The sequence below is a fragment of the Labrenzia sp. PO1 genome, assembly GCF_012273635.1.
GTDB classification, from domain to species: domain Bacteria; phylum Pseudomonadota; class Alphaproteobacteria; order Rhizobiales; family Stappiaceae; genus Roseibium; species Roseibium algicola.
Window position 1 is genome coordinate 1036467 of the sequence record NZ_JAAXCR010000003.1, and the last position, 56510, is coordinate 1092976.

The 56510-nt window shown below is 57.5% G+C and carries 56 protein-coding genes and 1 tRNA gene (1 of these 57 only partly in view); 24 read left to right on the forward strand and 33 right to left on the reverse strand.

Annotated features, from left to right (window positions below; all coding sequences use genetic code 11):
* On the forward strand, positions 1–276 hold the final stretch of the coding sequence (locus tag HCG46_RS19620; protein WP_168687136.1) for an ASKHA domain-containing protein. 1761 nt of this gene lie to the left of the window's left edge; the window shows 276 of its 2037 coding nt (coding positions 1762–2037); the start codon falls outside the window, past its left edge; the stop codon is at positions 274–276.
* Positions 277–330: 54 nt separating this feature from the next.
* On the opposite strand, the gene HCG46_RS19625 is transcribed toward HCG46_RS19620, so the two are convergent.
* The gene (locus tag HCG46_RS19625; protein ID WP_035907982.1) at positions 331–1155 is read right to left on the reverse strand and encodes a DUF1194 domain-containing protein; all 825 of its coding nucleotides are present in this window, start codon (positions 1153–1155) and stop codon (positions 331–333) included.
* A 159-nt stretch (positions 1156–1314) separates the two neighbouring features.
* Between HCG46_RS19625 and HCG46_RS19630 the strand changes: the two genes are divergently transcribed.
* Positions 1315–2136 (forward strand): enoyl-CoA hydratase, encoded by an 822-nt coding sequence (locus HCG46_RS19630; RefSeq protein WP_023003857.1) that lies wholly within the window; start codon positions 1315–1317, stop codon positions 2134–2136.
* A gap of 35 nt (positions 2137–2171) precedes the next feature.
* Entirely contained in the window at positions 2172–2606 is a 435-nt protein-coding gene (locus HCG46_RS19635) for a DUF3052 family protein (protein ID WP_168687138.1), read from the forward strand.
* A gap of 42 nt (positions 2607–2648) precedes the next feature.
* Here HCG46_RS19635 and HCG46_RS19640 read toward each other — a convergent pair whose 3' ends face one another.
* A complete protein-coding gene (locus HCG46_RS19640) occupies positions 2649–3521 on the reverse strand; it encodes an AraC family transcriptional regulator (protein WP_168687139.1) in 873 nt (290 codons plus the stop codon).
* A gap of 183 nt (positions 3522–3704) precedes the next feature.
* Between HCG46_RS19640 and HCG46_RS19645 the strand changes: the two genes are divergently transcribed.
* The 4 genes from HCG46_RS19645 to HCG46_RS19655 all read left to right on the forward strand — a co-directional run bounded on the left by HCG46_RS19645 (position 3705) and on the right by HCG46_RS19655 (position 6489).
* Positions 3705–4235 (forward strand): CoA-binding protein, encoded by a 531-nt coding sequence (locus tag HCG46_RS19645; protein ID WP_055653510.1) that lies wholly within the window; start codon positions 3705–3707, stop codon positions 4233–4235.
* Between the two features lie 104 nt (positions 4236–4339).
* Complete coding sequence (locus HCG46_RS19650) at positions 4340–4525, forward strand: hypothetical protein (RefSeq protein ID WP_023003853.1); 186 nt, start codon at positions 4340–4342, stop codon at positions 4523–4525.
* Between the two features lie 398 nt (positions 4526–4923).
* Positions 4924–5049, forward strand: coding sequence for a hypothetical protein (locus tag HCG46_RS28630; protein ID WP_023003851.1), 126 nt, complete (start codon positions 4924–4926; stop codon positions 5047–5049).
* Between the two features lie 159 nt (positions 5050–5208).
* Positions 5209–6489, forward strand: a complete 1281-nt coding sequence (locus tag HCG46_RS19655; RefSeq protein WP_023003850.1) for an O-acetylhomoserine aminocarboxypropyltransferase — start codon at positions 5209–5211, stop codon at positions 6487–6489.
* 177 nt (positions 6490–6666) lie between these two features.
* Here the strand turns inward: HCG46_RS19655 and HCG46_RS19660 are convergent, their stop codons facing one another.
* On the reverse strand, positions 6667–7761 hold the full coding sequence (locus HCG46_RS19660) for a COX15/CtaA family protein (RefSeq protein WP_168687140.1): 1095 nt from the start codon (positions 7759–7761) through the stop codon (positions 6667–6669).
* Positions 7762–7911: 150 nt separating this feature from the next.
* On the opposite strand from HCG46_RS19660, the gene HCG46_RS19665 reads away from it, so the two are divergent.
* The gene (locus HCG46_RS19665) at positions 7912–8127 is read left to right on the forward strand and encodes a DUF2842 domain-containing protein (protein ID WP_023003848.1); all 216 of its coding nucleotides are present in this window, start codon (positions 7912–7914) and stop codon (positions 8125–8127) included.
* Here HCG46_RS19665 and HCG46_RS19670 read toward each other — a convergent pair.
* Positions 8087–9181, reverse strand: coding sequence for a polysaccharide deacetylase family protein (locus tag HCG46_RS19670; RefSeq protein WP_209009533.1), 1095 nt, complete (start codon positions 9179–9181; stop codon positions 8087–8089). The genes HCG46_RS19665 and HCG46_RS19670 overlap by 41 nt on opposite strands.
* 205 nt (positions 9182–9386) lie before the next feature.
* Here HCG46_RS19670 and HCG46_RS19675 point away from each other — a divergent pair, with 205 nt between their 5' ends.
* Complete coding sequence (locus HCG46_RS19675; protein WP_168687142.1) at positions 9387–10556, forward strand: GNAT family N-acetyltransferase; 1170 nt, start codon at positions 9387–9389, stop codon at positions 10554–10556.
* Between the two features lie 33 nt (positions 10557–10589).
* Here the strand turns inward: HCG46_RS19675 and HCG46_RS19680 are convergent, their stop codons facing one another.
* Positions 10590–13070, reverse strand: coding sequence for an exopolysaccharide transport family protein (locus HCG46_RS19680; RefSeq protein ID WP_168687143.1), 2481 nt, complete (start codon positions 13068–13070; stop codon positions 10590–10592).
* A 197-nt stretch (positions 13071–13267) separates the two neighbouring features.
* On the opposite strand from HCG46_RS19680, the gene HCG46_RS19685 reads away from it, so the two are divergent.
* The 6 genes from HCG46_RS19685 to HCG46_RS19710 all read left to right on the forward strand — a co-directional run bounded on the left by HCG46_RS19685 (position 13268) and on the right by HCG46_RS19710 (position 19569).
* A complete protein-coding gene (locus HCG46_RS19685) occupies positions 13268–13825 on the forward strand; it encodes a polysaccharide biosynthesis/export family protein (protein WP_023003844.1) in 558 nt (185 codons plus the stop codon).
* Between the two features lie 106 nt (positions 13826–13931).
* Positions 13932–15161, forward strand: coding sequence for a glycosyltransferase family 4 protein (locus HCG46_RS19690; protein ID WP_286185440.1), 1230 nt, complete (start codon positions 13932–13934; stop codon positions 15159–15161).
* Positions 15161–16768 (forward strand): undecaprenyl-phosphate glucose phosphotransferase, encoded by a 1608-nt coding sequence (locus tag HCG46_RS19695; RefSeq protein WP_168687144.1) that lies wholly within the window; start codon positions 15161–15163, stop codon positions 16766–16768. The genes HCG46_RS19690 and HCG46_RS19695 overlap by 1 nt, the downstream gene beginning before the upstream one ends.
* Complete coding sequence (locus tag HCG46_RS19700; RefSeq protein ID WP_168687145.1) at positions 16765–18033, forward strand: O-antigen ligase family protein; 1269 nt, start codon at positions 16765–16767, stop codon at positions 18031–18033. The genes HCG46_RS19695 and HCG46_RS19700 overlap by 4 nt, the downstream gene beginning before the upstream one ends.
* Before the next feature lie 79 nt (positions 18034–18112).
* Positions 18113–18189: transfer RNA gene (locus HCG46_RS19705), tRNA-Pro, on the forward strand.
* Positions 18190–18483: 294 nt separating this feature from the next.
* Positions 18484–19569 (forward strand): glycosyltransferase family 4 protein, encoded by a 1086-nt coding sequence (locus tag HCG46_RS19710; protein WP_168687146.1) that lies wholly within the window; start codon positions 18484–18486, stop codon positions 19567–19569.
* Between the two features lie 27 nt (positions 19570–19596).
* Here HCG46_RS19710 and HCG46_RS19715 read toward each other — a convergent pair whose 3' ends face one another.
* The 9 genes from HCG46_RS19715 to HCG46_RS19755 form a co-directional block, all read right to left on the reverse strand.
* Positions 19597–20484, reverse strand: coding sequence for a sulfotransferase domain-containing protein (locus tag HCG46_RS19715; protein WP_168687147.1), 888 nt, complete (start codon positions 20482–20484; stop codon positions 19597–19599).
* A 42-nt stretch (positions 20485–20526) separates the two neighbouring features.
* Positions 20527–22377 carry a glycosyltransferase gene (locus HCG46_RS19720; protein ID WP_168687148.1) on the reverse strand — a complete coding sequence of 617 codons (1851 nt, stop codon included), beginning with the start codon at positions 22375–22377 and terminating at the stop codon, positions 20527–20529.
* A gap of 80 nt (positions 22378–22457) precedes the next feature.
* A complete protein-coding gene (gene rfbA, locus HCG46_RS19725) occupies positions 22458–23327 on the reverse strand; it encodes a glucose-1-phosphate thymidylyltransferase RfbA (protein WP_168687149.1) in 870 nt (289 codons plus the stop codon).
* A gap of 37 nt (positions 23328–23364) precedes the next feature.
* On the reverse strand, positions 23365–24255 hold the full coding sequence (gene rfbD / locus HCG46_RS19730; protein WP_168687150.1) for a dTDP-4-dehydrorhamnose reductase: 891 nt from the start codon (positions 24253–24255) through the stop codon (positions 23365–23367).
* Positions 24252–25334 (reverse strand): dTDP-glucose 4,6-dehydratase, encoded by a 1083-nt coding sequence (gene rfbB / locus HCG46_RS19735; RefSeq protein WP_168687151.1) that lies wholly within the window; start codon positions 25332–25334, stop codon positions 24252–24254. The genes rfbD and rfbB overlap by 4 nt, the downstream gene beginning before the upstream one ends.
* On the reverse strand, positions 25331–25909 hold the full coding sequence (gene rfbC / locus HCG46_RS19740; protein ID WP_168687152.1) for a dTDP-4-dehydrorhamnose 3,5-epimerase: 579 nt from the start codon (positions 25907–25909) through the stop codon (positions 25331–25333). The genes rfbB and rfbC overlap by 4 nt, the downstream gene beginning before the upstream one ends.
* Before the next feature lie 162 nt (positions 25910–26071).
* Positions 26072–27166: a M24 family metallopeptidase gene (locus HCG46_RS19745; protein ID WP_168687153.1), complete on the reverse strand. Its 1095-nt coding sequence runs from the start codon at positions 27164–27166 to the stop codon at positions 26072–26074.
* A 92-nt stretch (positions 27167–27258) separates the two neighbouring features.
* On the reverse strand, positions 27259–28845 hold the full coding sequence (locus tag HCG46_RS19750) for an ABC transporter substrate-binding protein (RefSeq protein WP_077290250.1): 1587 nt from the start codon (positions 28843–28845) through the stop codon (positions 27259–27261).
* Positions 28846–28869: 24 nt separating this feature from the next.
* Positions 28870–29538 (reverse strand): cupin domain-containing protein, encoded by a 669-nt coding sequence (locus HCG46_RS19755; protein ID WP_168687154.1) that lies wholly within the window; start codon positions 29536–29538, stop codon positions 28870–28872.
* A gap of 223 nt (positions 29539–29761) precedes the next feature.
* On the opposite strand from HCG46_RS19755, the gene HCG46_RS19760 reads away from it, so the two are divergent.
* The 5 genes from HCG46_RS19760 to HCG46_RS19780 are packed head-to-tail and all read left to right on the forward strand — an operon-like array spanning position 29762 to position 33860.
* Positions 29762–30838: an ABC transporter permease gene (locus tag HCG46_RS19760; RefSeq protein WP_168687155.1), complete on the forward strand. Its 1077-nt coding sequence runs from the start codon at positions 29762–29764 to the stop codon at positions 30836–30838.
* The gene (locus HCG46_RS19765) at positions 30835–31731 is read left to right on the forward strand and encodes an ABC transporter permease (protein WP_023003829.1); all 897 of its coding nucleotides are present in this window, start codon (positions 30835–30837) and stop codon (positions 31729–31731) included. Before HCG46_RS19760 ends, HCG46_RS19765 begins: the two co-directional genes overlap by 4 nt.
* The gene (locus HCG46_RS19770) at positions 31728–32573 is read left to right on the forward strand and encodes an ABC transporter ATP-binding protein (protein ID WP_055653473.1); all 846 of its coding nucleotides are present in this window, start codon (positions 31728–31730) and stop codon (positions 32571–32573) included. The genes HCG46_RS19765 and HCG46_RS19770 overlap by 4 nt, the downstream gene beginning before the upstream one ends.
* A complete protein-coding gene (locus HCG46_RS19775; protein WP_023003827.1) occupies positions 32570–33322 on the forward strand; it encodes an ABC transporter ATP-binding protein in 753 nt (250 codons plus the stop codon). Before HCG46_RS19770 ends, HCG46_RS19775 begins: the two co-directional genes overlap by 4 nt.
* 31 nt (positions 33323–33353) lie before the next feature.
* Positions 33354–33860 carry a GAF domain-containing protein gene (locus HCG46_RS19780; RefSeq protein WP_023003826.1) on the forward strand — a complete coding sequence of 169 codons (507 nt, stop codon included), beginning with the start codon at positions 33354–33356 and terminating at the stop codon, positions 33858–33860.
* A gap of 67 nt (positions 33861–33927) precedes the next feature.
* On the opposite strand, the gene HCG46_RS19785 is transcribed toward HCG46_RS19780, so the two are convergent.
* Together HCG46_RS19785 and HCG46_RS19790 are read right to left on the reverse strand one after the other, a co-directional pair.
* Positions 33928–35001 (reverse strand): DUF389 domain-containing protein, encoded by a 1074-nt coding sequence (locus HCG46_RS19785; protein ID WP_168687156.1) that lies wholly within the window; start codon positions 34999–35001, stop codon positions 33928–33930.
* Between the two features lie 165 nt (positions 35002–35166).
* Positions 35167–35355, reverse strand: coding sequence for a hypothetical protein (locus HCG46_RS19790; protein WP_031270652.1), 189 nt, complete (start codon positions 35353–35355; stop codon positions 35167–35169).
* Positions 35356–35632: 277 nt separating this feature from the next.
* Here HCG46_RS19790 and HCG46_RS19795 point away from each other — a divergent pair, with 277 nt between their 5' ends.
* The 3 genes from HCG46_RS19795 (at position 35633) to HCG46_RS19805 (ending at position 39632) form a co-directional block, all read left to right on the forward strand.
* The gene (locus HCG46_RS19795; RefSeq protein ID WP_168687157.1) at positions 35633–36868 is read left to right on the forward strand and encodes a cytochrome P450; all 1236 of its coding nucleotides are present in this window, start codon (positions 35633–35635) and stop codon (positions 36866–36868) included.
* A gap of 78 nt (positions 36869–36946) precedes the next feature.
* Complete coding sequence (locus HCG46_RS19800) at positions 36947–38146, forward strand: glycerophosphodiester phosphodiesterase family protein (protein WP_168687158.1); 1200 nt, start codon at positions 36947–36949, stop codon at positions 38144–38146.
* Positions 38147–38252: 106 nt separating this feature from the next.
* Positions 38253–39632: a hypothetical protein gene (locus HCG46_RS19805; RefSeq protein ID WP_168687159.1), complete on the forward strand. Its 1380-nt coding sequence runs from the start codon at positions 38253–38255 to the stop codon at positions 39630–39632.
* 15 nt (positions 39633–39647) lie between these two features.
* Here the strand turns inward: HCG46_RS19805 and HCG46_RS19810 are convergent, their stop codons facing one another.
* The 6 genes from HCG46_RS19810 to HCG46_RS19835 all read right to left on the reverse strand — a co-directional run bounded on the left by HCG46_RS19810 (position 39648) and on the right by HCG46_RS19835 (position 44153).
* Positions 39648–40247 carry a MerR family transcriptional regulator gene (locus HCG46_RS19810; RefSeq protein ID WP_023003820.1) on the reverse strand — a complete coding sequence of 200 codons (600 nt, stop codon included), beginning with the start codon at positions 40245–40247 and terminating at the stop codon, positions 39648–39650.
* A 20-nt stretch (positions 40248–40267) separates the two neighbouring features.
* On the reverse strand, positions 40268–40582 hold the full coding sequence (locus HCG46_RS19815; protein WP_023003819.1) for an integration host factor subunit alpha: 315 nt from the start codon (positions 40580–40582) through the stop codon (positions 40268–40270).
* Between the two features lie 141 nt (positions 40583–40723).
* A complete protein-coding gene (locus tag HCG46_RS19820; RefSeq protein ID WP_023003818.1) occupies positions 40724–41701 on the reverse strand; it encodes a beta-ketoacyl-ACP synthase III in 978 nt (325 codons plus the stop codon).
* On the reverse strand, positions 41698–42762 hold the full coding sequence (gene plsX / locus HCG46_RS19825; RefSeq protein ID WP_023003817.1) for a phosphate acyltransferase PlsX: 1065 nt from the start codon (positions 42760–42762) through the stop codon (positions 41698–41700). The genes HCG46_RS19820 and plsX overlap by 4 nt, the downstream gene beginning before the upstream one ends.
* Positions 42763–42976: 214 nt before the next feature.
* Positions 42977–43549, reverse strand: a complete 573-nt coding sequence (locus HCG46_RS19830) for a DUF177 domain-containing protein (RefSeq protein WP_168687160.1) — start codon at positions 43547–43549, stop codon at positions 42977–42979.
* Between the two features lie 55 nt (positions 43550–43604).
* Positions 43605–44153, reverse strand: coding sequence for a ubiquinol-cytochrome C chaperone family protein (locus HCG46_RS19835; RefSeq protein ID WP_023003814.1), 549 nt, complete (start codon positions 44151–44153; stop codon positions 43605–43607).
* Between the two features lie 113 nt (positions 44154–44266).
* On the opposite strand from HCG46_RS19835, the gene bamE reads away from it, so the two are divergent.
* Positions 44267–44704, forward strand: a complete 438-nt coding sequence (bamE, locus tag HCG46_RS19840; RefSeq protein WP_006931570.1) for an outer membrane protein assembly factor BamE — start codon at positions 44267–44269, stop codon at positions 44702–44704.
* A gap of 65 nt (positions 44705–44769) precedes the next feature.
* On the opposite strand, the gene HCG46_RS19845 is transcribed toward bamE, so the two are convergent.
* The 11 genes from HCG46_RS19845 to HCG46_RS19895 all read right to left on the reverse strand — a co-directional run bounded on the left by HCG46_RS19845 (position 44770) and on the right by HCG46_RS19895 (position 56343).
* Positions 44770–46905 (reverse strand): sodium-translocating pyrophosphatase, encoded by a 2136-nt coding sequence (locus HCG46_RS19845; RefSeq protein ID WP_023003813.1) that lies wholly within the window; start codon positions 46903–46905, stop codon positions 44770–44772.
* Positions 46906–47124: 219 nt separating this feature from the next.
* A complete protein-coding gene (locus HCG46_RS19850) occupies positions 47125–48348 on the reverse strand; it encodes an MFS transporter (protein WP_168687161.1) in 1224 nt (407 codons plus the stop codon).
* A 218-nt stretch (positions 48349–48566) separates the two neighbouring features.
* Positions 48567–49565, reverse strand: a complete 999-nt coding sequence (gene thiL, locus HCG46_RS19855; RefSeq protein WP_168687162.1) for a thiamine-phosphate kinase — start codon at positions 49563–49565, stop codon at positions 48567–48569.
* A 2-nt stretch (positions 49566–49567) separates the two neighbouring features.
* Complete coding sequence (gene nusB / locus HCG46_RS19860) at positions 49568–50089, reverse strand: transcription antitermination factor NusB (protein WP_023003810.1); 522 nt, start codon at positions 50087–50089, stop codon at positions 49568–49570.
* 5 nt (positions 50090–50094) lie between these two features.
* Positions 50095–50544 carry a 6,7-dimethyl-8-ribityllumazine synthase gene (gene ribH, locus HCG46_RS19865; RefSeq protein WP_168687163.1) on the reverse strand — a complete coding sequence of 150 codons (450 nt, stop codon included), beginning with the start codon at positions 50542–50544 and terminating at the stop codon, positions 50095–50097.
* 157 nt (positions 50545–50701) lie between these two features.
* The gene (locus HCG46_RS19870) at positions 50702–51313 is read right to left on the reverse strand and encodes a riboflavin synthase (protein ID WP_168687164.1); all 612 of its coding nucleotides are present in this window, start codon (positions 51311–51313) and stop codon (positions 50702–50704) included.
* A gap of 1 nt (position 51314) precedes the next feature.
* Positions 51315–52439: a bifunctional diaminohydroxyphosphoribosylaminopyrimidine deaminase/5-amino-6-(5-phosphoribosylamino)uracil reductase RibD gene (gene ribD / locus HCG46_RS19875; RefSeq protein WP_168687165.1), complete on the reverse strand. Its 1125-nt coding sequence runs from the start codon at positions 52437–52439 to the stop codon at positions 51315–51317.
* 20 nt (positions 52440–52459) lie between these two features.
* Entirely contained in the window at positions 52460–52936 is a 477-nt protein-coding gene (nrdR, locus tag HCG46_RS19880; protein ID WP_023003806.1) for a transcriptional regulator NrdR, read from the reverse strand.
* 28 nt (positions 52937–52964) lie between these two features.
* On the reverse strand, positions 52965–54275 hold the full coding sequence (gene glyA / locus HCG46_RS19885; RefSeq protein ID WP_031270645.1) for a serine hydroxymethyltransferase: 1311 nt from the start codon (positions 54273–54275) through the stop codon (positions 52965–52967).
* A 407-nt stretch (positions 54276–54682) separates the two neighbouring features.
* On the reverse strand, positions 54683–54910 hold the full coding sequence (locus HCG46_RS19890) for a hypothetical protein (protein WP_062489145.1): 228 nt from the start codon (positions 54908–54910) through the stop codon (positions 54683–54685).
* Between the two features lie 128 nt (positions 54911–55038).
* Positions 55039–56343: a L,D-transpeptidase family protein gene (locus HCG46_RS19895; protein WP_023003803.1), complete on the reverse strand. Its 1305-nt coding sequence runs from the start codon at positions 56341–56343 to the stop codon at positions 55039–55041.
* Positions 56344–56510 lie beyond the last annotated feature (167 nt).

The window sequence follows — 56510 nt, forward strand, 5'->3', positions numbered from 1 at the left end:
GGCGTCGGCAACGCTGCCGGGACAGGCGCCCGTATGGCTTTGCTCAACCGCGGCTACAGGCGCGAAATCGAGCAGACGGTGCGCGATATCGAAAAGATCGAGACCGCTCTGGAACCCAAGTTCCAGGAGCATTTCGTCAATGCAATGGCCTTGCCCAACAAGGTCGATCAGTTCCCCCACCTTCGAGCTGCCGTCGAATTGCCGGTACGCAAGGAGGCTGACGCGGGGTCGGATGCAGCCGGCGGAGAGCGCAGGCGGAGACGCCGCCGGGGTTGACGGTGTTGTTCCTTCGGCTAGCAAGCATGAACGGGCGGCAGATTTGCTCTGCCGCTACTGATCCCAGAAATACTGCTCACGCATACGCCGCCAGATCTTTTCTCCCACGAGGCAGTCATATGGCTCTTCGAAGGTGAATTGGGCCGGGATGACTTGTGGCTCGGGCGGCTTGACGCCGCCGATCTCGAGGATCAGCTTGCGACGAACGGCTTCGGGAAACTGTTCCCAGTCGTTCACCGGTATGACGAAGCTGGCAGGCCCGCCGATGACGCAGCGCTGATAATAGACGTCCAGGTCCGGAATGTTGAACTGGAAGCCCATGCCACCAGTTGTCATCAGCGGCAATCCATTGATCACCAGACCGGCCTCCACGGCGGCATCGCGTGCCTGAACCACAGGTGCTCCCTGGTTGTTGGGACCATCCCCTGAAATGTCGATCACGCGGCGGTCTGCCTTGAAAGGTGCATCCGCGAGGAGAGCCGAAGCATGCCAGATTGCGCCGGAAATCGAGGTTCGCCGCTGGCCGTAGGTGCTGTCCGCCAGAACCTTGTCGGCGAACTCCTGAGCATCTTCCACGCCCTCGATCACCGACCACCCGACAATTTCGCGCGCATGGCTTTCGTTGGCCCATTCGAACATCATGAGAGCGATCCGGCCGTGAGCCCCGTACCCGATCGCCCGCACCACTTCCGGGCTGGCGATGGCGGCGGCATATCCGCGGCGCTGGATCTGGAGTTCTTCAGGAGACATGGAGCGGGAGACATCGACAGCAAGGACCAGAGCGACATCGACCTGTTCCTGCGCAAGCGCGGGACCGAGAGGTGCCAGCAGCAAGGCGACTGCACCTGCAAGTGAGCGGACTTCGGAAAGCCTCCACATGCAGAAAGGATAACCGAAACCGAAAGAACCGCCAGCGACTTGACGCTTCGTCAGATAAACCATCTGTGATCGGCGGCAGCCACCAGCCGATCGGACACTTTCGCCGCCCTGCCCGCGTCGGCTATAACATCGGCAAAGCAAATCTTCAGGGAGCGTTCCATGTCCGAAACCGCCGCAAATGACGAGATCCAGAAACCGATGCTCGCTACGCTTCTTCATGAAGGCGTTTACCGGATCGTGATGCAGCGGCCGGAGCGGATGAACGCTCTTTCGAGCGAGATGATGACTGCTCTAGCCGGTGAACTTCAGAAGGCGGCCGAGGATCCTGCAGTGCGTGTTGTCCTGCTCGGTGCGGAAGGCAAGGTCTTCTGCGCTGGCCACGACTTGAAGGAACTTACTGCTGCGCGCGGTGAAGCGGATGGTGGCAGGGCCACCTACGAGCGGATCATGCGCCAGTGTTCGGACCTGATGCAGCAGATTGTGCGCCTGCCCAAGCCTGTGATCGCCGTGGTAACAGGTGTTGCGACCGCAGCCGGTTGCCAACTGGTTGCCTCCTGCGACCTTGCCATCGCTACCGACACGGCCACCTTCTGCACGCCAGGCGTCAATATCGGCCTCTTCTGCTCCACACCAATGGTTGCGCTCTCGCGCAATGTTGCGCCTAAACAGGCCATGGAGATGCTTCTGACCGGTGAAAGCATCGACGCATCCACCGCGAAGGATTTCGGCCTGATCAACCGCATCGTCCCGCGTGACTACCTGGAGCAGGTCGTCCAGAAATACGCGGAATCGATCGCCTCCAAGTCTGCCAAGACCGTAAAGATCGGCAAGGAAGCCTTTTACCGTCAGCTGGAAATGCCGTTGTCGGAAGCCTATGATTTCGCAGCACAAACCATGGTCGAGAACATGATGGCCCGGGACGCGGAAGAAGGCATCAACGCCTTTTTGCAAAAACGCAAACCAGAATGGACGGACAGCTGATCCGCCCTGCCGTTTGGAGGCAACAAGGATAAGACATGCCTGAAGCCGGTTATTCCGGACGTCCGCTCTCCGCAAAACTGGGGCTGAAACCGGGAATGATCTGCTGGCGTCACCGGATGCCGGAAGACATTTCCGCCTTGCTGCAGACACAGGTCCCTGGCGCGGTCATTCGTGCCGCGCCGGAACCGGGTGTTGAATGCGCTCATGTGTTTGTCACCGAACGGGTTGAGCTGACTGGACTCCTGGAAACCTTGCGGGTCCTGCTGGCCCCGGACGGCATGATCTGGGTTTCCTGGCCCAAGAAGGCCAGCAAGTTACCGACCGACGTCACCGAAGACACCATCCGCGAGCTTTGCCTGCCGATGGGGCTTGTGGACGTAAAGGTTTGTGCCGTTGACGACACCTGGTCCGGTTTGAAACTGATGATCCGCAAGGAATTCAGGAAAGAACAGGCGGCAAAACTGGCCTGAGTGTCGACTGTCAACTCACCGTATTACCCCTGCGGTTCCATATCAATTCAGCGGCAGGAAGATATCGGTTTGCGCTTCATGCTCCGGAACATCCGGAAAGAAGCTGAGGCGTTGAACGAACAGCGGAAAGTCCCGCAGCTCCTCGCCACTTCGTGGCAGCCAGTCGCGATAAAGGGCGCGGATTGTTTCCTCAGCTAAGTCGAGTGGACCGGAATGCCTGATTACGGCGCAGCGTCCTGCGGGCAACGTTGCGGCTACCACGCCCTCCGCATTCTCTTTGAACTGTCCTGCTACAGCGCAGCAAATGCCGAACCGGTATTCTTCAGGCAGCGCCGTTCTGGGATCGTCAAAGAGTATATTGAACGTCGCACTTCTCGAGGGAGGGCTTGCATTTGCCTTGCGCCAGACAATGAAGCGTCTGACAGATGCGGGCACCTCTTGCGGTGACCCGCGATGCTCAAGCAGGGCGACGGGTGTTTCAGGAAAATCGATGATCCGGACGGCCGAGACATCAAGGTGCTGATCCGACATGAACTGTCCTTTCAAATTCAGCAATGGGTCATAGGTTCTGTGCCAGACAGACCAGTCGGGCGTTGATCGGAAAGCCGACGGGCTTTGCCCAAAATCTCGTTTGAACGCACGTGAGAAGCTCTCGAGATTTTCGTAGCCCGCATCGTAGGCAATCTCAGTGACCGGCAGCTCCACCCTGAAAGCGAGCTGCTGTCCTGCGCGTTTCAGCTTCAGGAGCCGCCGGTATTCAGCAACTCCGAGGCCAAAGAAAGCCGAGAACTGGCGCTGAAAGTGAAACTTCGAATAGGCGGCTACCCCCGCAAGCGCAGGAACGTCAAGCGGGCCGTCCAGCGACCGGTCGATCGTTTCCAGCACCTTTTGAAACCGCTTTTTCAACTCACTCATAAAACGCCGCCTTCCGTATGCCTGTTTAGCCTCTCCCGTTTACCGGTGAGCCGCTTATCGCGCCTGACCGTCCCTGCGCAGTTTCACAATTCTTCGAGGCGGACCGGTCTGCGGCAGAAGGCCCCTTGCAGGCAGGTGTCATTTCGCATTGGATAGCGCGACAAATCTGAGGATCTCCATTCCATGAATCACGACACTTATCCGGACGCCTACATCAAGGGTATTCTCGACGAGGTGAAAACCGTCGCCATGATCGGCGCGAGTGCCAACAATGTCCGGCCGTCCTATTTCGTGCTGAAATACCTTTTGTCCAAGGGATACGAGGTCTGGCCCATCAATCCCGGTCAGGCAGGCAAGGAGATCCTGGGACAGAAGGTCTATTCCTCGCTCGACGAACTGCCTGCGGTTCCCGACATGATCGACATCTTTCGCAATTCCGAAGCGGCAGGCGTTATCGTCGACGACGTTATTGCCAGCGGCAAGTTGCCCAAGGTCATCTGGATGCAATTGACGGTGCGCCACGACGAAGCGGCAGCAAGAGCCGAAGCTGCCGGTATCAAGATGGTGATGAACCGCTGCCCCAAGATAGAGTATGGTCGACTGTCAGGTGAAATCGGATGGGCAGGTGTCAATTCGCGCACGCTTTCCTCCAAGCGCCCTGCTCTGAAAGCAGGGTTTCAGCATCGCGGGCTTTCTGGGGAAAAAGACAGCTAATTTTCCCCATTGCATCAGCTTCGCACAATGCTCGCCGGATAGCTCGTTAGTCGAGATACCGCCGTCCGGAAGCCAACCGGATGCCATCAGTAGCGTGAGGCAGCATGACCCAGGACCCGACCCTGTTTACCGCATTTGAATGGGTTCTCATGGCTATGGCAGCTCTGGTTGCCTTGCTGCTGTTCGCATTCGTGCACAAGGCCGAACACGGATCCCCCTTCGCCCACCGTGACGAGACCTGGGCACGAGAGCAGGCCCAGTCCGGCGAGCGGGAGCAGAAGGGCGGCTGAACCGAAATCAATGTATACACCCCCACTTCTACCCCTGCGTGTTTCTGCTATACTTCGAGACTTCAGGGATGGGGTTTTGATCTGCGTTCAGGCGAATTTGCGCCTTTGACGACAGATACATGGGGGCAATACTAATGATATTCGCGCTCGCGACTGTCGCGTTCGTCGTCTGTATCGCGGTACTGATTCATCTGCAGAAACCATCTGCAAACGGCCCGCGCGCAACCAGGCGCACAAAAGACGATGCAACCGACAAAAGCTGACAATTTTAAGTTCAATTTATAAGAGCTTTCGCTCAATTTGCTCCGAATGCCGACGAATTTCTTTCCACTTTCTCCATAAGAGATCGTTAACCTTTTGCCTCGCATCCAAGTTTTCGAACCGGGAGGAAGGCCGCTGTGTTTGCAGTCTTCGGAGATACGACATTTCTGGCATGGAGCCTGCCACTGCTGGCGGCGGCACTGCTTTTTGGTGTCTATTTCGGTGTGAAGCTGGAGAACCGGAAGGACCCTTCCGACCAATAGGCAGACATGCCTCACCCTGGCAGGAGGCAAAGGCCACCAATCCTGCCTAACGCTTTGACATACATAATTTCCTTTAGATCACAAAACCGCAAAATCGTTCTTTGACCTGCCCTGCTCCTTCGGTCAAACTGGCCGCCAATCCAACAGGGAGGTCTTTTAATGAGCGAAAATATTCCAGGTTTTTCCACTCTCGCGATTCACGCTGGCGCAGCGCCGGATCCTTCGACAGGCGCGCGGGCGACACCGATTTACCAGACGACCTCGTTCGTTTTCGACGATGTCGATCACGCCGCTTCCCTATTCGGGCTGCAGGCCTTCGGCAACATTTACACACGCATCACCAATCCGACGACGGCTGTTCTGGAGGAGCGCGTTGCAGCGCTTGAAGGCGGTACCGCCGCACTTGCGACAGCTTCCGGTCATTCGGCTCAGCTTCTGTGCTTCCATACCTTGATGCAGCCCGGCGACAACATCGTGGCCGCAAACAAGCTCTATGGCGGTTCCATCAACCAGCTGAACCACTCCTTCAAGAGCTTCGGTTGGGGCGTGAAGTGGGCCGACCCTGCGGACATGTCGTCCTTCGAAGCGGCGATTGACGACCGCACACGCGCGATCTTCATCGAGAGCCTGGCCAATCCCGGCGGAATCGTTGTCGACATCGAGGCGATTGCGGCAATTGCAAAGGCAAAGGGTGTGCCGCTGGTGGTCGATAACACCATGGCAACACCATACCTGTGCCGGCCGATCGAACACGGTGCTGATATCGTTCTGCACTCGCTGACCAAATTCATGGGCGGTCACGGCAATTCCATGGGCGGCATCATCGTCGACGGCGGCAGCTTTGACTGGTCTGCCAGCGGCAACTATCCGCTGCTGTCCCAGCCCCGGCCGGAATACCAGGGTATCGTCCTGCACGAGACCTTCGGCAACTTCGCTTTTGCGATTGCCTGCCGTGTGCTTGGTCTGCGCGACCTCGGACCGGCCATCTCGCCCTTCAACGCTTTCATGATCCTGACCGGCATCGAAACCCTGCCGCTGCGCATGCAGCGTCACTCGGACAATGCCAAGAAAGTCGCGCTTCACCTCGCGGCCCACGATAAGGTCAAATGGGTGTCCTACGCAGCCCTGCCGGAAGACAAGCACCACGCCCTGCAACAGAAGTACATGCCAAAAGGCGCCGGTGCCGTGTTCACCTTCGGCGTTGAGGGCGGTTATGACACAGGCGTCGCCTTGGTCAGCAAAGTGGAACTGTTCTCACACCTGGCCAACATCGGTGACACGCGCAGTCTGATCATCCATCCCGCGTCCACCACACACCGGCAGCTTTCGGATGAACAGAAGACCGCGGCCGGTGCGGGCCCGGATGTGGTGCGTATTTCGGTCGGGCTGGAAGATGTCGATGACATCATCGCCGATCTCGATCAGGCCCTTTCCGGCTAAGAGGCACCAGCTGAACAAACGAAAAGCCCGCCAATCGGCGGGCTTTTTTGCCTGTACTTCCGTTCGGGCCCCGAGGCCGTAAGCGCAGCGGAAACCCTGGATCGGAGAGCCGCAGCGTTCGGAGCGAAGTGCTTCCACGCGGCTGCCCGTTTCCCCAACAGTTGCGATTTCCGGAGCCTAGCTGCGAATGGCGAAAGGCCCTTTCAGCATGGCCACATAGTCAACCGCAGCCGCCAGGACGATAACCGCGAAGCCCTGATGCACCAGAGCGATGGACAGCGGCACGTGCCACAGCAACGTCAGAATACCGAAGATCGCCTGCAGCAACAGGAAGCCCCCAACATGGGCGCCTGCCCGGAGCAGCTCCTTGCGCCGGCTCACGCGGAAGGTGCTCCAGGCCAGCGCCACACCGGTGAACACCAGCACATAGGCCGTCATGCGATGCTGGAATTGAACCGTCATCACGTTTTCAAAGAAATTCAGCCAGATAGGCTGGATGGCAAGCATGCCGCGCGGAATGAACTGGCCATCCATGAGTGGCCATGTGTTGAAGGTCAATCCGGCGTTCAACCCGGCGACGAGACCTCCCAGGAACATCTGAACAAAGACAAGGAAAAGAACCAGTTTGCCCAGCCCTGCGAGCCGCTCCTGCTCCTGAATTTCGGGTTCGGGCAAGGGGCTCAGCCGCCGGGCAATCCAGAAAAGATAGGCAAAAATGAAGAGTGCGAGCGTCAGGTGTGTGGCCAGCCGGTACTGACTGACATCCACCCTGTCCACCAGACCGGATGCCACCATCCACCAGCCGACAAAGCCCTGCAAACCGCCAAGTGCCAGGCCGACAAGCAATCTCGGCTTCAGCCAGGGCTCTATCCTGCCGGTTGCCCAGAACGCCACCATGGGAACAAAAAACGCAACACCAATGAAGCGCCCCAGCAGCCGGTGCGCCCATTCCCACCAGAAGATGAACTTGAACTCGTCAAGGCTCATGCCTTTGTTGATGAGCTGATATTCCGGAATCTGGCGATATTTTTCCAGCTCCTCTTCCCACTCGGCTTCGCTGAGCGGGGGAATAACGCCGTGGATGGGTTTCCACTCGGTGATAGACAGCCCGGATTCGGTCAGACGCGTCGCTCCGCCGACGACGACCATGGCCAGGATCAGCGCACAAACGAAGTAGAGCCACCATCGGATCAGGGCCCTGTTCTGTCGCAATCTCTGCAATTTGGCCGGAAGCATCTGTTCGTTCTTCACACCTTCTGCAATCGCAATCATGAGCCGCTTCCGGAAATTCTTATCGTGAGTTTGACCTTTGGCTTGCGGAGATATAGGTGCAGGAGCAAGACGGCAAGCGGTCCGGGACGTTTTGCGGCAAAAGGTCCCTTATCGCGCGGATTCACACACGGTCAACGGACACGCCCGACAATGGTTCCCTCGTTTCGCAAGTTTATCGGCATGGTGCTGCTGGTTGTTTTTGTGGTGGTCTACGCCCTCACCGCGATGGTGATCGGCGACCTGACATTGCAGCAGTCCTCGAACCTGGTCCGCTTCATCTACTTCGGTATCGCAGGTCTGGCCTGGGTCATCCCGGCAGGCGCAATTATCTGGTGGATGGAAAGAGGCGGGAAAAGCCGGACCTGACACCAAACCCGTTGGCGGCCCACCGGGCAACCCGGTAAAGCGCAAAGGGCGCCCCCGTCAGGTACTGGTCGACAACAGCCGGGTCTTGAAACCGGCCGTTCAGGGAGACGCGTGGCAGCATCATCGGGTCGCGCGCGTTGACGGATTGAAGCACACCGGGCAGCGTCGTCACAGACGAGGCAAATCCGATCTCCCGCAAGATATCCGCATCGCGCGGTGTAACCGCGTGTGATTTTCCATACGGATAGGCAAAGTGCTTCGGCCTGCGGCCGAGCTCTTTCTCCAGCCGCTCAAGGCCCCTGGTCACGTCTTCACAGGCGGCATCTGCATTCAACCGCGCCATGGCAAAGTGATCGTGGGTGTGGGCACCAATGGTAACCAGCGGATCGCCAGCCAGTTGGCGGGTCTCGTCCCACGTCATCATCTGCGCATCCGCCAGGGCTTCCAGGTCGACGCCGTATCTTTCAGCAAGCGCCCGGATGATCTTGCGCTGATCACCTTCGCCGACCTCCAGTGTCAGATGATCGACGATCTTTTCGAAACAGGCGTTTTTTTCTGCAAGAGTTCTGCACGGGATGCCGGCTGAATTGCCTGCCGCTGTGAAGACCACTTCATCGTTGTCTGAGATGATCTTCTCAAGGGCCAGCCACCACAGTTCGCTGGTCCGGTCGATCAGCCCGGTTGTGACGAACACGGTGAAAGGAGCTTCCAGTTCCTTCAATATCGGATAGGCGACAGACAGATTGTCCCGGTACCCGTCATCGAAAGTCAGAACCGCATAACGGCGGTGCCCGTAACCGGACTTGAGCAGATCGACGGCTTCATCCATCGATATGATTTCATAGCCGTTTGCCCTAATCCGCTCGACCGCGAGCTTCAGAAATTCGGGCGTGATTTCCAGGTGACGGTTCGGCTGGAAAGCATCGGAGCGGGCCGACCGGACATGGTGCATCATAAACACGGCACCACAGCCCTGGGTAAACGGTGCCAGCATACGGCCAAGCCCCGTTCCCTTAAGTACACTGAATGCGCGTGTTACCGTCTTGTGCCGCATGCCCATGTGGCCGAAATGCCCACCTTGCTAGAATGTGCCAGTTAGGCACGGTTTCTTTAACAATTATTGCTAAATCTATCGAGACTTAGCTTGATCTGCCAGCGCGACGTCCTGTCTTTCCTTCATGTTCGTTCAAAATGGTTTATCCGATTTTCAATAACCGTTTCAGCCTGTCTTACACGCGCCCTGGTGCGAGGTGAGCACCGTGTCCTCAACAGACCTTGAATTGTCCATATTCACGAGGCTTAGCGAAGCACAGGCTGACTGGCAACAACTAAAGGATGTGCTGCACAGTAATCCATACCAGTCTCCTGGCTGGCTTTGCAGCTGGTTCGAGACAGTCGGCCAGAGCCTGAATTGCACGCCGGTGATCGTTGTCGGACGGTGTCGCGGTCAGGCGGTTTTTCTGCTGCCACTGCAACTTGAACGGTCTGCTGGGATCTCTGCGCTGACGTTTCTCGGCCACCAGAACGGCAACCAGAATACGGGCCTCTGGAACGCCGATTTCTATCAAGGAGCCACGGCAGACGAGATGAAAAGCCACCTGTCTGCCGTCTGCAAACAGGTCGGTGCTGATCTCCTCAAGCTTGAAAACGTTCCGGAGACCTGGCTAGGGCGAGACCATCCGCTGGTATTCAAAGGAGCGACATCAAGCCCGAGCCCTGTTTTCGCCCGCGCTCTGCCCTCCGATTTCGGACAGTTATTCAACGACACGCACAGCAAGTCCTCACGCAAGAACCTGCTTCGCAAGGAACGACATCTTCAGGCAGCCGGTAATTACACGATTGCCAAAGCCACCTCCCCTGTCGACAGGCAACATGGCTTCGATGCCTTTCTTGAACAACGCTCGGTCAGGGCAAAGGAAGCGGGCATTCCGAATGTTTTTTCGGCGCCCCCAGCGAAGACGTTCCTGTCCAGCGTGGTTGGACTGGATGCAACGGGCAGCGCGCAAGATCACGGCGCTCCTCCCCTAGATCTCTGGTACCTGGAAACGGGACACCGGATCAGGGCCACCTATCTGTGCACCCAGCATGGCAAGACGCTTTATGCCTACAGCAACAGCGTTGCTCATGACGACATGCTGCCCAACAGTCCAGGGCTGGTCCTGATCAAGGAAATCATCGAACGGGCGTGCGGTGATCCGACCATCGACACACTGGACCTCGGCCTTGGCGAGGAACGCTACAAGACCACGTGGGCGGAACCTGTGCCTTTGAAGGACAGCCTTTTGGCGATGACCTGGAAAGGGGCTCTCCGCATGCGCCTGGAGGCCGCAAGGCTGAAAGCCAAATCCTGCATCCGCAATTCATCGATCCTGTGGCCGCTGATCCGGCGTTTGCGCAAAATGAAAGCTGGTATCGCCGGCAACAGTTAGACAGTTGGCGACCAACTGTCGCCAACATCTTCCTCAGGCGGCGTGCCCGTCGCCGTTTCTGCGCGGCCCCGGTCCGGTTCCACCAGAAATCACGACTTCGACCTTCGCGCCGGTGTTATGTGCCAGAAGATTGGCCGCACTTTGCAGTTCGTGGCCGTGGTCTGGCGCCGATGCTGCAATCAATACCCTGTCCGCGAAACTCAACATACGGGCACTCGCCAGCGACCCATCGATGGCGCCAAGATCGACAACCACGGTTTCATAGGTCGACTTGATTGCTTCAAGAGCGAGCTTGAAACGTTCCGAGTTCACCATTTCGTCCGTGATCTCAACCCGCCCGGCCTCAATGATATGCGCCTTTGATCCGGCATCGCGATAGACCACTTTGGCGAAAGGCGCCGTTCCGGCGACGATGTCGGAGAACCCTTCGGCCCCCTTCAGGTTGGTCTGATCGGGAAAGACTTCCATGATGAGAGAAGACTTGCCACGTCCGGCCGCCTTCCGGATCAGGTCGAAAGCGAGTTCGTGAGACAGGGCCTCATCATCGACGCTGAGAACGACAACGCGTCCCGCCGCTTCGACATCGTCCGCGTGCGTTGTCTTGAGCTGCTCTTCCCGCTTTGCTTGCCTGCTTGTCTTGCTGGCTGACACCACAGGAACAGGAGCGACTTCCGCGCCTGGCACCTCTGCTTCGGCTTCCTTCGAACCCCGCATGTCCCCCACCCAGTCCGGGCTGACATCGTGATCGTAGCCGGTCTTCTTTTTGCGACCACGAAGCTTGCCGGACAGGATCCCGATGCGTCCCTTTGGCCGCTGTGTCTTTTCCGAGGCCTGGGGTTGGAGTTGGGGTTGGGGTTCCGGGGTCTGCTCAGGAACCGTTTCTTCGGTAGGTTCATCAATGCTAACGGCTGTTTCAGGGACGCTTGGTTCAGCGTCGCGAAGCGTGTCGGCTTTGCTCCACTCGCCTGGATCGATCCTGTAGCTGGCAACGGTCTGACCGTAGCCGCCGCCCCAGCCTGGGTTTTCAGCCCGCACGGTATCCTGAGGACCTGACTGCGGCCGCTCATCCATGCGCGGTGCGATGCGCGGCCCTTCAGACGAACCAACCTGCATCCGATAGAGCGCATTGCCGTTCAGAAATTCGCGCATGAGCACAAAGGCACATCCGAGAATAAAGGTGACAAGCGCAGCAATGATAGTGCTGGCAATGATTTTGGGCGAATCCGGTTCTACCGGCACGCTGGCACGGGAGATGATCCTGGCATCGGCAGGCAGAACCTGTGCACGCAAGCGGGAATCAGCTTCCTGGAAACTCAGCAGAAGCTGGTCAAGTTGCGCCGCCTTGGCATTGGCTTCGCGCTCCAGTTCCGCGAGCCGTGCCTGATCGGCGTTGGATTTTGCCGCTGCCGTCTTCAGCTCCTCAAGGCGTGCCCCAAGTGCTTTTGCGCGCTGGTCTTGCACCTTCGCATCATTTTCCAGCCCCTGCAGGATCTTGCGTGCTTCCGATCGGATTTGCCGGTCGTAATCACCAAGCTGAGATTGAAGCGCCTTCAGTTGCGGGTGGTTGGGCAACAGTGTGATTGAGAGTTCGGCAATGTTGGACTGAATTTCGACCTGACGCTCCCGCAGACGCTGAATGAGTGCCGAATTCAGCACATCGCTGGCAGTCTCGAGAGAACCGCCAGAATTCAGCAACTCGCGAATGAGGTCGGCTTTGGCCTGCGCCTCGGCCTTGGAGGACTGGGCGTCGGAGTAAGCGGTACTCGTTTCGGCAAGTTGCTGCTGATTGAGCGGGATATTGTCAGCGCCGATCAAAAGGTCGGCCCGGGCGCGAAAATCCGACACCGCCTGCCGGGCTGCCTGAACTTCCCGGCGCAATTCGACAATCTGAGGCTCCAGCGCAGCGGAGGCCTGCTCGGTCGTCTGCCGTTTTGCGCTGGATTGAACCGACAGATACTCATCAACAATCGTATTGGCGACCTTGGCCGCCAGAACCGGACTTTCGGCGGTGTAGTCCACCGCGATCACGCGGGATCCTTCCAGCCGGTAGATTTCCAGGTTCTCGTAATAATGCTTGAGGACCCGCTCTTCCTCGCTATTGCCTTCGGTCTCGTTTCCGAACCCGACCAGAGACAGCAGGAGATTGACGAGGCTGCCATCGTCGTTGGCATCGAATTCCGGGATCGCAGCAAGGTTGAGCTTGTTCGCGACACGACGCGCCAGATCAGCGGACTTGAGCAGTTGAACCTGGCTGACAACACCTTCGCTGTCGAGCAGGGCTCGCTCTTCTTCCTGCCCTCGCGATGCACCGGGCAGATTGTCCGTGCTCTCGATGATGAGGCGCGCTTCGCCCTTGTATTTGGGCGCTACGAACTGGAGCCCCAGAAAGACGACAACGGTGACGAAGAGTGTGAGTGGAACAAGCCAGCCCAGGGATCGGCCGATCGTCCGCAACAGACCACCCAGATCCAGCGCCATATCGTCTTCGGAATGTGTCTGCCGCTCAGCATTCATCTTTTGAAACTCCAAGATACCGGCAAACTATGTCGAATTATGGTAAGCGTTCGGTTAAGCTGGTTACAGTCTCCAGGGTCGCCCTGTTAATTAATGCATGCGCAAATTTGACAGGGTGCCGGACAGGTCTTTTTTCCTCTTCACCCTCAATTAACCATAAAGCGCGATCCTGTCTCCGAATTGTAGGAGAGTCGTTGATGCGAACGAGAGCGCTTGTTGTCCTGGGCTTGTGCCTGGGCCTTGCTGCATGCAGCGGGTACAGACAGCCGCCGACAGCGTTTCACGAAACACTGACCCAGCCTTATCGTTTGGACTCAAGCGATAAGCTGCGCATTATCGTGTTCGGCCAGGATGACCTGTCCAATACTTATGTCGTTGATCAAGCAGGATATATTTCCTTCCCGCTGGTCGGCAGCGTCGCTGCGCGCGGCAAGACCCAGCAAGGCCTGGCATCCGAAATTTCGGCCAAGCTGCGTCAGGGCTATATCCGCGATCCGGACGTCTCGGTGGAGGTCGATACCTATCGTCCGATCTTCGTCATGGGTGAAGTGCAAAATGCAGGCCAATATAATTACGTTGCCGGCATGACCGTTCAAAACGCCATCGCAACAGCAGGCGGATTCAGTTCGCGGGCGCTGCAGTCAGATGTGGATATCACCCGACAGCTCAACGGTGAAATTCTAAACGGCCGTGTGCCCATTTCGGACCCGGTGCGTCCTGGTGATACAATTTACGTCCGTGAGCGTTATTTTTAGGGTCCCGCCAAGTTAACTGTGGACTCACCTCCCTTTGTTAGGGTGCAGTTTCAGTGCCCCACAGGTTCGACAAGAAACCTGGGGGTAGCAACAGGGATACTGCATCATGACAACGACCCCCATGCGGATCGTGCATTGCGTGCGCTCGCCCATTGGCGGCATTTTCCGCCATATCCGGGATCTGGCCATCTGCCAGTCGGAAGCGGGACACGATGTCGGCCTCGTATGTGACAGCAACACGGGCAGTGCTTTCGACAATCGGCTTCTTGAAGAGCTGAAGCCGAGGCTAGCTCTTGGTATTGCACGCTTTCCCATGCAACGTCAGCTGACCGTACAGGATCTGACGGCAACTGTTTCCCTTTACAAGCACATCCGGGACCTGAAACCCGACATCCTGCATGGACACGGGGCAAAAGGTGGCGCCTATGCGCGCCTGATCGGCAGCGTTCTGCGCCTGCGCGGCCAGAAAGCCGCCCGCGTCTATTGCCCTCATGGCGGCAGCCTGCACTATGATCCCAATCGCTTCGAAGGCCGGGTCTACCACACGCTGGAACGGCTTCTTGGCCGCCTGACCGACGGGCTGATCTTTGTGTCCGACTATGAAGCCGCAGCTTACGAAAGCAAGGTCGGTCACACGAAAGCCCGATCGCGCATTGTCTACAACGGGCTGACACCAGACGAATTCACCCCCGTTCCGGTGGATGAAGCAGCCGCCGATTTCCTTTATATCGGAATGTTGCGAGACCTGAAGGGACCAGACCTTTTCATTGAAGCGCTTTACAACATTCGCCTGAAGAACGGCACCGCGCCCAAGGCTCACATCGTTGGTGAAGGCCCAGACGAAGAGCGGTATCGGAACATGGTGAGGAAGCTGGGGCTAGACGGCGCAATCACGTTCCATGGCGCCCTTCCCGCTCGTGAAGCTTTCAAGCTTGCCAGGAACGTCGTTGTTCCCTCACGCGCCGAAGCCATGCCCTATATCATCCTGGAGACCGTGGCGGCAGAACGTCCGCTGATTGCGACACGCGTCGGCGGCATTCCGGAAATATTTGGCCGCTATGCCAATCGGCTGGTGGAACCAGGCCATATCGACAAACTGACCACGGCCATGGAAGAAGCACTTGCAGACCCCGCTAAGATGGCTCAGCAGGCAAAAAACCTGCGCAGCTGCCTTGCAGAGACTTTCTCGGTCGACCTCATGAACGACAGAATCACCACCCTCTACCAGGAAATCCAGGGCATCGCCCCGACCGATAGCTCGACACCGGTCCAAGCTGATAGTGTCTCAGCCGTGCCGCGTGCGCAGACTGTTCTTGCCAGATCGAGCAACCGATAATGAATACCCCATTTTTAAAACCCTCTGATGCGGCCGAACCGAAGCCTGTTGCGGGCGGGACATCCGCTTTGGGGCACAGATTGGAAAAGCATTTCAGACATACCGTTCATGGTGCGACGGGCCAAAGCAACGTCGAGGTTCTATCCGCCGCCAACACCAGCCTTTCGGCCGATGCCTTTGAAATTGCTCAAGGCTTAGGCGGCAAGGGCGTTTCCGTTACCGTTCTCACCGGTATGGTGCGTCTGACGGATGTACTTCTGATCGCTTGTACGGCCCTGTTCGCAGTCTTTACCAGTCCCGAAGCGGCTGGTTTCGGACTTGGCAACCTGTTTGTTACTGGCGCCGCCATCCTGTTTGCGCTCGCCTTTTTCCAGGCCGCAGACGTCTATCAGGTTCCGGTCATGCGCCAGGGTCTGTCGCAGATCGGACGCGTTGCCGCCGGCTGGACGCTCGTGTTCGCCATGTTCGCGCTTCTGCGCACCACAACAGGCATCGGTACAGAACTGTCAGATGCCTGGATCGGCGCCTGGTTCGCGATAAGCCTGACCGGCCTTTGCCTGTCACGCTTCATTGTCTATCGGCTGGTGCGTCACTGGATGAAATCCGGTCGCCTGGAACGGCGCGCGATCATCGTCGGTGGCGGCACGGCCGCCCAGGAACTGATCCACGACCTGGAAGCTCAGGCGGACAACGACATCCGCATTTGCGGTATTTTCGATGACCGGAACAACGAACGTTCGCCGCCAGTGGTGGCCGGCTATCCGAAGCTCGGCAACATCAGCGCGCTGGTGGAATTCGCCCGTCTGGCACGCATCGACATGCTCATTGTCTGCATTCCCTTGCGCGCAGAGCAAAGGGTGCTGGAGCTTTTGAAAAAACTCTGGGTTCTGCCGGTCGACATCCGGCTTTCTGCCCACACCGACAAGGTTCGCTTTCGTAACCGCGGATCGAGCTTCATCGGTACGGTCCCATTTGTCGACGTGGTCGAAAAGCCGATAGCCGATTGGGACATGGTGGCCAAGCGGATCTTCGACCTTGTCTTCGCTTCGCTCGCCATCATCACGCTGCTGCCGGTCATGATCGCCGCTGCCATCGCCGTGAAGCTGGACAGCAAGGGACCGATCCTGTTCAGGCAGAAACGCTACGGCTTCAACAACGAGATCATCGAAGTTCTGAAATTCCGGTCCATGTACACGGAAATGGCCGATCCGGACGCCAAGAAGGTGGTGACCAAGGGCGATCCCCGCGTGACCAGGGTCGGACGCTTCATCCGCAAGACTTCGATCGATGAATTACCGCAGCTTTTCAACGTTCTCGGAGGCAGCCTGTCGCTCGTCGGACCTCGCCCGCATGCTGTCAACGCCCATACCAACAACAAGACCTGGGACGACGTCGTTGACGGTTACTTCGCGCGGCACAAGGTCAAGCCGGGCGTGACCGGCTATGCGCAGATCAACGGCTGGCGCGGTGAAGTCGATACACCGGAAAAGATCCAGAAGCGCGTGGAGTGCGATGTCTACTACATCGAGAACTGGTCGATCCTGTTCGACCTGAAAATCCTGATCCAGACGCCCTTCCGGTTGCTCAATACGGAGAACGCCTATTGAGCCTTGCGACCGACCATTTTGGCGGCACGCCTCATGCACGCGCGCCTATCGGTCTTCAGGCCAGGAGCCTGGGCAACGGCGCACTGTGGCTTGCAGCCTTTCTGTCCGGGTTTGTAATCGAGGAGCCTGCACCTTACGAACTCTACATGGCACTGCTTTCGGTCGTCTGGCTTGCCTGCGGTCTGAAACTTCGCCGTGAATTCGGTCCGCTGATCATCTGCCTGATGCTTTACATTGCAGGCGGCGTTGCCTCCATTCCCATGGCCAAGGAGATGGGCGATGCCATCATGTACATCGCCGTTTCCGGCTTTCTGGCAATCACCGCAATCTTCTATGCTGCGATTATCGCGGAAGACCCCGGCAGGTTCAGGGTCATCCAGAGCGGCTATATCGCCAGCGCCGTGCTTGTGGCTGCCATAGGCGTTGCCGGTTACTTTCAGCTTTTCCCCGGCGCGTCCTATTTCACGCTCTACGATCGAGCTCGTGGCACTTTCCAGGACCCCAACGTGTTCGGTCCGTTCCTGGTGCTGCCGACGGTGCTTCTGATCCAGAAGCTGCTCCGGCAATCGGTGCTGCGCAACCTGCACCTTTTGGTGCCGCTTGCCGTCCTGCTGCTCGGCGTCTTCCTGAGTTTTTCACGCGGTGCCTGGGGTGTCCTGTCTGCTTCGGTGCTGCTGGTCTATTTCCTGGCGCTCGTCACCGAAAAGGCCGCTGCCCGCCGGGCACGCCTGGTGCTGCTCGGCGTAATCGGCATTCTTGCGGTCTTCGCACTGATCGGCGCGGCGCTTTCGGTCGATACGGTCGCCGACATGTTCGCAGAACGGGCAAAGCTCGTACAATCCTACGACGGTGCCCGCCTTGGCCGTTTCGCCCGCTACTCGCTCGGCTTTCAGCTGGTGATGGAACACCCGCTCGGGCTCGGCCCGCTGGAGTTCAACAAGTATTTCCCGGAAGACGAACACAACGTCTATCTGAAAGGCTACACGACCTATGGCTGGCTTGGCGGCTCGATCTACATTCTGATGGCGCTATGGACGTTCTGTGCGCTGGTGCCGCTCCTGTTCAAAGCCCGCCCGTGGACTGCCTTCACCCAATCCGTCTTCGCGGTGTTTACCGCGCATCTTATCCTGTCGGTGATCATCGACACCGACCACTGGCGGCACATGTATATGCTGTACGGTCTGGCCTGGGGCCTGATTGCCGCAGAAAAGCTCGGCCATGGCCGCCCTGCGCGACCGGTTCCCGCCTTCCCCTACCACAAGTAACAGATGTCTGGAAAAGCCTCCAAAGAAGCGCAACAACCTGCTTGCGCTTGGCATGCGAACAAGCTAGGTAGGGTCCGTTCGGGCAGTAGCGCAGCCTGGTAGCGCACTTCACTGGGGGTGAAGGGGTCGTCGGTTCAAATCCGGCCTGCCCGACCAACACAAACTTCCCCAAATATTTTGCAGATTTTGAACGAGTATGCGGCTGGAATTCCATCCAGCGCCGCATTGCGTTTGCCGTTCAGCATTCCAACGTTTCACCCAGAAGTATCACAGTCTGTCATTTTCGCTTCCCGCAGTTGCTTGCCGTCGGATGCACGCTATGCGTAAACTTACCTACCGTGACAACGTATGGCAGCTTGCGGCCACGGCACGGAACTGGCACCTGATTATGCTGTATTCCGAGTAATCATAGCTACCAGTTCGTATTCGAATATTCCGAGTATTTTTTTGATGAGAATAGCGACAAAATTTTCGAGAAAGTCGTCTGATGATTTTTACTATTGCTACAGCGTCCTCGCGCGTAATCTGTGTTCTTCGTTCAAAACCATTCCAACGACAGACATTTATTTTCTGAATTCCAACCGCGAGCGGAGCTTGCAGCGCGAAGGTGTCAATTCGTTTTCCACCCGTGATGCCGTTGTCGTCTGCCGTCGTGATCATCCGGGCGTCGTCGAGCGTCTTTTGAATGAAAAGACAAAACGGCTCTATTACGTGATCGATGACAATTTATGGGCAGCCGACCACGATGTGTCACTGCCTGAAATTTACCGGCAACGTTTGCTGAGCCTTCGCAATGGACAGCACAACAAGCTGGCAACTGCAGCCGACACGATTGTTGTCCCTTCGCCTGCCTTGTTCGAGGTCTACGAGCAACAAGGATTTCAGGTCAAAATGCTCGATCCGTTTTGGTCAGAAGCACTTTCGACGGACTGGTGTTTTCATGACCTGCCGGCAGATGCACCGCTCAGGATCGGCTACCTGGGAACTGCCAGCCACGCCGCCGATCGAAAATTCGTCCTTGAGGTATTTGAAAACCTGTTGGCGACAGGCGCAAATGTCGAACTGACAATCGTTGGAGATCACGACGTACCGCCGCAGCTTTCAACGCACCCCAAGCTACGGGTTTTGAGGCACCTCGACTGGTATTTCTATCGCAAGCGCCTTTTCAAACACAGGTTTGACGTTCTTCTCTACCCGGTAATACCTTCGAGCTTCAACGATGCCCGATCCGCGAACAAGCTGGCAGAACATGCCGTTTGTGGAGGCGTTGGTGTGTACAGCGACAGCTGGGCCTATGCTGACTTCGTTCGTGTCAACCGCGTGGGCCTGGTCTGGAAAAACAGCGTTCGAACCTGGGTGGACAACCTGCTGTCGCTGTCGATTGAACGGAACTTTCAGGATCTCGTCGGATCGCTCACACCCGTTCATGAGCGAAATAAAATTGCCGGAAGAGAACAGAAAGCCTTCTGGTCGGCGTGTTTGGATACTTCTCACCAGCGAAATTCCGCAAAAAATCCAGATCTTTCAATATCTTAGGCATGGACTTCCCACGCGGTTTCGTATCTAGAGCTTTATCTTAGTTTCCGATATCCGAGCTTCAATTTGCAAAATATCCAGCCGCTTTTTGAGCGGAATTGAAAACGCTCTATCGCGTACATTTTCGGGCAAGTCTTCCCGCCAAAGATTGGAGGCCCCCGTTCCAAGTATCTCATCACCGGCCCAAATTTCGACATTACAGACGAAATTCCCCGGAAGCCTCCTTGCCCATCCAAGAGCCAATCCATCGAAAACACCAAAGAACTGACCTTCGTACCAAACACGAGAGTTCTGCAAATACAGCTCTGGCCCGTTCTCTATTGCAGCAAGAGTTGCAGCCTTCGTATGCTCATCAAGTTGAATGCCACAAAACTCTGCAAGTTTCTCAACAAGACGGTTTGGATTCAAAAGCGCTTTTTCATAGCTAATGACAAGTGTGGGGACTTTTATCGTCTCTACAAAGTGCACGAGATCCAACGTCCGTTCTGCAGCTCTTCTCATTTGCTCCAAGAAGTCAGCATGCATTGAGACTTCATTTCGCTTGGCAATCGATGCCGGATCTCTCAGCATCACAATCATTCGAGGATTTCTGAACCTGTTCAGGTTACGTGGAAGCAAGTCAAATGCTTCGGGCCTCTTAAATCCCCAAAGCTTGTGTCTCTTATTGTAGTCAAAAATAATCTGATCAAGACGCTTTGTGTCACCTTCCTCCAACGCTTTGGACAAGTTCAAGTCTTCGAAAACAGCATCGTCCGCCTTGTCTCCAAGAAACACGTTGAACTGTCTCAAGACGGCTCCAATCATTGAAGTACCACTTCGAGCTACTCCGACAGTAATTAACGTCGCTGACTCGTCAGACGAAGCCCCCTCCTCGTTCAGTAAAACAATACCATCATTGATCAAATCAAGCTTCATAAACCACTCCGACACCAAGTCGAAACACAACAAATGACATAATCAAATATACTTATACTTAAAACAACCATCATTTTCTGAGAAGTTTTTACTATAATATTTATCTACAATAACTTTATCACCCCACCGATCCCGCATAATATTTCCTTCTTGCTCTAGTCTTGCAGCATTTTCGCCGGAGGTATCCCTACCTCTTGAAACTGACTCGTGATGAATAAGGTTGGCGTAAGGTGTGTACACGTTGTGTAGGCCAGAGGCGGAAAGCTTCAAACAAAGATCAACATCGTTGTAAGCTACCTTAAGATCCTTTTCGTCGAGTCCGCCGACCGAAAGATACTTCTTCTTCTCAACAACAAGGCACGCTCCCGTCACCGCTGAAACGTATTGAGGCAGCTGCAATCTTGCCTGATAGCCACTATCTGCCGCCGGATAGCCGTGAAATGCGTGATTGGCTATGCCGCCAGTGCCAAGGATAATACCTGCATGCTGAACCAGGCCGTTGTCGTAAAGCAACCTGGCACCTACAGCTCCTATGTGCGGCATTACTGCGTAGCACACCATTTCACGAAGCCATTCGGATGAAATCACCTCAACATCATTGTTCAAGAGCGCAATGACATCCCCTTTTGCCTGTGAAACTGCAAGATTGTTCAATGCCGAATAGTTGAATTCTCCGGGTGCTGGTATGACGGAGACTGGATGCCGTTTTGATACCTCTTTAAGATAGTTGAGCGTTTCCGCCTCGACGCTGTCGTTGTCGACAACAAGTACGTCGAATGATGGGTAAGCTGTCTTATTGAAAATAGTCTCGAGACAACTTTTCAAAAAAGATAGCCGGTCTCGTGTCGGTATTATTAGAGTGACGTGGGGCGGAGGGGCAGGAAGTTCGCGATACAGCCTGTTACACCCATATGGTCCGCCAACAACTGCAACCTTATTCTCCGGGTAATTCGATGCCAGGTAATCACGAACGGCGCGCTGACGTGCATCGATCGCCTGTGCCAAGGCTCGATCCGAGAAGGATCCCGAACCACGAAAAGCACGCCAGTGGTACAGAATTTTCGGAATGTGCCGAATGCGTTCGGCATCCGTTTTCGCGACGACCCGAAGTGCTAGGTCATGGTCCTGACTGCCTTCAAAACCTTCCCGTAGTCCGCCAACTTGCTGAAGCAGCGATCTTCTATAAACACTGAGATGGTTCAGATAGTTTTGTGCGAGGAACAGTTCCTCATTCCAGTCTGGTTTGAAATGAGGTCCATCAAGCCTTCCATCTTCTCTTATCTTGTCTTCGTCCGAGTAGATAAGATCCACATCTGGATGCAGCAGGATTTCTTTCGCAATATAAAAGAGAGCGTGGATTGGCAGAAGATCGTCATGGTCCATAAATGCGACGAAAGGACCTTCGGCAATCTCGAGAGCGGAATTTGACGCTGCGCAGATATGCCCGTTTGTCGCCCTGAAGACCAGCTTGATACGCTGATCCTGCGCAGCGACAGTTTCCAGAATCGCACGTACATGAGGGGATGTCGAACAGTCATCCGCAATGCAGAGTTCCCATTCTTGATAAATCTGCTGCCTGACGGACGCAATCGCGGCCAGAAGTTGGTTTTCATCGGTATTGTAGACAGGCATTACAATGGAAATGAGAGGCTTATCTTTCCAGCCTTCAATTTCCTGATGAATGTTTGCAATTTCCTCATCTGAAAGCTTTGCATGCGCTTCGCACACCGCATTCGCAATACGACTATTCTGAACTTGGACTTTATTGCTGCTAAATATTGCGCGAAATCTATTCTGCGCGCGAACTTTCTTGCCTAGAACAAACCACCAGCATGCGGCACAAAAAGTAAAAGGTGAACTGAAAACCTGATTAATCCCGCGAAGGGCTGTCATAGTCTATTTTCCATTCAAAATTCGAAAAATACATCCAACACATGCATTGAATTGCCAGCAGGTAAATACTACAACTAGCTCTAGGCTCCTTGCGCCAATTTCGCCAAGTATTTCCCATATCCGCTGCTGGAATATTCTTCGCTCAGCCGTTCCAGATCATTCACAGTAATCCAACCGTTCTTGAACGCAATTTCTTCCGGAACGGCGATGTGGTGGCCCTGTCTTTTCTCGATGGCCTGCACGAAGGTCGCGGATTCGATGAGACTGTCATGTGTCCCCATGTCGAACCAGGCAAATCCCCGCCCCAGCTGTTCAACATGCAGGTCTCCACGCTCCAGATACCGGGCGTTCACATCCGTGATTTCAAGTTCACCGCGCGCACTCGGACGGATATCGGAAGCAATGGCGATGACGTCCTTGTCATAGAAGTAAAGCCCTGTCACCGCCCAGGACGACCGGGGGGACTTTGGCTTCTCTTCGATTGAAACCGGCGCGCCTGACGGGTCGAACGAGATGACACCATATCGTTCCGGCTCCGCCACCTCGTATCCGAGCAGGGTCGCTCCGGACTTGCGCGCTGAAGCTCTCGCAAGAATTTCCGTCAGACCATGTCCGTAATAAAGGTTGTCTCCTAGGATCAGCGCACATTCCTGGCCAGCAAGGAACTCCTCTCCGATCAGGAACGCCTGCGCGATGCCGGCCGGTTCAGGTTGCACTGCATAGCTGATATTGATGCCCCAGCGCGCGCCGTCTTCCAGAAGGCTCTGAAAAGCCATGGCATCGCGTGGTGTAGTTATGATCAGGAGATCTCTTATCCCGGCAAGCATCAGAACACTCAACGGATAGTAGATCATCGGCTTGTCGTAGACAGGCAGCAATTGCTTGGAAATACACCTTGTTACCGGGAAGAGACGCGTTCCGCTTCCGCCCGCCAGCACGATGCCTTTCATTGTCCAACTCCAATTCCAATTGCTTGCCCGCAAGATATCAGGCGTTTAGATACAGGCGGTCAAGCATGTCGGACAGTGCCACTGGCCAGTCCCTGGCGGAAAGGCCATGGACACGTGACAGTTTAGAGCAATCAAGCGCCGAGTTCGCGGGCCGATTTGAAAGCGTTGGAAATTCCGACGCCGGAATGCCAATCAGCTCCGGCTGTTTGCAAAATCGTTCCCCGGCCAGTTCGAATATCTTGGATGCGAACCCATGCCAGCTCACTTGCCCCTGTCCGGCACAATGAAATGTTCCGTATCCATCCTTCGGAAAATCGCCTTTCAGGACCTGCACGGATAGCTGCAATGCGATTTCAGCCAGGTCGGCGGCATATGTCGGGCATCCTGTCTGGTCAGTGACCACCCGAATTTCATCCTTCTCCCGTGCGAGCCTCAGCATCGTCCGAACAAAGTTCGCACCATGCACGCCGTACACCCAGGACGTGCGCAGGATCAGGTGCCGTTCTGAGACTGTGCGGACGGCAGCCTCCCCGGCCTCCTTGCTTTCGCCATATACGCCTAACGGGCCGACTGTATCTTCTTCCACATAAGGTTGCGGCTTTGCCCCGTCGAACACGTAGTCCGTGGAGAAATGTATCAAGACGGCACCACGCCGTTCGGCAACTTCCGCAAGATTGCGCGCTCCGTCGCGGTTGACCGCAAAGGCGGCCTGCCGGTCGGTCTCGGCACGGTCAACGGCAGTGTATGCAGCCGCATTGATGATCAGGTCGGGTGCCAAGTTCTGGACGACATCCGCAACGGCTTTGCGATCGGTTATGTCAAGTGTTGATCTGTCGAGAGCCACAACATCAAGAGCCAGCGCCCGGGCTTGCCGAATGACTTCATAACCGAGTTGACCGTTCGCTCCCGTAAGTAGAACACGGCTCATGGAACACCGGCAGATGCACTTGAAAAACCATTCGCACCCAGTCCCAGCCTGTCGCCTCTATATTGACCGCTACGGATTGCCTCCCACCAGCTGCGATTGGCAAGGTACCAGTCCAACGTCTGGCGCAACCCGCTTTCGAATGAATAACTGGGTCGCCAGTCGAGTTCGGCAGCGATCCGCGAAATGTCCATCGCATAGCGCACATCGTGGCCAGGACGGTCTGTCACGAACTCGATCAATTCTCGGCGGGGTTTTCCTGCGGGCACTGCTTCATCCAGCAGATCGCAGATCAGATGGACTACATCGATGTTTCGACGCTCTGCGTCACCGCCGATATTGTAAACTTGGCCCGGTGTGCCGCGCATCAAGACCAGCCACAGCGCATCCGCATGATCTTCGACATGCAGCCAGTCACGGATATTTGCTCCCGCGCCATAGACCGGCAGAGGCTTTTCCTCCAGGCCGTTCAGGATCATCAACGGGATCAGTTTTTCCGGAAACTGGTAAGGCCCGTAATTGTTGGAACAATTGGTGGTGACCACCGGCAACCCATACGTATGGTGCCAAGCCCTGACCAAGTGATCCGACGCCGCCTTTGATGCGGAATAAGGAGAATTCGGCGCGTATGCGGTCGTTTCCTTGAAGGCCCCTGTCGGACCGAGACTGCCATAGACTTCATCGGTGGACACATGATGAAAGCGAAAGGCTTCCTTTCGAGACACCGGCAAGCCTGACCAATACCCTCTCACCGCCTCCAGCAAGGTGTAGGTGCCCACGATATTTGTATCGATAAAGGCAGCCGGGCCATCAATCGACCGGTCGACGTGACTTTCAGCCGCCAGATGCATGACAGCGTCGGGCGCCTCTGCCTCCAGCAGACTGGCCATTGCCTCCCCGTCCCGGATATCTGCCTGCACGAACCGGTGGCGGCGATCTTCCATGACCGGAGCCAGGGACACCAGGTTACCGGCATATGTCAGGGCATCCACGGTGACGACTTCCGCCAGGCCTTGCAACACCAGCTTTCGCACGACCGCCGAACCGATAAAGCCGGCGCCCCCCGTGACAAGAACTTTCATCGTTCTATGGCCTCCGGGTACGTGAAACAGCTGGCAGCATCGGCAAATGGTGGGAGTTTCTGATCCTTTTGCGACAGGATGGCATCGGCTTCAGGTATTCGCCAATCAATGTCCAGATCGGGATCGTTCCACACGATGCCCCGGTCATGCTCCGGAGCATAATAATGCGAGACCTTGTAGAGAACCTCCGTGTGCGCCTCCAGGGTCACCAGCCCGTGGGCAAATCCGATCGGAACCAGGATCTGATCACCGTTTTCCGCGGAAATGACGGACGAGACGTGTTTGCCGTAAGTCGGAGACCCTTGCCGCAGATCCACAGCGATATCCAGTATCGCTCCGCGCACGACACGCACCAGCTTGTCCTGCGCGAACGGCGGCGTCTGGTAATGCAGACCGCGGACCGTTCCCTTTTCCGCAGAGTAGGCATGATTGTCCTGGACGAAATCGATGTCTATTCCAGCGTCGGAAAGAAGCGCTTTGTTGTAGGTTTCGGAGAAGAACCCACGGCTGTCACCATGCCTCTTCGGCCGGAGAATCTTGACCTCGGGAATGTCCAGTTCAATTACTTCGAGCATGAATCCGTTTCGGGTCTCGCGGTCACGTTTCGTGGCAAGCCCCGCTTCAAGGCAGGTCTTGCCGCGAATCTGTATAAGATTTTCAGGTTCCTTCAAGGGCGAAGGAACCACAATCCGACCTCGTTTCCCAAAACGGCTTCGTGTCCGTTTACTGGAGCACCCTCACCTTACAACCGCCGAACGCGGCAGGTCGGAGAGGATTTCCGCGCCGTCTTTCCGCAAAATGACGATTTCCTCGAGACGCAGGCCGAATTGGCCGGGGAGATAGATGCCGGGTTCGATCGAGAACACCATGCCCTCGTCCAGTACGGTTTCGGAGGTCGCCGTCAAATATGGCGGTTCATGTATGTCTATTCCGAGGCCGTGGCCGGTCCGGTGTGTGAAAAAGTCACCATAGCCCGCATCTGCAATGACATCCCGAGCCGCCTTGTCGATCGATTTTGCCAAGACCCCAGGCTTTGCAGCGGCAAGCGCTGCTTCCACAGCCTTGTTGACGATGGCGTGGACCTTCTCAAATTCCGCCGTAGGCGTTCCGAAGAAGCCAACACGGGTCATGTCGGACGGGTATCCCTCGAGACGTCCACCGGTGTCGATCAGCACGGCATCCCCGGCTTTCAGCTGTGTTTCGCCGGTGTGATGGTGCGGAAAGGCGCCGTTTCCACCGAAACAGACCGACGTGAATACCGGGGCCGCGCCTGCCTGCTTGTAGACGTCCCGGATGGCGGCAGCGATCTCAAGTTCCGTGATGCCGGGTGTCAGGGCGTCGAAGCCAGCCATGGCGGCAGTGTCGTTCAGAACGGCACTGGCTTTAAGACGGCGGTATTCGTCCTCTTCCTTTCGAGCACGCAGGAAGCCGACCGTGTCATCCGTAAACCGGCGAGAAGCGCCCGGGAGCGCGTCCAGCAAAAGAAGCGCAAAATCGGCACGCATGGTTTCGTCGATGACGACACTTGGTGATTGCGGAAGTCCGGAGGCTTCCAGCAACGTGGCAAGCGCGGCGTCCGGTCCGTCGTCGTCACGCCAGGGGAAGAAAGGCAAGTGCGTCTTCTGGCGTGAGCTGTCTACATTGAGCGCCGGCATCAGAAAGCCCGCATGGCTCCTGGAAACCAGAAGCATCACCGGCCGTTCGTCACCATGAGGATCGAGACCAGCCAGATACATCATGTGACTGGACGGACCGATGGCCACAAGGTCGGTCCCGGTCGCAGACATCCGCTCGCGCAAAGCGGCAAGGCGCTGATCGGAAAGGGAAGACATTTCAGGAAACTCCGGAGGGGTTGGTCAGTCAGTGTGCTGTGTCAGCAAACAAAAAAGCCGCCCCGGAAACCGGGACGGCCTGGTTTCTGGCGTCAGTTTTTCGTTACCAGACGATAGTAGACGAAGTCGGACGTTGCCCCGTTGACGTAACCTTCGACCTTCTGGTCCATCGCGACCTGATAGGCTGCCTGGAACATGATCACGATCGGCGACTTGGCCTGAACTTCCTTCTGCAGTTCGACATACATCCCGTTGCGTTTTTCCGCATCGCTCTCGGCCAAGGCAGCCTTGGTCATGTCGTTCATCTCAGCCGGAACAGCCCAGGCATTCCGCCACGTGGTGGTTGCCTGGTAGTTGTCGTCGGAGTTGTCGCTGTTATAGGCAAAGGCCTTCGCGTTGGAGTGCGGGTCCATGAAGTCCGGGCCCCAATAGAGCAACATCGCTTCATGGCTGCGCTCGCGGTATTTGGTGATAACCTGCGAACCGGTGCCCGGGATGATGTCGAAGTTGATGCCGGCTTCGGCAAAGCTTGCCTGCAGCGACTGGGCCATGTCCGTGAACGGGGTGGAGTTGATCACGTCGAGGGTTACCGTGATCGGCGTCTCGATGCCGGCATCCGCCAGGATCTGCTTCGCCTTTTCCGGATCATAAGTGTAAGGCGTCTCGTCATAGGAGCCCGGGAAGCCCTTCGGCCAGAAAGCCTGATGGATTTCCATCTGGCCCTTCAGGAAGCTGTCGGTCATACCCTTGTAATTGACGAGGTAACGCGCCGCGTCCCACACCGCTTCAGGCTGCAGCACGTCCTTTTTCTGGTTGAAGGACAGGAAGTGGACGGCTGCCTGCGGATAGGTTTCCACCTTGATGGTGTCGCCTTCCATGCCGGCGATCTGGTCCGGCGTCAGATTGCGGGCCATGTCGACATCACCGGACTGCAGCAGCAGTTGCTGGGTTGCGGCTTCGGCCACGTGACGGATGATCACGCCTTCAACCTTCGGCGCGCCCTTGAAGTAGTCGGCATTGGACTTGTAACGCACCAGTTCGCCGGCGCGGTAGGTTTGCAGTTCGAACGGACCGGAACCGGCGGAATTGGCATTGAGCCACTTGTTGCCCATGTCGCCATCTTCCTCGTGCTCCATCACCGTCTTTTCGTCGACGATGGAAGCCGGACGGGCAGCCAGGACGTTGAGGGCGAACGCCGGAGAGAAGTCACCTTCGTATTTGACAACGACCTTGTTGCCGTCGGCCGTGACCATGTCCTCGACATTTTCCGCCGTCCAGCCAAGCTGGGCAAGGATGAAGGCCGGGGTGAGGTTCAGCTTGATGACACGGGCAAAGGAGAACACCACGTCTTCTGCGCGGACCGGATTGCCGGAATGGAACGTCGCACCGTCGCGCAGGGTGAAGGTGATGGTCTTCGCATCAGCGTCAGCCTGCCATTCTGCAGCAAGGCCCGGCGCCAGAACTGTCGGATCTTCGGCGTCATATTGCACAAGGCGGTCGTAGACATTGGTCACGAGTTCGCCGGAGGAAAACTCGTAAGCCTGGGCAGGATCGATCGCGACGATATCGTCGATGTTCTGCGCCACCACCAGAATGTTGTCCGGTGTCGCGGCACCGGCAGGCATTGCCATCGGCATTGCCAGGGCGGCCGCCAGAAGCGCGGTCCTTAAAAGTTTCATTTCTTCGTCTCCGTCTGTCAGGGGTTAGGATTTGTTCTCGTTTTTGGCGCGGCTCGGCTTCACCGCGTTCTTGTCAGGCGACACCAGCTCGATGCGGCTGGTTTTCTCGTCGCCGGCGTTGAAAATCGTGAGGGTGCCGGTCCACAGAATCTTTGCCGGAGCATCGTTCGGGTTTGACCAGGCATGCGGGGTGTTGCCCCGATAATGCAGGCTGTCGCCAGCTGTCATCACCATCGCCTCGCCGTCGAGGTACTGGGTGATGGACCCTTCCAGGATGTAGATCAGCTCCTCGCCCTCGTGGCTCACCGTTTCCGAGGCATATCCCGGTGGCACGGTAAGAATGAACGAAGAAAGCTGATTGCCTGGAAACTCGGTTGCCAGCCGCTCATAGCTTACGGCGGAACCGGAAATGGAGAAATTGGGCCGCGTGGCGGCACGGGTCAGTGCATCCTGGGCCCGTGGCTGGGCCACGAAATAATCCAGCCCGACGCCGAGTGCCCGGGCGATTCCCGCCAGAGATCCGAGTGTCGGTGTCGCGTGATCGCGCTCAACCTGACTGAGATACCCGACCGAGAGGTTCGAAGCATCGCTCAGCTGTTGCAGGGTGAACCCCAGCTGCCGGCGCCGCGCACGGATCAGCGCGCCAACCTTTGTATCGACATCGGAAGCGGCACGTGCTGTCGAACTGCTCAAAGATTTTTACTCCCATCAAAATTTTTTTGATGTAACCAGATTTTTTTGTATGCTCCAAGAACTTTTTTAGACACCTTTGAAAAAAGCGCCTCACGAGCGCTTTCTGAAAGCTGTTTAAAAACAACAACCTGAAGACTCTAATTCAGAAAATGAGTCATATGAGTGTGGAGAACGGACTTGAAGAATCCGGTTGAACAGGGAACGGCGACAGGCCGCTACCGGCATGTCTTTTGAGCCTTCCGAGAGCGTAACCGACGCAAGAGAGGGCCTTTTGACGAGCCAACTGCTGGGCAGTGTGGCGGCGTTGTTGCGCTTCTGTCTTGTAACGGCCGGAACATTCCTTGGCCTGCTTGCAATCACGTTTTTCATCGGCCGCGTGGTGCCGATCGATCCGGTTCTGGCAGTAGTCGGCGACAGGGCCTCGAACGAAGTCTATGAAGCTGCCCGTCAGGCGATGGGGCTGGACAGGCCACTGGTCATCCAGTTTTTCTCCTACGTGGGCGACGTTTTCACCGGCAATCTCGGCCTGTCGATTTCCACCGGTCGGCCGGTCGCTGAAGACCTGGGGCGGTTCTTCCCCGCCACCCTGGAAATGGCCACGATCGGCATCCTGATCGGCGTGCTGCTCGGCGTACCTATGGGCGTATTGGCCGCCACCCGCCAGGGAACCTGGATCGATCAATTGATCCGCGTCCTCGGCCTTCTTGGCTATTCCGTCCCCGCGTTCTGGCTTGGCCTGGTTGGTCTTGCGGTCTTCTACGCCGGCCTCGGCTGGGTTGCCGGTCCGGGCCGTATCGACATCTTCTACGACGGCATCGTTGATCCCGTTACCGGGCTTTACCTGATCGACAGTGTTGTCGCAGGCGAATGGGACATCTTCTGGAACGCGCTCGATCACCTCATGCTGCCGGCGTCGATCCTCGGTTTCTTCAGCCTTGCCTACATCGCCCGCATGACCCGGTCGTTCATGCTGGATCAGCTTGGGCACGAGTATGTGACGACCGCGCGGGTGAAAGGTGTGCCCGAGCGCCGTGTCATCTGGCGCCACGCGTTCTACCCGATCCGCATCCAGCTGATCACCGTGATCGGCCTGTCCTATGCCGCTCTTCTGGAAGGCTCCGTGATGATCGAGACCGTGTTCTCCTGGCCCGGTATCGGCAATTACCTGACCAGTGCCCTTCTCAATGCCGACATGAACGCCGTGCTGGGCGCGACGCTCGTCATCGGTGCCGTGTTCATCCTCATCAACAAGATTTCCGATGTGCTCTACCGCATTCTCGATCCGAGGGCCCGCAAATGATCGACTGGCTTCTCGACGATAGCCCCGCCTCGCGCCTGCAGGCCAATCTTGGCCGCGCCTGGCGTGTCTTTGCAGCGCTCCTGCGCAATCCGCTTGCCGTGGTGGGCGGCTTCATCATCCTGGTCCTGATAGTGATGGCGATCTTCGCTCCGCTGATCGCCCCTTACTCTCCCATCGGCCAGGATCTCGCAAACCGCCTGATGCCGCCGTCCGCGGCCCACTGGATGGGCACCGACGAGCTTGGCCGGGACATCTACTCCCGCGTTGTCTACGGTGCGCGCATCACGCTGATGATCGTTACCATGGTGGCCGTCATCGCCGCTCCAATCGGCCTCATCGTCGGTGCGGTCTCCGGATATTTCGGCGGCTGGACCGATCGGGTGCTGATGGGCGTGACGGATATCTTCCTGTCCATGCCGAAGCTGATCCTCGCGCTTGCCTTTGTGGCAGCCCTCGGACCCGGCATCGAGAATGCCATCATCGCCATTGCGATCACCGCCTGGCCTGCCTATGCGCGTATCGCCCGAGCGGAAACGATTACCTTCCGCGATGCAGAGTTCATCGCGGCGGTGCGCCTGCAAGGCGCGTCTTCCGCCCGCGTTATCCTCCGTCACGTTCTGCCACTCTGCGCTTCTTCCACGATCATTCGCGTGACGCTGGATATGGCCGGCATCATCCTGACGGCCGCCGGTCTCGGCTTTCTCGGTCTCGGCGCCCAGCCGCCTCTGCCGGAATGGGGGGCGATGATCTCGCGCGGACGGAATTTCATTCTCGACCAGTGGTGGGTCGCCACCATGCCGGGCTTCGCCATTATCCTGGTGAGCCTCGGTTTCTGTTTCCTCGGTGACGGCTTGCGCGACGTGCTCGATCCCAAGCAGGGAGACAAGCAATGAGCGCCCCGCTTCTCGAGGTTGACGGCCTCACCGTCACCTTCCCGACGGCCCGCGGCCCGGTCGATGTCGTCAAGGGTATTTCGTTCACGCTTGGGCGGGAACGGCTCGGAATTGTCGGCGAATCCGGTTCCGGAAAATCCATGACCGGCCGGTCGATCCTGCGCCTGATCCGGAAACCCGGAAAGGTCACCGCCCGGCGCATGACCTTCGACGGCATGGACCTCCTCCGCCGAAGTGAACGCCAGATGCGCGATCTGCGCGGCGCCCGCATTTCCATGGTCATGCAGGACCCCAAATTCTCGCTCAACCCGGTGATGACCGTAGGCGAGCAGATTGCCGAAGCCCTCGTCACCCACAAGAAGCTGCCACGCCGGGAGCTGAAGGAACGGGTGCTTGCCATGCTGGAAGCTGTGCGCATCAATGATCCGGCACGGGTTGCGGGTCTTTATCCGCACGAGGTTTCCGGCGGCATGGGCCAGCGTATCATGATCGCCATGATGCTGATCCCGGAACCTGATCTCCTGATCGCAGATGAACCAACCTCCGCGCTTGATGTTTCCGTGCAGGCACAGGTCTTGGACATTATCGACGATCTGGTCACCGGCAAGGGCATGGGTCTGATCCTGATCAGTCATGACCTCAACCTGGTGTCCCGCTATTGCGACCGCATCCTGGTGATGAATAGCGGCGAGATCGTCGAGCAGTGCAAGGCGAGCGATCTGCACAACGCGCAGCATCCCTATACGCGCGGCCTGATTGCCGCGATGCCGCGCATGAATGAAGACCGTGATGAGCTGCCCGTTCTCGACCGCAGTACCTGGACCACGGGAGCCGGAACATGACCGACGCCGCCATCCATCTTGAAAACCTCACCATTAGCTATGGCGACACGGCTGTCGTTCACGACGTCACCTTCGATGTTGCTGAAGGGGAAAGTTTTGCGCTGGTCGGGGAATCCGGCTCAGGCAAATCGACAATCCTGAAGGCAATCTCCGGACTGGCGCCGGACTGGACCGGCACCATTGCCGTTGAAGGAAAACCTCGCGGACATTCACCGGACAGGACCTTTGCGGAAACCTGCCAGATGGTGTTTCAGGACCCTTACGGCTCGCTTCATCCACGCAAGACCATCGATACCTGCCTTGCAGAGCCGCTCGCCATTCATGGTATTGGCGGTCGGGACGGCCGTGTAAAAGACATGCTTGCCGCCGTCGGTCTGGACCAGCGATTCCGCTTCCGCTTTCCGCATCAGCTTTCCGGTGGTCAGCGCCAGCGAGTGGCGATCGCCCGCGCGCTGATGCTGGAACCGCGCGTTCTACTGCTGGACGAGCCGACATCCGCACTGGACGTATCGGTACAGGCGGAAATCCTGAACCTTCTGAAAAAGCTGCGGCGGGAACAGGGGCTGACCTATCTTATGGTCACGCATAACCTTCCGGTTGTCTCGTTCCTGTGCGACCGCCTGGCTGTCATGCGCTATGGCCGCGTGGTGGAAATTGCCGGTGTCGACGCTCTCAAGTCGGGTCAGCTCTCAGATCCTTATTCCCGCGAACTCTATGCCGCCAGCGGCGGCATCTTGCACCCTGCCTAACGTCAACCAGAATTGCTCGAGATTTCGACACATGACCGATTTCACCGGCCCTTTGGCCACGTTTGACCATGCCCTTTCCACCGCGATCACACCGGACGCGCCTTTTGATGCCCTTCTGAAGCTGACCCGGGAAACCATTGGCGTGAAGCTGTTCACGTTCATGACAGCCGACATGAAAACCGAGCTGGCGCAGCGCTCCTACACTTCGCATCCGGAAGATTACCCGGTCTCCGGAACCAAACCGATCACTTATGACCGCTGGTTTGAAACCGTACACAAGGACCGGAAGAGCTTTGTCGCAAACACGCTTGCCGATATTGCGACCGTCTTTCCCGATTACGAGCTGATAGGCCGGCTTGGCTGCGGCTCCGTCATCAACCTGCCCGTTGTTCTCGGCGATACGCTGGTTGGTACCGTCAACATGCTTCACGAAGAACATCACTATACGCCGGAACGCGTCGCTCAGGCACAGGCCTGGCTCTCGGTTCCGGCCAAGGCTGCCTATCTGGCAAGCCAGTCGCTGTCGACCGCCTCCTAGGACGGAATAGTACACGCAGTCTCTCGTAACCCCGCCGCTCTGGCGGGGTTTGTTTTTGCATGACCTGTCAGTCCTCTCTGACGGTATCGACAGAAGGAGCTACATCGATCGTTTCCGTGGCGAGATCCAGAAGCCAGGCAATGCGTGTCTGGTATCTGACGACCACCTTGTAATCCTCTCCCAGAACTTCACGGGCGGCCTCTCTGAACGGATGTTCCTTCATGGCGACCGGCAGAAAATCGTCGAGTGAGCCGATCTTGTATTGCGCGTCCGATGGCAGATCGAGAAGTACCCAGATTTCCGCAATCCTGGTGCGGGCGTGAACGTCGACCCTTATGATCTCGACAGGCGTGTCGCCCGCCCACTCCTTGGTGCGCTGTGCCAGAATGGCTTCTGTCCCGGTTTCGATGTAGCGCAGGTAGGTTGCCGCCAGAAGCTGGACCAGAACGACCGACAGGAAGGCAAGCGTGACTGTCATGCCGAGCGTGAACTTGACGCCCCGATGCGCCTTGCGGAAGAGCCGCTCCCGTGGGCCCAGGATGATGTAGACCAGGCTTGCGGAGAAGATGATCGCCCCGAAATTGGTGGCAAAGAGCAATGTTGCCTCATAGGCCGCCTCCTGTTCTCCGAAGTACAGCAGGATCCCTGCTGCCGCGAGCGGCGGAACCAGGGAAACGCCTATGGCCGCACCAGGCAAAAGGCTGATTTCCGATTTCCTGATCTGCACATAGGCACCGGCAATGCCCGCAGCGAGCGCGACGACCATGTCTTCCGCCCCGGGATTGCTCCGGCTGAGGACTTCATCCGGCAGCAGCAGCGTTGAAGGTGCATCCGCGATCCAGACAATCAGCCACGAGATCACGATACTGCATGCTGCCGCCACCCAGACCGTCAGCATCAGGACAAGAGCCCGACCGATCCATCCCATCACGATTGATGAGGCGATGCCCAGAATGGGGGTCATAAGCGGGGCCACCAGCATGGCCGCGATCACGACAGCACCGGAATTTCGCAACAGTCCCATCGTCGCGATGATCACGGCAAGCGACAGCAGCAAAGCGAATTTGCGCCAATAGGCCGCCTTGTTGGCGCCCTCGAACCTCAGAATTTCCTTGGTGGTGGAGAACTGACTGATGGACATGAAACAGCTGCTCCGGACATTATATCGTCCGAGTATGCTTCACGTAGCGTCATTCGTCATCTTAATTGCAACGACTTGGTTCACAATCTTCGATAGGCACGAGACCAAATTCCGGAGAAACATGTCTTCCGCCAGAAATGGCGCAATCCAGTCAACAGCTTACCTTCAGGCTGCAGCCTTTTTCGCGCGCTCGATCTTGCCGATGAACTCGGAAAGCCAGGCGATTTCCTTCAGGTAGACTTCCATGGAGAGCGAGGCAAGTTCCATGAGGAGGGCTTGCGGATTGGGGTTGTCCAAGCCCGTCTCCCGCAAGAAGGTCTGGTACTCGTCACTGAAAGCCTTTGGCACACGCATTTCGGCCTCACGCACTCACGGTTCTGCTGGTCTGTGCAAGCAGGCCTTCCAGCCCGCGTTTAGGAATTGTTAAGATTTCAGAACCTCTGCCGATATCGTCAGAAATGTCATTTCCTCACAATCCCCAAGAGCTGAAGGCCTGGCTTGGGATAACTCGCCCAAACACGTCAAAAATGGCCCATAGCTCCCGCTTTTCGCTTGCACTTGGCCAGCCAAATCTTCGACCCTGCCAAGAATCACAATTCTACCCCATCCAACCCGACCTCAAGAGCCCTTCATGAGCCCGTCCACAGACCTTTCCTTCGCGCCTTTGTCCGATGCCTTTGCACAAGACCCCTACCCGTTCTACGCCGCACTGCGAGACCGCAAGGGTCTGACTTACTTCGAGGATTTCGATATCTGGCTGGCAGCGAAGTTCGATGACGTTTCGGAAATCGTGCAGAACGGCAAGATGGTGCGATCCATGGACCACATCGCGAGCGCGGAAGAAATCGCGGACATGAAACGTGCCCAGAACTGGCACGACATGCCGCATCATTCCCGGTTCGTGCAGTTCTCTCTGCTGGACAGCGACGGGGACATTCACGACCGGCTGCGCAAGCAGGTGTTCCGACTGTTCACGCCGGTGATGGTCGGCAAGCTGCGCGATGACATACAGGCCTATGTCGACCGCCTTTTCGACAGTCTGTCAGACCGCACCGAAATCGACTTTATCGAAGATCTGGCCGCCCATGTTCCAGGTCACATCATCGGCCGCGTTCTGGGCGTCCCCGATGAGGACTGCCCGCAACTGCGCATCTGGTCGGAAAACATTGTTCAGTATTTCGACATCGACCGGACGAATGAACGCAAGGAACTGGCTGAACGCAACACGACCGAATTCTATCACTACCTGCAAACGCTTAAAGCAAAGCGCGAACGCGCACCGCAGGACGACCTTCTGTCGCTCATGATCGAAGCTGAACGGGCCGGCCAGATGAACGAGGACGAATTCATCTCGACCGCGATGCTGATCCTGATGGCCGGTCACGGTTCAACCATCGACGTTCTCGGCAGTGGCATGCATGCGCTGCTGAAGTTTCCGAATGAGCTGCAGCGTCTGCGCGAAGATCCCTCGCTGATGAAAACGGCCGTGCAGGAAATGTTCCGCTATGAATCTCCGTTGCCGTTCTTCCACCGCTATTCAACCGAGGACATGACGGTTTGCGGCGACGCGTATCCGCGTGGGACGAAGTTCGGTGTCCTCTATGGAGCAGCCAACCGCGACCCGGCCCAATTTCCCGACGCTGACCGCTTCGATGTTGGCAGAACGCCGAATTGGCACATTGCCTTTGGCCGGGGCGCACATTTCTGCCTCGGCAACCATCTTGCACGTCTGGACATGGACATCATCTTTTCAACACTGCTGAAAAGGTTCAGCACGATTGAGCTGGTTGATCACAACGTCACCTACAAGCGCGGCCTGTCCGTGAGAGGCCCGGAAGCACTCAGACTTGCCTGGCAACCTGCCTAGTTGCAGCTATTGCACTTGCTCCCGGCATGCGTGCCGCTAATTATTGCCCTTCTTGCCACGAAAGCCATTGGATACCTCATGCACCTCAAAAAAGTTGTTCTTTGCCTGACCGGGCTGTGTGCCGTCTTGCCTGCACAAGCAGGCACTGTCGAGCTTGGGCCCCGCCCCGCCTACCTTGTGTCCCAGATGGCTGACGGCCCGCTGAAGGACACCTTGGAAGCCTGCATCGGCAAGCCGGCAAAACGCACCCTGTTTTCCATCAGCCATCGTGGCGCCCCATTGCAGTTTCCAGAACACACGGAGGAAGGCTACCGGGCTGCGGCACTCATGGGAGCGGGCATCCTGGAATGCGACGTCACCTTTACCAAGGACAAGGAACTGGTATGCCGGCATTCCCAGAACGATCTGCACACGACCACGAACATTCTGACGACCGATCTCGCCGGTAAATGCACAACGGGCTTCACTCCGGCCTCGGGTGAGACCCCGGCCGCGGCCGAATGCCGGACGAGTGATCTGACCCTGGCTGAGTTCTCGTCCTTGCAGGGCAAGATGGACAGTGCAGACAAAACGGCAACAACGCCTGAAGCTTACCAGAATGGAACCGCGTCCTGGCGCACGGATCTCTACGCGGGCACGGGAACGCTGCTGACACACGACGCCTCGATCCGCCTCTTCAAGGACCTCGGCGTGAAATTCACTCCGGAGTTGAAAGCCCCTGAAGTCGAGATGCCTTTTGATGGCTTTACCCAGGCCGACTATGCCCAGAAACTGATTGACGAATACAAGGCGGCAGGCATTCCGGCAGAAGACGTCTACCCGCAATCCTTCAACCTTGATGACGTTCTCTACTGGATCGAAAACGAACCGGACTTCGGCAAGCAGGCAGTCTTCCTTGAAAGCCGCCGCGATGTCGATCCCATGGATCCGGAAACATTCTCCCCTTCCATGACCGAACTGAAGGACATGGGCGTCAACTACCTCGCACCGCCGCTGTTTGTCCTTCTTGCTGAGGAAGACGGCAAGATCGTTCCCTCGGCTTATGCGATCGCAGCAAAGGAAGCCGGTATCGAGCTGATTGCCTGGACGCTTGAAAGGTCGGGACCGCTGTCGTCCGGCGGCGGCTGGTACTATCAGACTGTCAACGATGCCATCGACGGCGACGGCAAGCTTTATGAGGTTGTGGATGTTCTGGCGCGCCAGGTTGGCGTCAAGGGCATCTTTTCGGACTGGCCGGCAACCACGAGCTTTTATGCGTCCTGCCTCGGACTGGAGTGACGTGCAGGAACCGGTTTTGGCAACCAAGGTGAGAGGCGATAAGGCCTTTTTCACCAAAGTTGCCTAACCTCCCGCATCATTCCGCAAATCAGGTGTGGTCTTACCGTTGAAAACGCATCCGCTTCCAAGCGTCGATTCCCAGATCCTCTACAAGCGCTATCAGCCGCTTGATGGAGACGCGATCATGGCTGTCATTGTAGCTGTCGCGGAAAAGGCAGGCGTTCCGCGCAGCGCCTGCCAGCTGTTGAACACGTCAGACGACGTCAACAAGCGTTTTCTGTGCGGCAAGTTCCATGTCCTTGTCACACAGACAGGCCTCTTCGAACACACGCCACTGATAGATGCTGCGCTCGAAACGATCTATGCCCGGACCGCTTTTCCGGAAGCGGCCGACCTTTTGAACGAGATTGCGGCCTGCACGCAGATTTCAGTCAGAAAAAGCCTCATCCCCACGGATTCGCTGCCAGAGAACCTGAAGACACTTTCCGGAGTGGAAAGCCTTGCCTTCTGCGAGGCTGCAGAAACCTTGCAAGCCATGGAGATCGCAAGGTTGATCACGGCGATCATCGTGGAAAGATCCCGGCCGGACGCCGTCTTTTGGGCTCCAAGCAGCTTCCTGCTGAAGCCGGATGCCTTCTCGGCACTGGCTCGTGCCTCAAACCACGACGACCTGTACCTTTTGCCCAATCCTTACGGACAACAGGATCCCGAAACCGGCGAGCAATTGATCGGCATGATGGGGATCGGCTCCCAGTGGCTAACCGGGTACAGGGTGGAGGTTCTGCCTTGCAGGTTGCCGCCAGAGTACCTTGCCGAGATCCTCGTCGCGTTTTCAAAGTTCACGAACAAGAGTAGTCGCCTGATCGATGATGGAGACGTTTTTGGCCGTGAGGAAAACGAAAAGATCCAGGTGATCTACCATGAGGAAGACGATGACGGGTTGGGTACGATTGAACTCAAGGTCGTCCACAATCCCAAATTCGGTATCCTCCGTGAAGATGTTCCGACAAAATACGTTCGCTACGATGAAGACCTGAATGAAACCGGGAGCTATATGGACGGGAACGAGGACGCAGAACTGGATCCGCACGACCCAGTGGACGCAGCCATCCTGGAACGTCTAAAGGAGCTGAAAGAAGAGCCTTCCTCTCAAGAGCTTCCAGACGATCGGAGCGAGGAGGCATTCGAACAAGAGATGTCGGCACTGGACCGGCCAGACCAGCCAGCTATACCAGCTTACCCTGAAACTGCTTCCGCCGTTTCACCAGCAACTGCATCGCAAGTTCATCAGACGATCGCCACCGCAGCCAGACAGCTGGATGACACCCGCATTGCTGGAAAGACTTCCCCGTCATCAAAAAGGATGTCGGTCGCCGAATTGCGAGACTTCGTCAAGCAGGCTCAGGTTTCGAACGAAACTTCGGAAAAGGCCGGCAAAAAACCTGGCTTCCTGGCGAAACTTTTCAAACGCAAGGCAGATCAGTAAGGCCAGGTATGAAGGTCAGCGCGCCTGATCCAGCGTTCGCTTGCATTCCAGCAACTCGAAGAGGGTTGCCTGCAGGCGGCGGATATCCTCCTTCGTCACGGACGAATGGGACCCTGTGCCCTGAGCCGGTTTCTCGCCGCGCAGGCGACCAAGAATACTGAAATGCCCATGACCCTGGGCTGGTGCCGGTTCCGGTGCATTGTCCGCCAGAACGCCGCTTGGCAACGGGCCGTTATGGATTTCATGCTGGCCATTTTGGGAAATCATCGCAGGGGCAGGCGCAGGCTCCGCCTGTGCCGGTTCTGCAGTGGCAACGGCCTGCAGGGCCGACATGTCTTCATGCCGGATCTGCATGACGAAGCGTGGCCCCTGCTCTTTCAGGATCCGCTGAACACCCTTGATCGTGTAGCCTTCACCGTAGAGCAGATGACGGATGCCCTTCAGAAGCTCGACATCGTCCGGCCGGTAGTACCGGCGACCTCCCCCACGCTTCAGCGGCTTGATCTGCGAGAAGCGCGTTTCCCAGAACCGCAGCACGTGCTGCGGCAGGTCAAGATCTTCTGCGACTTCGCTGATAGTACGAAAGGCGTCGGGGCTTTTTTCCTGCGAGCTCATCCGGTCTTATAATTTTCTGGCTATTTGCTGGCCTGTCCTGTCAGCGCATCATTGATCCGCTGTTTCAATACGTTAGACGGTTTGAACACCATCACCCGGCGCGGTGAAATAGGTACTTCCTCGCCGGTCTTCGGATTGCGGCCGATGCGCTCCCCCTTGGAGCGGACCACGAAAGACCCGAAGCTTGATAATTTTACTGATTCTCCGGTCACAAGACAGTCGGAAATTTCAGAAAGTACGCGTTCGACCAATTCAGAAGACTCGGTCCGGGACAGACCAACTTTCTGATAAACGGCCTCACACAGATCAGCGCGGGTAATAGTCCGATTGCCCATAACCCCTCCTCAACGACGCCATCATCTGGCTGATTTTGCACAAGAACTCCGATGCAAGGCCATACGGTACGGCCTTGCGGCGAGCCGGTCAACCGGAACTCTTGGTGGAAATCAGATTTGTCGTAGGAAGTTAGACAGGACTTACCAGCGCAGCAGAACGGAGCCCCAGGTGAATCCGCCGCCCATTGCTTCCAGCATCACGAGATCGTTCTTTTTGACACGTCCGTCCCTGACGGCCGTATCCAGCGCAAGCGGAATGGACGCGGCAGAGGTGTTGCCGTGATGCTGGACCGTGGTCACGACCTTCTCAGGTGCGATACCGAGTTTCTTGGCGCTGGCATCGATGATGCGCTTGTTGGCCTGATGCGGAATGAACCAGTCGAGATCTTCCGATGTGGTGCCCGTTGCCTTGTAGGCATCTTCAATCACGTCGGTGATCATGCCGACCGCATGCTTGTAAACTTCACGGCCTTCCATCCGGAGATGCCCAACGGTCCCGGTGGAGGACGGTCCACCGTCGACGAAGAGCTTTTCCTTGTGTCGGCCGTCGGAGCGAAGGTGCGATGTGAGAACACCTCGGTCGGCCGTCGTGCCTTCACCTTCCGAAGCTTCCACCACGACAGCACCAGCGCCGTCGCCGAAGAGAACGCAGGTAGTCCGGTCGGTCCAGTCCAGAATGCGTGAGAACGTCTCCGCACCGATAACCAGGCAGCGCTTCGCCAAGCCTGCCCGAATATAGGCATCGGCCGTCGTCAGGGCATAGACAAAGCCCGAGCATACGGCGTGCACATCGAATGCGGCACCGTGATAGATGCCCAGGTTGGCCTGGACGGTGACAGCCGTTGCCGGAAAGGTATTGTCAGGTGTGGCGGTCGCCAGAATGATGGTGTCGATCTCCTGAGCATCCCGGCCGGCGCTTTCCAGCGCGCGCTTGGCAGCTTCCAGAGCAAGGTCCGAGGTCATCTGGCCTTCGGCTGCAACATGGCGCTGCTGGATGCCGGTGCGCTGAACGATCCATTCGTCAGACGTGTCGACCATCTTGGAGAGATCGTCGTTGGTCAGGATTTTTTCCGGCAGGAAACTTCCGCAGCCGGTTACGGTCGAACGGATTACGCTCACAAATCACCTTCCGATGTCGGCGCGGCTTCTGCGAAGCGGCCACGATGATAATGCACAAGATCCTGGGCGATCTTGTGTGTCAGTTCGTTTTTGACCATGTCGTAGGCAAGGTCGATCGCCGAGGCATAGCCTTCAGCATCCGTCCCGCCGTGACTTTTGATCACAATGCCATTCAGTCCCAGGAACACGCCGCCGTTGACCTTGCGCGGATCCATTTTCTCGCGCAGCAGATCAAAGGCGCCTTTGGCGAAGAGATAGCCGATTTTGGACATAAAGGTCCGATTCATGGCCGAACGCAAGTAACTGCCGATCTGCTTGGCTGTGCCTTCCGCGGTTTTGAGCGCGATGTTACCGGCAAAGCCTTCGGTCACGACGACATCGACAGTGCCTTTTCCAAGGTCGTCACCCTCGACGAAACCGGCGTAATGCAGCGAGCGCAGCGGCGTTTCGCGCAGAAGCCGGCCGGCGGTGCGAACCTCTTCCAGTCCCTTGACCTCTTCCACGCCGATGTTCAGCAGGCCGACGCTCGGCTTCTGGACACCGAACAGGGCCCGCGCCATCGCGCCACCGAGAATGGCGAAATCGATAAGCTGCTGTGCGTCGGCGCCAATCGTTGCACCGACATCAAGCACCACGGACTCACCGCGCATGGTCGGCCAGATGGCCGCGATCGCCGGACGTTCGATATTGGCCATTGTCCGCAGGCAGAACTTGGACATGGCCATGAGCGCGCCTGTATTGCCGGCAGAGACCGCAACGGATGCATCGCCTGTCTTTACCGCCTCGATGGACCGCCACATGGACGAGCGCCAGCGACCCTGACGCAGGGCCTGACTGGGCTTGGTGTCCATCGCAATGGAGACATCGCAATGATGGAACGTCGAAGCATCGCGAACCCTTGGATACTTTTCCAGGAGTGGCAGCACGACCTTTTCATTGCCGAACAGCAGGAAACGGATGTCAGGATGGCGGACAAGCGCAATTTCCGCCCCGGGAATGACGACGTCAGCCCCATGATCGCCGCCCATGGCATCCAGAGAAATCGGAATAGTTTTCGCCATCTAGAAGGTCTTTTGACGTTTCGCTACCAAGAACAGCACCGAGTGGTGCTTCCAGACAAAGTCCTGCAGGTCCGGCAAGGGCCTAGAACGGGCGCGAACATAACGGTTTTGGCAAGACTGACAACCGTTTTCCTGATCGCGGAGAGTTCTGACGTTGAAAACCTGCATGAAGACCCAGTCCAAATCGTTCCGGCACCTGTGAATACAATGGATATCAGTTATCCGGCTGTTCCTTGAGTGCCTTCAAGGCGGCGAAGGGGGACGGTTTGACCTCGGGCTCTTCATCGACGCTGTCGTCGTCGCCATCGCCACCTTCGAACTCCACTCCCGGCTTGCGGGGGAACGGGTCGAGCGTAAGTGCAAGTTCCTCGCAGATCACGGCACCAAGGTCGAGAACACCGTCCAGAATGACATCGGGCGGGTCGAGGGTTTCCAGGTCGATTTCAATCTCGCCGTCCTCATTGAGATCGCTGACCTTGCGCGGCCGGCTGGACTGGGGCTCGAAGGTGCGATCGACATCGATCTTCAGCTGGCTTTCGAAAGGTTCCAGCGACACCACACATGTCTGTTCCAGCGTTGCCGTCAGCGGGCCGACGACACGCAGTCCCGCCTTGCGATACGGTTTCAGAAGAAAATCCGCCTTGAGGTCACGAATACCATCGAGCTCATAGGTCTTGGCTATGGCCTTGAGCGCGGCTTCGTCCGGACTGACAGTGACGCGTTCGTCCTTGTCGACAACGCGGGCGGCGTTGACCTTGTACGAATAGGGGAAAGTTTCTTTTGTCATTTTTGTTTTTACCTTGGCACCTTTGTCGCGGCCTCTTGCACCGCCGGCTTGGCTCTCAGACCGGCAATGCCTTGAATTTTTCAGGGTCGGACCAGACGATGCTCCCGTTCATCAGTGCTTCCACCGTCTGCCCCTCGAGGCTTTCGGCAGCTTCCAGCATATAGTACGCCAAACGCTTCTGTGCGACCGGCTCTGGTGCATCCGGATAGATGTTGCGGCCGAGCGCCTCTGCCAGCTCCTCAACGTTTTTTGATTCAATCGCCGGAATATAGGCATCGGCACGACCATAAAAGGCTTCGCCCATGACTTTCACCTTCTTGGGCACGCGCGTGTCGCTGACACCCATTTCACGCAGCGATGCATCCATGTCCAGAAAGAACAGGTCAAAGACGTTCTGCGTAAACTCCGAGACCGACTTCCCCTCCCCGCGCATCCGGCGGAAATACAGCACTGCATGGGCCACGATCATGTCAAAACGGCCGTCGACACTATCGGGCACGTGAAAGTCGGTGTAAAAGACTGGCTGCCGTGCTTGAGCCACGATTTCACAATAGACCTTGTGCTCGGCATCGCGGGTCCGACGGCGGAACAGGCCAAACAGCATGGCATCTCCTTTTAAGTCAGGTGTTGCCTTGTGCCCTATCCCACGATAGTGACTTTGCCAAGCAACGAAATTCAAGAGCAGCCAGACCGGTCTGGCGAAACGGGAATTCTTAGATGAACTTCAAGGCAAGCGCCCTGATCCTTCCGCTTCTGGTCACCTTACCGCTCGGCGGCTGTTTTACCTCCACCTATACGCACGGGCACGTGATCACCAGCGACATGCTGAACCAGGTTCAGGTCGGCTCCAGCCGCGAACAGGTTGAGCTGGTCCTGGGAACCCCGTCGACTACGTCCAGCCTCAACGGCGATGCCTACTATTACATTTCGCAGAAAACCGCCACGACCGCCTTCATGGCTCCGGATATCGTCGAGCAGCGCGTCGTAGCGGTTTACTTCGACAAGGACGGCTACGTCCAGGACCTCGGCAACTACTCGCTTGAAGACGGCAAGATCGTCGACATCGTCACCCGCAAGACCCGTACGGGCGGTGCCGACTATGGCTTCCTGACGCAGATCCTGCGCGGTGCGACCAACCCGAGCCTTGGTCTCTGAGGCAAAAGTCTCAACCCTATGCAAAAAGCCCCGGCCATCGGCCGGGGCTTTCTTTTTCCGGGGCGTCAGTGCGCCAGGATCGCCAACAGCAGCAAGGCCACGATGTTGGTGATCTTGATCATCGGGTTCACAGCCGGACCGGCGGTATCCTTGTAGGGATCCCCAACCGTATCGCCTGTCACCGAGGCCTTGTGCGCCTCGCTGCCTTTCTGGTGGGTCACACCGTCCTTGTCGGTGAAGCCGTCCTCGAAGGACTTCTTGGCGTTATCCCAGGCACCGCCACCGGCGGTCATGGAAATGGCCACGAAGAGCCCTGTCACGATCACGCCCAGCAGCATCGCACCAAGCGCCGCGAAGGCGTCGGCCGGAGTTGCCACGGCCTTGACCAGGAAGAACACCACGATGGGCGACAGCACCGGCAGCAGCGAGGGGATGATCATCTCCCGGATCGCCGCCTTTGTGAGCATGTCCACCGCACGGCCGTAATCCGGCCGTTCCGTGCCCTGCATGATGCCCGGCTTTTCCTTGAACTGGCGGCGGACTTCCTCCACCACCGCTCCGGCAGCCCTGCCGACGGCGGTCATTGAAATGCCGCCGAAGAGATAGGGCAACAGACCGCCGAACAGGAGACCTGCAACCACATAGGGATTGGACAATGTGAACAGGGTGCCAACGTCGATGCCGTAGAAGATCGACCCTTCCGCAGCATTGCTGGAGAAGAACTTCAGGTCTTCCGTATAGGCGGCAAAGAGCACCAGCGCACCGAGCCCTGCGGACCCGATGGCATAGCCCTTGGTGACCGCCTTGGTGGTGTTCCCCACCGCATCGAGGGCGTCGGTCGTGGTACGCACTTCCGCCGGAAGATCCGCCATTTCGGCAATCCCCCCGGCGTTATCGGTCACCGGACCAAAGGCGTCGAGCGCGACCACCATGCCTGCGAGTGCCAGCATGGTCGTTACGGCAATCGCAATCCCGAAGAGGCCCGCGAAAGCGTAGGTGACCAGAATGCCCGCGATGATGATCAGCGCCGGCAGGGCCGTTGCTTCCAGTGACACGGCCAGACCCTGGATCACGTTGGTGCCATGACCGGTCACTGACGCCTGGGCGATGGATCTCACCGGACGATACTCCGTGCCGGTGTAATATTCGGTCACCCAGATGATCAGCCCGGTCACCACGAGACCTACGAGACCACAGACGAACAGATCGAACCCGGTAAAGGTCGTGCCGCCCGATGTCGTGAACTCGGTGCCGGCACCGATCCAGCCGAAGATGATGATCGCGAGGGCTACCGCGGACAGAACCGCCGTGGCAATGAAGCCCTTGTAGAGCGCCCCCATGATCGAGTTGTTGCTGCCGAGCTTGACGAAGAACGTGCCGATGATGGACGTCACCACGCAGCTAGCTCCGATCAGCAACGGCAGGTGCATCAGGTCGATGGCCTGGCTGCTCGTGAAGAAGATCGAGGCCAGAACCATCGTGGCGACGACCGTCACCGCGTAGGTTTCGAACAAATCGGCCGCCATGCCCGCACAGTCGCCGACATTGTCGCCGACGTTGTCGGCGATAGTCGCCGGGTTGCGTGGATCATCCTCCGGAATTCCGGCTTCAACCTTGCCGACCAGGTCACCGCCAACGTCAGCCCCCTTGGTGAAGATACCGCCGCCGAGACGGGCGAAGATCGATATCAGGGAGGCACCGAAGCCGAGCGCGACCAGCGCGTCGATCACTGTACGGTCCGTCGGGTCGTACCCCATCATTCCGGTGAGGATGGCGAAATAGACTGCCACGCCAAGCAACGCGAGCCCGGCAACCAAAAGGCCGGTGACGGCACCGGCCTTGAACGCGATTTCCAGCCCTGCCCCGAGGCTTTGGCTGGCCGCCTGGGCGGTGCGCACATTGGCCCGGACGGAAACCATCATGCCGATGTAACCGGCAGCTCCCGAGAGGACGGCGCCGATGGCAAATCCGATTGCCGCGGTGCCGGAAAGCAATAGCCAGGCGAGCACGAAAACAACGGCCCCCACAATGGCAATAGTCGTATATTGACGATTGAGATAAGCGCTAGCCCCTTCCTGGATCGCCTCGGCGATCTCCTGCATGCGCGCGTTCCCTGCATCCGCTGCCATAACGGACTGGATGGCCCACGCCCCATAGGCAATGGACAAGAGGCCACAAATGATGACGACAAGCTCGATCATACTTCCTCCCAAAGCTGCGGCGGACTGATTTTCTTGTCGTTTTTTGCCGCCTGACGGCCCTTCACATCAATTCCTCGACGTGAGGGAGGGTAACGATAGCAGCAAAGCGGCGCGCCTCGTCAAGCTCTCACATTGTTTAATTCAAAACTTCCGTTACGGTATTGTTTGATGCAGCGCAGTAATTATGCTGCGCTGACGAAATGGAATTTCGAAGGTACTTTAAGCGGTTGTATCCGTTCTTCTTTCCGCAACTGCAAGCCAGATAAGCAAGCCGATGCAGAGCACCACAAAGGGAAACACCAGAAGGGTGACCGTGTTCCAGCCGTAGACATTCAGCAAAGCACCGGACGAGAACGATGCGGCAGCAACAAAGCCGAACACCAGGAAATCGTTGACCGCCTGCACCAGGTTCCGCTCTTCGGGCCGATAGGTATCCGTCAGCATGGCGGTGGCTCCGATGAAGCCGAAGTTCCAGCCAAGGCCGAGCAGGATCAGTGCGATCCAGAAGTTGGCAAGGTCGACCCCCATCAACGCGACCACCGAACATCCGGCCAGCAGCAGCAGGCCAATCGAGACGATCCGCTCCTTGCCGAAGCGACCGATGAGATTACCCGTGAAGAAACTCGGACCGAACATGGCAAGCACATGCCACTGAATGCCAAGCGTGGCGTCATTCTGCGACAGGCCGCAGCCGATCATGGCCAGCGGCGTGGCCGTCATCACCATGCTCATGAGCGCATAGGAACAGATACCGCAGGCTGCCGCGACGATGAAACGGCGTTGCGACATGATCTGGCGCAGCGGACGCCCACCCGCCTGGGTATGGCTGTGCCGCTGCGGCTTTGGAATTCGGAGAAAAGCCACGAGGAAAAAGGCAATCAGGGACAAGCCCGCCTGCGCCAAATAGGTTCCGGCGAACAGGATTGGCGAGAACAGGTCCTTGGTGGCGATAACCGTTTGCGGACCAACCACCCCTGCCAGAACACCACCGGCAAGCACCCATGAGATGGCCTTCGGCTTGAAGGCGTCACTTGCCGTGTCTGCTGCAGCAAAGCGATATTGCTGCACGAATGCGCCTGCAAAACCGCTGATGCAGCACCCGAGGGCAAACATCAGAAACTCGTCCTGGAAAACCGCGAATGCCGCCAGCAGCCCGGCGATGGCGCCAAGCAAAGCTGCCCCCATGAAACCGGTCCTGCGGCCGTAGCGGCGCATGATCATGCCGGCGGGAATGGTCCCGAAAGCTGTTCCCAGGACCATCGCCGACACGGGCAAGGTCGCCAGAGACTTGTCCGTATCCAGCATCGAATACCCGACCAGCGGCGCCGTTGCGATCACGATCGACGCCGAAGCCCCACCAATTGCCTGAGCCAGAGCCAATAGCAGCGCGTTTCGTTTTGCCAGACTGTCGTCGACAAAGCTATCGGGGGTCGTCACGGTCATTTGGATACTTTCAGGAAGGCAGAAGTTTGCATGGCACATAACACGCCAACAGCCGACCGCGAAAGACCAGAAGTTTCATTTGCAACTGGAGACCAGCCGAGAGCTGTAACGTGCGGCACGTCGCGGCCAAGCGGCACGAAAGCGCAACACCATCGAAGGCAGGCATTCGGGCGATGGATCCGGCCTGGTAAAATTCCGGCACCTATCCTTTGCGACAGCTAAAAGTGACTGAAGCCCGCATAGCGATCGTAGTCGACAGGTTGCCCGGCTTCTTCAAGCCGAATTCGGCCCTCACCTGCCCGGGCATGACCGATTTGCGTGACGGGACAGCCGGCCAGGTGAGCAACCCGGCAGAAATTACCAGAAACGTCTTCCGGCACCGCCATCAGGATTTCATAATCGTCGCCACCGTTCAGGCAACGGGCAAAGTCCTCTGGTGACTTGATCTTGAGATGGGCGAGCGCCTGTGAAAGCGGCACCTGATCCAGGTCGATCGTGAGGTCCAACGCCGAAGCGCTGGCCATATGCGCGCAGTCGGCGAACAGGCCATCTGACACGTCCATGGCAGCCGAAGCATAATCGGTCACCGCCCCGGCAAGCCTCGTGCGCGGCCTCGGCAGCAGGTAGCGGTCGAGAATATGGGCTTCTTCGCTCTCTGTCAGATCATGATCGCGGCAGAAGTCGGGGTTGAGGCGCGCCTGAAGACCGGCAGCGGCGTCGCCAATGGTTCCGGTGACAAACAGAAGATCGCCCGGTCGTGCCCCGGACCGCCGAACTGCGCTGCCGGTTTCAACCTCGCCTATTGCCGTAATCGACACCTGCAGACCATTGCCGGAACGGACCGTGTCACCGCCCAGAAGATGGAAATCATAGGCCGCCTGGTCAGCCGCCAGGCCGTTGCAGAACCGCTCAAGCCAGTCGACCGTCCAGTCGGACGGCAACGACAGGCCCATCAGATAGCCGCGCGGACGTGCGCCCTTCGCCGCAAGGTCCGAGAGGTTGACCCTCAGTGCCTTGGCGGCGATCGCTTCCGGTGCATCTTCAGCAAAGAAATGAATATCGGCCGCCAGCACGTCCTTGGTCAGAACGAGGTCATGGCCTTCCCGCGGTGTCAGCACCGCGGCATCGTCGGTCAGACCGAGACTGCCCGGGTCTTTTGCCAAAGGGGCAAAGAAACGCCGGATCAGCTCGAATTCGCCTGGCCGGTCAGCGCCCATGATCAGGAGGCGCCGTCCGTTTTCTTTTCCTCGAGTTCGCCGCTGCGCAGTTCATGCGCAAGACGGTCGAGCACGCCGTTGACAAGGCCGGGCTCATCATCATCGAAGAAGGCCTTGGTGACGTCGATATACTCGGAAATGATCACCTTGGCCGGAACATCCTTGCGGCGCAGCAGCTCGTAGGAGCCGGAGCGGAGGATAGCCCGCAGCAGGCTGTCGATACGCTTCAGGGGCCAGTCTTCGGCCAACGCGGTGTGAATGTAGGGATCCAGAAACTTCTGGTCCTCCACAACGCCGGCAAGGATCTGCTTGAACCATTGTTCGTCGGCTTCGCGGTACTGCGCACCGTCGATTTCCTTGCCGAGGCGAAAGGCAGTGAATTCGCTGACGACACTGGTCAGCGGCGCACCGCCGACGTCCATCTGATAAAGGGCCTGAACAGCAGCAAGGCGAGCCACGCCGCGTTTGTTTGCAGGGCGCACAGTTTTTCCAGCCGGTTTTTCCGGGTCGGCCTTTCCGGTCATTCTTCTTATACTCCAAGCCGCTCGCGCAGGGCGATCATGTCGAGGGCAGCACGGGCAGCCGCGCCGCCTTTGTCCTTGTCGTCCACCTTCGCGCGGGCCCATGCCTGCTCACCGTTTTCAACGGTCAGGATACCATTTCCGACAGCCAGATCCGCATCGACGATCAAATCCATGATCACCCGGTTCGATTCATTGGCAACAATATCGTAATGGGTGGTCTCGCCGCGAATGACGACACCCAGCAGAACGAAGCCGTCGTAAAGCTCGCCGTCGTTTTCCATTGCCGTCAGAGCCATGGACAGGGCAGCCGGAATTTCCAGGACGCCCGGTACAGCGATCCGGTCATAGCTTGCGCCGGCAACCTCAATGGTCTTGATCGCGCCTTCTGCGAGAGCATCGGCCAGATCTTCGTAGAAACGGGCTTCGATGATCAGAAGTTTCGGTGCAGCGCTCATGGGTTTTCGTTCCTATGTAAGGCCGCGACAGGAACCACGTCTGCCCCGGTTTGTCCAGTCTCATTCGTAAAGGACCACGATATCCCGGTGACGAGTTCGTCCCGTGGTTAAGGCGGTAAATGATATTAGCTCTTTTCGAAGGTGTTGGGACCGTCCCCTACCCGGTCTTGGAGAATTCCGCAAGACGGGCGGCGTAGCGGGCCATCATATCCACTTCCAGGTTGATCTTGTCACCGACCTGCCGATCGGACCAGGTCGTGACCTCGAGCGTATGCGGGATCAGGAAGACGGAGAAGAGCAACCCGTCGACCTCGTTCACCGTTAGGGACGTGCCATCGAGCGCAACCGAACCCTTCTTGGCAATGAAGGGGGCGGCTTCCTTCGGCGCTTCGAACTGGAAATAGACCGAATCCGGATGGTCTTCACGCTTTGTCACCGTTGCAAGTCCATCGACATGGCCAAGCACCAGGTGCCCACCCAGCTCCGCACCCATCGTCAGCGAGCGTTCCAGATTGAGTTTCTGCCCCACTTTCCAGGATGCGACGTTGGTCAGCGCCAGGGTTTCGGCGGCCGATTCCACTTCAAACCAGTTGCCATTGGATCCGTTGTCCTTGGCTGTCACCGTGTGGCAGACGCCAGAACAGGAAATCGAAGCCCCGATGTCGAAGCCATTCGTATCGTAGGCGGTGCAGATCCGCGTCCGCATTCCGGCAGGGATCTTGTCGATAGCGAGGATCTCGCCGAGGTCGGTCACAATTCCGGTGAACATGTCAGGCTCCGCGCCGTCTGAGATAAACAAAACTGTCCGGACCGAAACGGCCCGCATCGACCCGCTCGAATTTGGGGTCTTTGAGAACATCTGCAAGGTCAAGACCGTGCAGAGCAGGTATGCCACCTTCGCCGATTACGATATCCCCGGTAACGACACAAAGATCATCCACCAGGTCCGCTGCCAGAAATGACGACGCCAGACGGGAACCACCTTCAACCATCACCCGCGTTATGCCGCGTGTTGCCAGCGCACTCAGGATGACAGAGGGCTTGATGCCGGTTTCTTCAGCTGGCACCCGGATGACATTGACGCCAGCAGCCGCCAGGTCCGCCAGCTTGTCAGCATCCGCCGCATTGCCACACACAAGCCAGACAGGTACGTCGACGCAGGTTTGCACCAGTTTGGAAGTCAATGGCAGCCGGGCACACCGGTCGATGATGACCCGCACAGGAGAGCGATCAGCGAGGCCCGGAAGTCTGCAGGTCAGTTGTGGGTCATCGGCAAGCGCCGTGCCTGAACCGACCAGGATGGCGTCGCATTCGGCGCGAAACCCATGGACCTTGCGCATCGACAGGGCACCGGAGATCTTGACCTGACCTTCGCCTGCCCGGCCGATAAATCCATCCCTGGAAACAGCCAGCTTCAGGAACACCACCGGACGCTGTTTCAGTTGCCTGTAAGTGAACCCTCGGTACAGCGCATGCATGGCCTTTTCGCGCACACCCACTTCCACCTCGATGCCCGCATCGCGCAGCATGGTGACACCACGGCCAGCGACACGCGGGTTCGGGTCCAGCATGCCGACGACCACGCGTTTCACGCCCGCCTCGATCAGAGCCTTGGCGCAAGGCGGGGTTCGGCCGTAGTGGGAACATGGCTCCAGGGTGACGTAACAGGTCGCCCCTTTTGCCCTGTCCCCCGCCTGGTTCAAGGCATTGACTTCCGCATGCGCCATGCCGGGACGGGACGTGACGCCTCTGCCCACGAGAACAGCGGCCCCTGCGTCGAAACGGACGATGAGCGCAGCCACGGAAGGATTGGGCCACACACGGCCGAGACCACGACGAGCAAGGCGTTCGGCGGCCGCCATGAAACGGGCATCAAGATTGGAAAGCTCGGACATCAAGAACCGGATACTGCAGGTCAGGAGTTTTTGAGCGGCTGTCCGTCCGGATCGCTCAGCTCATCCAGAAGGGCTTCGAAATCCTTCGCCTCACGGAAGTTCTTGTAAACGGAGGCAAAGCGGACATAGGCAACGTCATCGATGCCCTTCAGGCCTTCCATGACGTGGTTGCCGATGGTTTCCGCGGTGATTTCGGTTTCGCCTGAACTTTCAAGCTGGCGAACGATGCCGGAGACCATGCGTTCGATCTTGTCAGGATCCACGGGACGCTTGCGCACCGCGATCTGCACGGACCGCATCAGTTTTTCCCTGTCGAAGGGAACGCGGCGCCCGGAGCGTTTGAGCACCAGGAGTTCGCGCAGCTGCACGCGCTCGAAGGTGGTGAACCGGCCGCCGCAGGTATTGCAGATCCTGCGGCGGCGGATGGCTGTATTGTCCTCGGTCGGGCGGGAATCCTTGACTTGGGTTTCCTCACCCCCGCAAAACGGACATCTCATGTCTTAAAGCTCCTGAGCGAGCCCGCGATTAGCCCCCGTAGATCGGGAACCGGGCCGTCAGTGCTTCTACCTTGGCTTTGACCGCCGCTTCAACTGCCGCGTTGCCCTCTTCACTGTTTGCGGCCTTCAAACCGTCCAACACTTCCGTGATCAGCAGACCGACTTCGCGGAATTCCGCAACACCGAAGCCGCGTGTGGTCGCTGCCGGGGTGCCGAGACGAACGCCAGACGTGACAAACGGCTTTTCCGGGTCGAACGGGATACCGTTCTTGTTGCAGGTGATGTTGGCGCGGCCGAGAGATTTTTCAGCCACCTTGCCGGTGGCGTTCTTCGGACGCAGGTCCACCAGCATCAGGTGGTTGTCGGTGCCGCCGGAAACGATATCCAGACCCTGCTCCTTCAGGACTTCAGCCAGAACCTTGGCGTTTTCCTGAACGGCGCGGGCATAAGCCTTGAATTCCGGCTGCAGTGCTTCCTTGAAGGCAACGGCCTTGGCAGCAATCACATGCATCAGCGGGCCACCCTGAAGACCCGGGAAGACGGCCGAATTGATCTTCTTGGCGATCGCTTCGTCGTTGCTCAGGATCATGCCGCCGCGCGGGCCGCGCAGGGACTTGTGGGTGGTTGTGGTGACGACATGGGCGTGCGGCACCGGAGACGGGTGGACCCCACCTGCAACCAGACCGGCGATATGCGCCATGTCGACCATGAGATAGGCACCAATGCTGTCGGCGATTTCGCGGAAACGCTTCCAGTCCCAAATGCGGGAATAGGCGGTGCCGCCGGCCAGGATCAGCTTGGGCTTGTGTTCGTTGGCAAGGCGCTCGACCTCATCCATGTCGAGCAGATGGTCGTCCTCACGCACGCCATAGGAGACGACGTTGAACCACTTGCCGGACATGTTGACCGGGGAACCGTGGGTCAGGTGACCACCGGAGTTGAGATCCAGGCCCATGAAGGTGTCGCCAGGCTGCAGAAGAGCCAGGAACACCGCCTGGTTCATCTGGCTGCCGGAGTTCGGCTGAACGTTGGCAAACTGGCAGCCGAACAGTTCCTTCGCGCGCTCGATTGCCAGCGTTTCGGCAATGTCGGCGAACTCACAACCGCCATAGTAGCGCTTGCCCGGATAACCTTCGGCATATTTGTTGGTGAAGATCGAGCCCTGTGCTTCCAGCACTGCGCGGGAAACGATGTTTTCCGAAGCAATCAGCTCGATTTCATGCTGCTGACGGCCGAGTTCCTTGCCGATCGTGTCGAAGATATCCGGATCGGCTTCAGCAAGGCTGCGGGTGAAGAAACCGGACTGCAGGGACTGATCGGAGCTTTCCATCAAAGACATAGCGCCATCCTTGTGTTCTTTTGATAGATCAGGAGCATCGGCGGCCAATGTCCGGAAGGACGCTTTCGACCGTCATGCCTGTGTGAGGCGAGGAATTAACACACCCCCCGACCAGAACCAAGGGGCATACCGACGCGTCCAGTTTGGAAAACGACACAGCTGCCAATTCTTGAACGAAACAAGTTTTCGCAACCTTGGGCCAAATCTAAACTGACAACCCAACAAGTTACACTTGCAACAGATCCGACCTTCATCGCCGATCATTTGACCGGCACCAAAACAATACCCGGGCACAATTCAAATCTGCTCTCGCAAATCGATCTGGTTCGCCGTTCTTCTCAAAACGATTTAAATTGATAGTTGTTTTATCGAAACCTGTTGCGGAAGCAGAGACTTAAGACAAACCATCAATAAAGGGTCGGGTCAGGTCTGTTCTGCGCAGCCAAGCCTTCCTGTTCAAGGCGGCGGCGAAGTTTTCGAACGGCAATCCGCTTCAGATCTTCCTGAGCTGCTGAAGCCGGCCCGAAGACCGACACTTCAAAACCGGTCGCCGCGTCAATGGCAGTGACCTTGACCTGCTGACCGATCGGCCGAAACTCAAGATAAATTTCACCAGGCCGCTCTTCGCGACTCATTGCCGTTCTCCTGATCCAGCACCCCGTTGTCGAACAAGCATGCGAATGGAGCTAGAATCCATGAAACGCCGGCCTGATCAAGGCCGACGTTTCTGGACAGGAAACAATTGTCTGACGCTTGGCGACACCTACAGGCGTGCTTGCTCACCCGTTCCGTAGAGATCGTCGCGGTCGTAGATATCATCGCGGAAATGCACCACACCGTCGGCATTTGCCCAGGCGGTGATGTAGGTGAGATAAAGCGGAATCTGCGACTTCAGTTTCACGTCTTCACGATCACCGGTGCGGATGACACCATCTACGCGCCCCCGATCCCAGTCAGGAGTTGTCGACTGCAACAGCCAGGTCACCAGCTCTCGCACATTCTGTACGCGCACGCAGCCCGAAGAATGGAACCGGTTGGCTTCGCCAAACAGGGTCTTGGACGGCGTATCGTGCAGATAGACCTGGTGTTTGTTGTGGAAGTTGATGCGCACCGACCCGAGCGAGTTTTCCGAGCCCGGATCCTGGGTGAAGCGATACTGGGTCGCCTCATCCGTGTTCCAGTCGATCTGTTGCCAGTTCAGCTCGTTGTTGCTCCAGTCGAAGATGCGGATATTGTTCTTCGCAAGATACTGCGGATCCTCTTTCATCTTCGGGATCAGGTCCTTGCGGATGATCGACTTCGGCACCGTCCAGTACGGATTGAAGTTCAACTCGTAGATCTTGCTGTTGAGGATCGGCGTCTGGCGGTCGATCTTGCCCACAACGGCCGTGTGGCGCGAACGGACCATGCCGTTTTCAACCGCCTCGATCTCTGCTGCCGGAATGTTGACCATCACGTAGCGGTCGCCCAGGAAACCGGACATGGACCGCATACGGATCATGTTGGTTTCGAGCTGGCGCAGACGTACGTCTGCCGAAATATTCAGCGCAGTCACGGTGCCGTCGCCCATCACACCGTCCGGAATAAGACCGTGACGAAGCTGAAAACGACGCAGACCTGCATCCACGTAAGAATCGAAGGTGTCGGAGAGGCCGGCCTGCTGTTCAAGATCGCCGGAAACGATCAAGCGGCGGCGAAGTTCCACGACGCGCGGATCCTTGGCACCAATGCGAAGCGCCTTGCCGCCAGCAGACACTGTTCCCCAGCCACCGGCCTGGACAATGCGCTGATAACGGTCGATCGCTGCCGCGATATAGTCGGCCGTCTGCGGCGACAACGTCGGAGCAGAGGATTTCACTTCCGTGATGTGATCCGTCGCGATGTCAAAGTTATCCGCCCATTCAACCTGCTGGTTCTGTGCGAATGTCATCGGGGCCGTCTGTGCCTGCGCACCAGTTGCGATCATGACTGGAGTTACCACGCCCAGCATCATCATGCTCTTGAGCGTTTTTCCAGCAGTCCACTTCCAGTGACGCTTTATCCCGAACGGTCCGGATAAAAGGTTCATCGCCGACCCCATGTTGCAGCGCCATTCGGCGCAAATGTTCTTCAAATACGCGGGATTGAGACCAACAAAACAGGCCACCCCGGCGGTTCCTGCTCCCAGTCCTAACGGAAGGGAGTTAACAAATCGCTTGATTTTTTAACCATCTCGGATTCAGGAGCACTGCACAA

Coding starts and splice junctions, on each gene's coding strand:
- HCG46_RS19790 (WP_031270652.1), bottom strand. CDS start 35,355: ATGCGTGTGCCAAAGGCTTTCAGTGACGAGTACCAGACCTTCTTGCGG.
- HCG46_RS19685 (WP_023003844.1), top strand. CDS start 13,268: ATGCGAACGAGAGCGCTTGTTGTCCTGGGCTTGTGCCTGGGCCTTGCT.
- HCG46_RS19690 (WP_286185440.1), top strand. CDS start 13,932: ATGACAACGACCCCCATGCGGATCGTGCATTGCGTGCGCTCGCCCATT.
- HCG46_RS19625 (WP_035907982.1), bottom strand. CDS start 1,155: ATGTGGAGGCTTTCCGAAGTCCGCTCACTTGCAGGTGCAGTCGCCTTG.
- rfbA (WP_168687149.1), bottom strand. CDS start 23,327: ATGAAAGGCATCGTGCTGGCGGGCGGAAGCGGAACGCGTCTCTTCCCG.
- HCG46_RS19635 (WP_168687138.1), top strand. CDS start 2,172: ATGCCTGAAGCCGGTTATTCCGGACGTCCGCTCTCCGCAAAACTGGGG.
- HCG46_RS19715 (WP_168687147.1), bottom strand. CDS start 20,484: ATGAAGCTTGATTTGATCAATGATGGTATTGTTTTACTGAACGAGGAG.
- HCG46_RS19695 (WP_168687144.1), top strand. CDS start 15,161: ATGAATACCCCATTTTTAAAACCCTCTGATGCGGCCGAACCGAAGCCT.
- HCG46_RS19830 (WP_168687160.1), bottom strand. CDS start 43,549: ATGACAAAAGAAACTTTCCCCTATTCGTACAAGGTCAACGCCGCCCGC.
- rfbB (WP_168687151.1), bottom strand. CDS start 25,334: ATGAAAGTTCTTGTCACGGGGGGCGCCGGCTTTATCGGTTCGGCGGTC.
- thiL (WP_168687162.1), bottom strand. CDS start 49,565: ATGGGCGCTGACCGGCCAGGCGAATTCGAGCTGATCCGGCGTTTCTTT.
- nusB (WP_023003810.1), bottom strand. CDS start 50,089: ATGACCGGAAAGGCCGACCCGGAAAAACCGGCTGGAAAAACTGTGCGC.
- HCG46_RS19650 (WP_023003853.1), top strand. CDS start 4,340: ATGACCCAGGACCCGACCCTGTTTACCGCATTTGAATGGGTTCTCATG.
- HCG46_RS19850 (WP_168687161.1), bottom strand. CDS start 48,348: ATGACCGTGACGACCCCCGATAGCTTTGTCGACGACAGTCTGGCAAAA.
- HCG46_RS19800 (WP_168687158.1), top strand. CDS start 36,947: ATGCACCTCAAAAAAGTTGTTCTTTGCCTGACCGGGCTGTGTGCCGTC.
- HCG46_RS19810 (WP_023003820.1), bottom strand. CDS start 40,247: ATGAGCTCGCAGGAAAAAAGCCCCGACGCCTTTCGTACTATCAGCGAA.
- plsX (WP_023003817.1), bottom strand. CDS start 42,762: ATGGCGAAAACTATTCCGATTTCTCTGGATGCCATGGGCGGCGATCAT.
- HCG46_RS19665 (WP_023003848.1), top strand. CDS start 7,912: ATGGTTCCCTCGTTTCGCAAGTTTATCGGCATGGTGCTGCTGGTTGTT.
- HCG46_RS19765 (WP_023003829.1), top strand. CDS start 30,835: ATGATCGACTGGCTTCTCGACGATAGCCCCGCCTCGCGCCTGCAGGCC.
- HCG46_RS19745 (WP_168687153.1), bottom strand. CDS start 27,166: ATGTCTTCCCTTTCCGATCAGCGCCTTGCCGCTTTGCGCGAGCGGATG.
- HCG46_RS19795 (WP_168687157.1), top strand. CDS start 35,633: ATGAGCCCGTCCACAGACCTTTCCTTCGCGCCTTTGTCCGATGCCTTT.
- ribH (WP_168687163.1), bottom strand. CDS start 50,544: ATGAGCGCTGCACCGAAACTTCTGATCATCGAAGCCCGTTTCTACGAA.
- HCG46_RS19750 (WP_077290250.1), bottom strand. CDS start 28,845: ATGAAACTTTTAAGGACCGCGCTTCTGGCGGCCGCCCTGGCAATGCCG.
- HCG46_RS19835 (WP_023003814.1), bottom strand. CDS start 44,153: ATGCTGTTTGGCCTGTTCCGCCGTCGGACCCGCGATGCCGAGCACAAG.
- HCG46_RS19770 (WP_055653473.1), top strand. CDS start 31,728: ATGAGCGCCCCGCTTCTCGAGGTTGACGGCCTCACCGTCACCTTCCCG.
- HCG46_RS19645 (WP_055653510.1), top strand. CDS start 3,705: ATGAATCACGACACTTATCCGGACGCCTACATCAAGGGTATTCTCGAC.
- rfbC (WP_168687152.1), bottom strand. CDS start 25,909: ATGCTCGAAGTAATTGAACTGGACATTCCCGAGGTCAAGATTCTCCGG.
- HCG46_RS19670 (WP_209009533.1), bottom strand. CDS start 9,181: ATGCGGCACAAGACGGTAACACGCGCATTCAGTGTACTTAAGGGAACG.
- HCG46_RS19845 (WP_023003813.1), bottom strand. CDS start 46,905: ATGATCGAGCTTGTCGTCATCATTTGTGGCCTCTTGTCCATTGCCTAT.
- glyA (WP_031270645.1), bottom strand. CDS start 54,275: ATGTCTTTGATGGAAAGCTCCGATCAGTCCCTGCAGTCCGGTTTCTTC.
- ribD (WP_168687165.1), bottom strand. CDS start 52,439: ATGTCCGAGCTTTCCAATCTTGATGCCCGTTTCATGGCGGCCGCCGAA.
- HCG46_RS19775 (WP_023003827.1), top strand. CDS start 32,570: ATGACCGACGCCGCCATCCATCTTGAAAACCTCACCATTAGCTATGGC.
- HCG46_RS19720 (WP_168687148.1), bottom strand. CDS start 22,377: ATGACAGCCCTTCGCGGGATTAATCAGGTTTTCAGTTCACCTTTTACT.
- HCG46_RS19780 (WP_023003826.1), top strand. CDS start 33,354: ATGACCGATTTCACCGGCCCTTTGGCCACGTTTGACCATGCCCTTTCC.
- HCG46_RS19895 (WP_023003803.1), bottom strand. CDS start 56,343: ATGAACCTTTTATCCGGACCGTTCGGGATAAAGCGTCACTGGAAGTGG.
- HCG46_RS19660 (WP_168687140.1), bottom strand. CDS start 7,761: ATGATTGCGATTGCAGAAGGTGTGAAGAACGAACAGATGCTTCCGGCC.
- HCG46_RS19785 (WP_168687156.1), bottom strand. CDS start 35,001: ATGTCCATCAGTCAGTTCTCCACCACCAAGGAAATTCTGAGGTTCGAG.
- bamE (WP_006931570.1), top strand. CDS start 44,267: ATGAACTTCAAGGCAAGCGCCCTGATCCTTCCGCTTCTGGTCACCTTA.
- rfbD (WP_168687150.1), bottom strand. CDS start 24,255: ATGAGCCGTGTTCTACTTACGGGAGCGAACGGTCAACTCGGTTATGAA.
- nrdR (WP_023003806.1), bottom strand. CDS start 52,936: ATGAGATGTCCGTTTTGCGGGGGTGAGGAAACCCAAGTCAAGGATTCC.
- HCG46_RS19630 (WP_023003857.1), top strand. CDS start 1,315: ATGTCCGAAACCGCCGCAAATGACGAGATCCAGAAACCGATGCTCGCT.
- HCG46_RS19870 (WP_168687164.1), bottom strand. CDS start 51,313: ATGTTCACCGGAATTGTGACCGACCTCGGCGAGATCCTCGCTATCGAC.
- HCG46_RS19680 (WP_168687143.1), bottom strand. CDS start 13,070: ATGAATGCTGAGCGGCAGACACATTCCGAAGACGATATGGCGCTGGAT.
- HCG46_RS19640 (WP_168687139.1), bottom strand. CDS start 3,521: ATGAGTGAGTTGAAAAAGCGGTTTCAAAAGGTGCTGGAAACGATCGAC.
- HCG46_RS19710 (WP_168687146.1), top strand. CDS start 18,484: ATGAGAATAGCGACAAAATTTTCGAGAAAGTCGTCTGATGATTTTTAC.
- HCG46_RS19890 (WP_062489145.1), bottom strand. CDS start 54,910: ATGAGTCGCGAAGAGCGGCCTGGTGAAATTTATCTTGAGTTTCGGCCG.
- HCG46_RS19655 (WP_023003850.1), top strand. CDS start 5,209: ATGAGCGAAAATATTCCAGGTTTTTCCACTCTCGCGATTCACGCTGGC.
- HCG46_RS19815 (WP_023003819.1), bottom strand. CDS start 40,582: ATGGGCAATCGGACTATTACCCGCGCTGATCTGTGTGAGGCCGTTTAT.
- HCG46_RS19760 (WP_168687155.1), top strand. CDS start 29,762: ATGTCTTTTGAGCCTTCCGAGAGCGTAACCGACGCAAGAGAGGGCCTT.